This window comes from Salmonella sp. HY31, assembly GCF_042604575.1.
Taxonomy (GTDB): Bacteria; Pseudomonadota; Gammaproteobacteria; order Enterobacterales; family Enterobacteriaceae; genus Salmonella; species Salmonella diarizonae.
In genome coordinates this window covers 860,029-917,699 of the sequence record NZ_CP170479.1, presented here as the reverse complement: position 1 = coordinate 917,699, position 57,671 = coordinate 860,029, and the positions used below count along the sequence as shown (strand labels likewise).

Genomic DNA, 57,671 nt, shown 5'->3' with positions numbered 1-57,671 from the left:
ATTTCACTGTGTTTTTACCTCATGGAGTTGAGCATGAAAAATAAGAAATATATTAATAGTCTACTCGCCGCATGTGTTCTTTTCTCTTGCTTTAATGGCCAGGCAACAGAGCTTAAACGCGTATACGGCAAAATTAGCCTGGGGTACGGCGACTGACTTTAACAGTTATGTCCTCGGCTGGGCCGCAGCAGATAACTTCAATATGTTTAATGAAAAGTTTGTCATTGTGAACTGGAACGACGTTGAAATGGTTCGCAACTTTCTTCGTTCTTGAAATAGCCCGACGTCACCGTCGCTTCAAACAATGCCTCTTTCGTCTCTTTATTGATTTCTTGTAATACCAGTCAGCCTAATGCCTGTTGTCCTTCATCCGGATCGACAAGATCGCTGGAGCCCGGTTGCGCGGTAATGGTATCGATTTTCTGGTTAATCGACTCATGCGATGCGGGCAGGTTAACCATTGATGGGTTTTTCTTATCCATACATTTCTCCTGATTATTTCAGATACAGACAACGTACTGCCACAACATCCCAGCAAGTTGCTTGCCAAATAACCCAACCTCAGCAAGAGAAACCGTTTAATAATTTAAAATAAAACGTCCATAAAATAAAACCCAGACTAAAACTATTAGGATTTATTTCCCTGGCACTAATATAAAAGCATAACAGTTATGTAAAATTAATGCATTATAACTAATAGCCTATACCTTTTTCACGATTGACATAAGCCTTACGGCATAATTCAAATTATTTTACATCAACAATAAATCAATCAAAATACACCAACCTACCGATAAAAATTAACACTACTATCACTTTATTTTTAGAATAGCTAAACATGAAATTTTAGCCTTTCTAAAAAACCATCATCTTTGTGACCTGATACAATTTTTTTTCGCAAAAAGACGTCAGTGCAGCCTCACCAGTTGATCCATTAAAATTAATATGCATACTATTATCGCACCCCAAATTAAACTCAAAAAAAAATAATATCATGACTATTTATTTAATTAACAACACGCATACATACAATGATATAACAAATGAGCTAAAAAACATAAAAACGGGAAAGATGATAAAAATTGCCGCGATGCGTGTAAAGTGTCTGGAGTATATGCTAAACCACGCTCAACAAGAGATTATTTATAAACGCCAACTCACCAACGCACTTTGGGGAGAAAGAGGTCAATTTATCAGCGACGCCAACCTGACTCAAATTTTGTATCTATTACGCCGCGACCTTAAAGGTTTTGGCCTGAGCCAATTTTTTTCTACCGTACCACGAACCGGGATTAAAGTAGATGCTGAAATCATTATCAGTAATGAAAAACCCAAAAAAACCTCTTCTTTAAGAAGAGCACAGTATAAGTATATGGTATTATTTTTCGCCTCACTAAGCATGATTACAATGATTATTTTCTTAATGCAATAATTTAATTCCAAATCTATAAATGGCATAAGGATATGCTATCTTTAACCAAAATATCAGGTTCCTTTTCTGGCTTAATCAGAGAGATGGACTGAAAGGTTGATATCAGATTCTTAGCATTTTTATAACTCATACTGTTTGTGGCCAGATAGGCATAAACAGGCAATGCGCGAAAAGTCATTTCATCAGGCATGCGCATTATTTTTATATTATAACGTCTCACATCTCTAAAATAAGCGGCAATCTTTCTTGGCAAAATCGCAACCATATCACCTTTTTCAACGACACCCATAATTCCAAATAATGAATCACTATGATAACCTATTTTCCTGCGCCCCGTATAAGGCGTACTGACCTTGAACAAGTCAATAGTGTCAGCGGTGAAAGAAGAGAACATATCTGAATGGTAGACAGCATGTCTGGCGGCATAAAAATTATATAAAGAGATTTGTTCAAGTCCAACCAGTGGGCTCTTTTCACCACAAACGCAAACAAAATCAGATAAGTTATCAATAAGATAACTTTCGATCATCGCATTCTTAATTTCCAGGATTCCCATAACCACATCCGCATATCCATGCGTCAGCATAGATGCAGGCGTGTACTCCCCTGTTTTTTTAATCGCATAATGTTTAATAACATGTCGATTAAGCAGCATGGTATCCATGCAATGCCGGAAAATAATAGTTTTCGGTTATATCACTGCCCAGAACGGTAAGTTCATTACTCTCCTGAACGTAGGTTTTATCGTAAAACGTATTCTCTATAGATTCAATTGCCTGGCGGAATACCTGATGGAGTGATTTACCTTTGCTGGAAGGGACTAAGCCTTGCCTGGTTCGGATAAATAACTCTTCGCCATAAAGACGTTGTAAGCGAAGAAGAGCCTGAGAGATAGCCGCAGGTGTGACGTCCAGCTTCCTTGCAGCCCTGGTTGCATTGCCTTCAGTGATAACCATATCGAATACTTTGATCAGATTGTAGTCAATTTTTTTTAGCATTTTTTATTGGCCGCATATAGCTTATCCTGGCTGGCATACTCTGGCACTATCACTTTAGGCGCAGATTAACCTCGCGCCACATTTATTTCAATAAAATAAATCGCTTATCTTATCTGTTTGCTAATAAATTATAATTTTATTTACATAGTTTCATGCCTGAGTGAAGCAAAAACATATAGAACCATATTATAAAAACATCAAAAATATCTAACACACTTTATAAAAAAACAAAAAAGCATGATGTTATCTTATTTAATCACAAATGATTCTCTTATTCCTTTGAGATTCTCTACGCTTATCCGTGCTGATGTACGGAGTACTTTACTGCCAGTGAACACACCGACAGTGTGAAATTTTACCTTATGAATATCAAAATGGAGTGAATTCATGAGACAATACACTATCAATGACGAATTCATTTATAATGAAACGTTAAGAGAAATAATATCATTGCGTGATAAAAAGGTACTAAAAGTCACGCTCATGCGGGCCCGCTGTTTAAGCTATCTTTTTGAAAATGCCTACAGGAAACTGATCACGCGGGAAATGATTTCACAGGCGGTTTGGGGAGAGAGAAGCCAGTTTGTTAGCGATGCCAATCTGACGCAACTTCTTTATCTACTGCGACGAGATCTACAGCAAATCGGGCTTTTCGAGCTGTTCGTCACCCTCCCCAGACAGGGGATAAAAATTGATGAAAGATTTATCATAAACTCTGCTGACATGCCGCCACAATCCATTGAATATCATACTCATCGATATAGTAAAATTATATCCATGGGTATACCTGCTCTTTTTCTATTGATCGTACTATATTTTTTGGCGCCGTTTATTTAAATAGCAAGGCAACAGACCATGTCCCGATAAGTAGGGAATTATTTTACGTAATATCTTCCCATTATACTGACGGGACACCGCCTGCTGTCTGTTAATAAAAAATAACGACTACTCAGTCGTAGACAATGCGTAGCACTGTTAATTGCTTATCTTCATCCAAATAATCTTGTTTTACCATTGCATGAGGAGACGATATCGGCGTGGCTATATTCTCGACGAGAATATAGCGTTCACCCCCCTCTTTATTATGGCATTGAATTTCTAAGGTTCCCACGTCATTCCAGCAGCCAGCCTCGACTACCGAACCCATAAAATGAATCTGAGCGGTTGGTTTCGCTTTCCCTGCATGAACGATAAAGGAAAGTAAAATCACCGGTATTACGCAACGCATAGTCTTCATTTTACTTTCACTCCTGTGCGCTCTCCTCTGAGCGAATATCACCCCTTCGCTTTCTGAATCGCCGTTTGCAACATATCCTGAGTCGTGCTTCCCGGGATCACGGCAACCCGTTTTATGTCACCATCTTGCGTCTGGGGCATGACGACAAAAGCAGGCGTCCCGTTAAAATCCATATGCTGCGCCAGCGCCTGGTTAGTGAGTAGCGCATCATGTACCGCGCCGCGGCTTTGCACTTCTTTTACGACCGCCAACTGCGTCGGCGTCAGATAATGTTGCGCCAGGGTATAGACATCGTGTTCCGTTAACGCACCTTCAACCTTCCCCGTGGCATAAAGCGCATTATGCCAGACGAGGTATTTTTCTCCCCCCTGTGTAAGCCATACCTGTTCGCCGACTCTTGCCGCCAGTCCGGATACCGGCCAGCGGGAGGAAAAAATAGGAAACTCTTTGAAAATAAACCGAGTATCCGGATTCGCCTTAATCAGATTTTCAACCACAGGCGCCATTTTGCTGCACCACGAGCACTGGTAATCAAAAAACATCACCACTGCCGCTTTTGCATCGGCGGGTCCAACGGAAGGAGTGTTACTGCTTAGCAGCTCAGCACGATACTGTAATGCCAGTTGAACATAAGCCTGTTGTTGCGCAATCTGCTGACGCTGATGCAACGTCTCGCTGGCGGCGACCAAAAATTCAGGATGTTCGGCCAGATACGTCGCCACCACTTCCCCCACTTTATCCGGATGGCTGACGATGTAGGCTTCCGCCGCCGGACCAATTTGCGACGTCGGGACAGAATCGGCGGCGATTGCCGCGCCGGATACCGCAACGCTTGCCAGCGTCAATATCGCCAGCCGGGAACGTTTTAACGCGTGATAATACATAATAAAAGTCTCGTTCGATAAGATCGGAAAGCCTCCCGCTATCGGGAGACGCCTGTAAAAATAGGGTATTGCACACGCGTCAGATCCACGGTTTGCGGCGGCATCACCCGCCCATAGTCATTAATACTTTGCCAGCGCACAGTGCAGCGAACCGTGTGCTGGCACCATTCCGTTTGACGCGTTGCAAAAGGCGCAACCACCCCGGCGTTATTCTGGGCGCGTCCATTGGCGCGCAGCAAAAAGAGCGTAACGTAATAGGGCGTCGGATTACGCACCGTCGCCCCATCGGGGGTAAGGTTCCAGACCAGATGCCGGTAAGCCTGCTGCGGCTCGCCAGCAAGTCCATCAGGGCGATAGAGCAGTTTTAAGGCTGAACGAAACGCCATTTGCACACGGTTCGCTTCCGGTTTACCGGAGGGAATAGCGGCGATACTTAAGGTAAACAGGCTTTCCCTGTCCGCTGGCAGCGGTTCACCGGTATAAACCACCCGCAGCGTGTTTTCCTGGCGCGCTGAAAGCATAAATAATGGCGGCGTGACCACGAATGGCGTGGAATTCCCTGCGCTTTTCGCCCCTGGCCATCGGTCGCCAGGTAAAAGATGCGTATCAATTAGCCAGAACGCGTCTGAATGGTTACTTACCGGTACGCTTAATGCCGGGGCGCCCGCATGATAGATAAAACGAGTACCGCCAATAACTACGCCGGCCTGCGCCCATGATATGGGAAGTAAGCACCAACACATCACGTAGCGTAAAAAGAACTTATTCATACGCAAGGATAAAAGTCGCGGAAGCATTGGCGTCACCGGGCGTCACTGTACTGTCATCGGCAAGATAACGCGCGTAAAATTGCAGATGCGCCGACGCCTGCCCCGGGCTGAGCGTTACCACATCACTCTCCTGCCCCAGTGGAATTAAGGTTTTATTCTGGTCATAAAGCGCGATCCCAATGCCTGAAGCGTCGCTTTTCCCCGCTGTAAGCGCCAATAAATCCGTATTACGACTGTCCGCCGTACCGCTAAAACTGACCGTTACGCCACTGGCAGTGCTGCCGCAGTTCTGTAAATCGATAGCAAAAGGTTGCCAGGCGGAACCGTCACCCGCGCGATAAAATTGGCGTTGAGAAACCGCGCCCATCGCCACGTTAATATTTTCTGAGCCTGGAGAGAGGGAACAGGTATTGTCCGTGATGGTTCCGGAGACATAGACCCGTCCATCGTGCGCCAGGACGCCGGATACCGCCAGCAGCATCCCGATGCCGCACAGGATATCGCTACGCATAATTACGATGACTCCTCATTCATACTGCATATCGAAATACATGACCGCCGTCGCGTTCCCGGACGTGACCATTGGCCGGGTCGATTTATAGCGAATATAAAAAGACAGCGTATTGCGTCCGGCTTTCAACGGATAGACCACCGAGTCGGTATTATTGATACTGACGGTATCCTGATCCTCATTCAGAATTTCCACCCCTATACCGCTTGCCAGCATGCTTCCCATTCCGGTATCGGTGATCGCTAATAGCGCGGGATTGTCTGGATCGGGTTCGCCGGTAAACCAGATCTTCGCCCCGGCAATTCCTCGGGAACAATTTTTGAGGTTGATATTAAAGGGCTTAAATTTTGTCGTAGTTCCCGTCGAGGGAAAATCGCCGACCGCAAACCGTCCTAAATCAATACTTTGACTGAGGCTGGAAATATCCATGTCGCAGGTTTGCGCCACAATAGTGCCGGTAAATTCGAGGTTATAAGCAAGGTCGTCAGCGCTGGCATTGATTTCGGGGCACAGCATCAGCCCCATAGCAAAAAAAGTACAGTGTGATCTGTTCATTTAGTCAAAGTCCACTCGCAGGCTGGCCAACGCGGTAAACGCCCCTTCCGCGGGCGTTTCTCCTGTCGTACTCATCGGGTAGGCCTGCAACGTGATGTTAGCGCGTCCGGCGCTATCGGTGATAAAAGGCGCGACGCTCTGCACATCATTAGGGATAAGCGCGTTTCCTTCATCGGTTTCGACCACTACGCCGACATCCGCATTATCCGAAGCAATAGCCTGGGGAAAATGGCTATCCGGCGTAGCGATAAGACGCATCGTTAAATTGACCGGCGAATCCAGACCGCTGCACTTTACCGGTACACTGAATTTTTTCGCGCTTACCCCCACGGGTTTTTGGCCTGCGTGGCTAAAATTGCCGCTGTATAACGCGCCGAAATTCACCAGAATCGTTTGTCCGGCGTTGATTTCGCAGCTTTGCGGTACGGTCACCGTTCCGCTATAAAGAATGCTGTACACCACGTCTGTCAGCGGATCGCCGACGGCGGTCGTAACATAAACGTTGAACATAGTCTTAGGGCTGATATTCACCGTGCCGATGAACGGTTTAATAATTTTGAGTTGAAACTCCAGATTTGAGTTACGAACGTAAAACGGTTGGCCAGCTTTAACCTTTTCATCATGCCCCATAGGGATATTGTTCACTGGCGGATAGATATCGCCCGCCGCAGAATCCACAATCCGCATTCCGCCTTCAAGGTAGTCCGGGTCCAGCTTTACATATTTCCAGTTACCGCTCGTTTCTACGACCGGATATTGCGACACATAGGAGCGATAGGTCTGGCTATAGGTCGCCGCGCTGGCGGGACACACCGCTTGTACATTGACTTTCTGGCTTTTTTCCAGTTGGACCGTCTTTCCTGCCTGGTTTTGTTCTGCCGTCAACGTGGTCGTTAAATCGTAATTAACACTGGAAGGCACGCCGTTAACGTTTTTACACACGTCCGCAAATGCATACTACGATACGACACTTCCTGTCAGCAGAGCAAATAAAAGAGGTATTTTCATTTAATGACACTCCGCATGTTGTCGACTCAGAATCTGACGGGAGGAAGAGAGATGATAGTGCGCGACACATTGTTGATCCGGCAGGTCCCCCCAGCGAACGTGCAGAACGCCTTGTGCTGACAACCCGGAAAGATAGAGCTCCCCGGCCTCGTCAACAATTGCCTCCGCATGGCGATCATTCACCGTCACCGTCGCGCCAAAGGGCACAGGTTTACCGTTATGATTCAGCGTCAATAAGGCTCGCGCGCCGACCCGCGCTTTAAAGCGGGCCAGAACCAGCGCGCCTTCGGTCGGCACAACGCGAGTCACCGCGTCATCAATATCAACATCATCGGCCATCGCGTTGATGTCCAGCGCCATACGGTTTTGCCGATACGTCGTCGCATACGGCACCACCGCATAGCCGCGCGCATCCGTATGAATACCCGGCTGGTCGACAACGCCGACATTAGCTGCGCCCGGCGCGGCAATCAAAATATTGGTATTGCCCAGCGGCTGGCTTAACGTGAGTCCATGCGCGTGCGCCACCAGACCGCCGCTCAGACCATAATTCACCTGCTGATAATCGCCGTTATCGCTGACGTTATAGCCAATGTTGGCATTACCTTTCGCCCCATCGTATTCCAGGCTGGCGGCGCCGCTTTCGCCAATACCGTGATTCTGATAACTTTGCTGTATGTTGTAACTAAGGTTATTTTCGTCCAGCAGCGTGCCGTTAAGGCCCGCATTCTGCGTAACGTTATGCTGTTTATCCGTACTGGTGCTAAAGGTGGCGTAAACGTTGTGATGGCGTGTAACCTCATCATCGTGTTGCAGCCATTGACTTAGCGGCACTGAGATATTCAGCGCAAAAATTTGATCGCGCTTTGCATCGCCTGAGGATTTGTTATTGTTGTAAGAAATGCTCCATGCAATACCCGCCAGCGTATCGCTGTATCCCACCTGCAACAGAGAATCCTTTTCATCGGTGTGCCAGTAACTTTGCTGACTGCCGGTAATAAAAAGCGATCCCAACCCGCCTAACTGCTGATTGATATCGAGTTGTACTTTCCCCCTCCGGGTATAATACAGATTGTAATAATCCGCCCATTCCGGCCTGCTTTTATCGTTGTCAGTCCGATCGTCATCGTCATAGCCGCTCATCTGTTTCCACGCCGTATCATCCAGCGTATAAAAGCCCGATGTTGAATAGCGATAACCCATGAGCTGTAAATGAGTTCCTGTCTGCGCAAGCGATTTGGCATACAGGAACCGCAGCGATTGTCCCTGGTGGGTGCTGTTATCCGCCAGCGTACTGGCGGCCTGGGTGACATCCAGCGACACCGCGCCCCAATCGCCCAGATTCGCACCGCTACCGATCGCCAGCGCATGATATTTACTGGAAAGTTGCGTTCCGCCATACAGCGTAAAGCCATGCGCTAAACCCCATATCAGCGTCGCCTGACTGAATTTCACCTTCTCTTTTTGGCTGCTATCGCCGCGATATTCCGCCACCGTTGCCGCGTACTTCAACCGCCCTTCTCGCTGCAGAATTGGCACGGCGGAATAGGGTACGTTATAGCGATTAATAGAGCCGTCGGATTCTTTGACTTCAACGGTCAAATCGCCGCTGGCGGCGGTGGGATAGAGATCATTGATAGTAAATGCCCCGGGCGGCACATAACGCTGATTGATGATGTAGCCGTTTTGCCGAATGGTCACTTGCGCGTTGCTTCTGGCAATGCCGTGAATGGTCGGCGCGAAGCCCTTCATGCTGTCTGGCAACATATTGTCGTCAGACGCCAGTTGTAGCCCTCGAAAAGGAAGGCTGTCGAACAATGCGGAGGGGGTATAACTGTCGCCTGCCGTCAGTTCTCCCTGCAAAAAGCCCATATCACGTTCCAGATAAGTACTGATATGCTGCCAGTTGCTGTCGCTATTCTGATCGCCGCTATTCGCGTTCCATGTGGAATAGTCGCGTAACCGCCAGGCCCCTAAATTAAGGCCGCTATTTAATCCAAGAAAATAGCTATTCTCCGCACTGCCGTCTGCGCTCCGATCCCGACTATTCGCGCCGGTAAACGTGTAATTCATTAGCAGCGCGTTAATACCTTCATCCCAGTATTGCGGTGGGATATATCCTCTGGCGCTGGCAATCATCGCCGCCTGCGGAATGCTAATGTCGAGACGTTGCTGCGCAAAATCAAAGCGGGTTCGGGCGACCGGTATCGCGCTGGCAAGATCCGGGCAACTTCCCGCCGCCGCCTTCGCCAACTGCGGAAACGCTCCGGTATTTACACCCATATTTTTAAGCATTTCAGGCGTCAGGCAGACGCGTAATCCGCTGTCATCGGTTGGCGCGCTTTTTCCCGCCGTTTTCACCGCCTGGAAGGCAATATCTTTGGTTGCGATAAAGGTATTATTCAGATAAATGTCAACGCGGTACACTCCCGCCGCCTGGGCATTACGGGAAAAGGTTGATAAGTCTGCCACCGCAGACGGGTCGTCAGACAGAAATGCCGGGTTAAAATAGTTTTCCGCCCACCCCGGCACTGGCGCCAATGCGATAGCCAGGGCCAGTCGGGTTAATACGGGTTTAACTACGCCGGAGTAGTATCGCGTCATGAAAAGCTTATCGCGCATAACATCATGAGGCTGAACAAACGTGGGCTGGTGTCGTTGCGCCAAAATCGTTTACCGTGCGCAGAGATACCTGACCGGGCGTTGCCGGGAGGGTGATCGAGCCTTTTGGCGGCACCATGGTATTCGGCAGTTTTTTCCCCGCGCTGTACAGTTCAACCAGCGAAACGTAGTACGGCGAAGGATTAACAATCGTTAACTGGTCGTGCGCGTTACGGCAGCGAAGCGTCGCCGGGGCATCGGTTGATACCTCCACCAGATTTTTCGGGCGAATAAATATCTTAATCACACTTTGCGTCGCAATTTGCAGGGAGTTGCCGGCCAATTTATTTTTATCGACAGAGGGTATTGCTTTACTGTTTAAATAAAATACGCTCTCGCGATCGGTCGGTAATGACGGTCCGACATACATAATGCGTAATATATTTTCTTTTTTAGGTTGGATCACAAATAGAGGCGGCGTAACGATAAAATCCGTCGAGCGTGAACCATCGGCATTCGCAACCCATGACTGAATTAAAAAAACATTGCTGTCAGAGGAATTAATAACCGGCAAGGAGGTTTGTTTACTTCCCTGCGGATAAATCACCCTTGTCGCGCCCAGCGCAATGCCTCCCGCCTGCGCGGCAAACGACAGGCCGGCCGCCGACAGCAGTAGCAATAATCGAAGAAAAATTGGTACTGTTTTTTTCATCTACGTAATATCCTGATACCGTCGGTTTGTTACGCGCCGTAACGCGCGTAACGCCCCTCTTTCGTCGCCAACAGACGAGAAAAAATCCCGATGAGGAATCAGGAATAAACCATGCTAAATGTTGCAGTCGCGTTGACATTACCAGCAGTCGCGGCACCGGTAGCGATATAGTCCACGCTAAGCGGAACAACGTTTTCGCCATTGTTCAGGGTAACGGTGCTGGACGTTTCACCGATATTCAGCGCCTGGCCATCAGGTCCATAAAGTTGTAATGCCACATTCGTCGCCGAACCTGCACCGGCGGTATTCGCCAGCGACCCCGGCTGGTTTGCGTCCTGCTGACCATTAAAAATAACCGCCGCATTCTGGCTGGTCTGAGTATCGCAGTCTTCCAGCTTAATGGTGAAGTCTTCTTTTTGATTCGCCACCATACCGGCATCGGTTAATTTACTGGCGCGGACCTGGCCTAATGTCACGGTCTGATCGACAGAGTCAGCGGAAACAGAACAGGCGGCGTCAACCACCTGCCCGACAAAATTCACCGTACCGCCAGTGACGGTTGTAGTAGCCGCTTGTGCGGTGGAGAGCATTCCGCCAAAGGCAATCGCAGAGACCATTAATGCTAATACAGACTTTTTCATTCAAACTCCTTTTAAATATAAAATGAGGGTAATCAGATTTTTAACAAAGCGGCTACTGATATTGCTTCACAGCAATATCACGCCTTTTCTTATGCGAAAAAAAGCGTCTTCTTGTTCTGATATAAATGTCAGACAGCAATAAGACAGCAACTCAACGTTGTGAGTTAATATTTACGTTATAATGGAATAACGATGTTATTAATTATTAGCAAGCCACAGACAAGTTGCAATCATCGACGTTTGGTTTTAAAGGACCAGAACTAACTTATTGTTTTATAAAAATTTACACCAGCCATTTTACCCACGGCCTTTGACCACATTGACTTTTTGAAAATAATTTTCACAGCAATTTAAAATAAAACGCCGCATTAACAATAAAATAAAAATTCAGCCGCGATATGTAAATATATCGTTGCGTATAGTTCATCAATATGCTACTGGTAGTTTTCCGAGCGCCGTTAACCGACCATTATCGATATGGATATACCCGCCTTTTTTCAGTTCAGACAGAATTTTCATGGCCCGACTACGCGATATCCCGGTGCGCCGCTGAATAAAATTCAACACAATAATGTTTTCCCGGTAGGCCTGGGGATAAGCCCAAATCTCAATCAGCAGCGTCCGGACTTTCAGATAAGAATCAACGCCAACTAATTCACGGTCGCGCGCGCTCATCACCATCAGGCGGTAAGCCAGACAGCGGGCCACGTCTTGCCACAAATCACATTCATCGGCAATTTTTATAAAATCAGGTAAGCGAACAAATCTACCGGTACAGGCCGTTTCTGCGAGCAAAAAGTGCTCTGGTCGCGCCGGGACGTTATAGGTAGCGCCATAGCTGTCAACCATCCCCACGACCGATGGCGCAAACGCTGAAGATATATGGAGTCGGTTATCATTACGGCAGAAAGAAACGATCCCTGATTCCAGTAATACAATGTAGTTCTCATCGTTTGCCTGTAAATAAAACTCGTCGCCAATACCCAGCATAAACGGTTGACCAAACGGCAATAATGCCGAAAATAAGGCATCAATCGCCGCGTGAGGTTTAGCCTGCTGAGAAAAAAGAAAAGAGTGTAATAAATTCTCATTATTATCTTTAGCAAAAGCATCGTTCATCATTTTTTCATTAACGGTTGTCTACTCAATGTAGCGCCACAGTATAACCTCTCAAAAAGCGCTTAAATTAATAATAAATAACATCGCTATGCAGTATTTCTGTATTCAGAAAGCACTAATACGCAATATTTTTATGATTAAGATGATCCTTAACACAAAATGATTACAGAAAAGTAATGGCAAATTGCGTAAAAAGAATGAGAGGCAGATGGCGCAGGCAAAGAGATTCGAAAGAGCGCGCCTTCGAACCTCAAATCTATAGTCCAGATTAACGCAAATAAGCAGTGATATTATCTAAAATATCGTGGATCGGCATAATACTCTACCATTTTATCCGCCAGCCAGCCGCCGTCTTCACCGTTAGAATGGATTGTTGTAATACTGATAGTGGAACCGCCGCCCCATAAGATCGAGAAGACGTTAAAGTCCGGTAGGTTCAGCGCCTGCACCTGGCTCCAGTCATACCCTTTATCTTTACGTAAAAAGTCGCCGACGGTCGGGACGCCGTAAGTCGCGCTATTTAATGCCGTATTGAGTAGCTGCAAAGAGAGAGTGTCAGGATCGCTGCCAATGCGGGCGTCCCCCATAAAAAATGTTCCGCCAGATGCAAAGTGCGCTGCGGTGATTTTACTCACGCCTTCTTCTACTGTAGGCATATGGCCGCCAGGAATTTGCCACAACATGGCGGGCATCAGCAGCGCTTTCGTCACCTGTTTTACCATCTCCAGGTAATTAAGCCAGCACGTCGCATTCCAGCCGTAGTGGGCAAGCGCATCAGGACTGAAACAATCACGCTCAAATTTATCAAACGCAATAAAGTCCGGCGCATATTCTCCGCTATAAACTCCCAGTTCATGAATAAATCCGGCGATCGCCTGCCCTTCAGCTACCGGATCAGCGGTATCGCGCAGCACCCAGTCCGCCGTTCCTGTCGCCCAGACATTCGTCTGCCAGCCAAAAGCCACATCCGGGGCAAACTGACGAACAAGATAGTTCACCGCCTGAATATAGCCGTAGAGATCATCGCTAAACGTCGGCAACGAAGGCGCGATAAAGCCAGTAATAGCCGGTAATGCTTGTATCGCCGCCGCCAGTTGGGCATTCACCGGCACACTGTTTTTTTGCCGTACTACGGTGTAGCCATACGGTCCTTGCTGTAGCGCCCCCAAAAAATCCGGGTTAAGCACAAAGGTGGCCGGAACTGGATGCGTCTCATCTTTGTATGACTGCGCCGCCAGACACTGGGTAATAAAGTTACCAAAATGGTTACGTAGCTTTTGCGCATCCTGTAAATCCGCCAGGGCGCTACCACCGCTGGCATTCGCGGTATAAATGACCATCACCGGCATGATGCTACGCCCGGCCTCTTTTTCTATCTGACGCACCAGCGCAACGGTTTTATGGATGGGTAACGTCGCGTAATCCAGAAAACCATCTCCGTTCACGTCAACCTCCGCCGCCGGAACCGGATCGCCGCCACCGTCAAAACCATCGTATTTAAACAACGCGCTAAACGGTACATCGCGATAAAGAGAAACCGTCTCTGGCGCGTTAACCGTCACGCCGCCATGAGCAAGGTAATCAGGCCAACCTTTTACCTGTAGCCTCACGCCGGGCAGAAACTCCAGCGCCACATGGTTGACCTTTTGCAACAAGCGTAGCGGCCCGGCCTGTTCACAACGCCACAGCACGCTATCGATGAAAATATCGTCAGTCTGAACATCATACAGCCCGGGCACAAAGCGTAATGCTAACGTCTGCCGATCGCTGCCGCTTTTCAGTATTAATGAGTATTGATATTTACCGCTGCTGAACAGATAACGCTGCGGCGCGACGCCGTCGGGCAGGCCCAGAATAGTGGCATCCACCGTCACGAAACTCGCCGTGTCGATCGCGGACTGTTGGTAAGCGACAGCAACCTCGGCAACCTGCGCCGCGGCAGGGATAAACCCCGTAAGCTGTACGGGTGCCGATATGAAGCGGTTATTAATCATCGCAGGCTGTAGATTGACCGTATAATGATGCCCCGCCAGTAGCCGGGTAATTAACTGCGGTTGGTTGGCGATAAGCGTGACGGTACGCTCATCCGCTTGCGTAGCGTCGGCGATCTCCACGGTCAATTTCGCATAACCAAGCGCAGGGTCGTCAATCATCAGACGCGCGCTGGCATAACGGACAATCGGTAGACAGGATACCTGGATCTGCGCGGCGTCGCCGCCGGATTGCAGCGTAACGGTAAAAGAGGACTCGACAGGCGCGATTTGCATCTCATCATTCGCCAGTACCGGTACGGTAAGCCGATACGTTCCTGCGCTAAGATCGCCTATTGTCAGAACCTCTCCCCACTCACCGACAAAGCGCCGGGTTTCGCCGGCAGGAAAGAGCAGCTCAATTGCCGGTTTGAGCGCCACGGTCTGCGTCATGGCAGGAAAGTGAACGCAAATTTTTCCCTGACGGGCAGGGTCATGGGCCAGCGTCGCGCTCAGATCGCTGATGGAAACCGGCGTCTGCGTGGCGGCCAGATAGCACTGTAATTCGGCGATATCCCCCGCCGCCAGCATCAGCGCGCCGTCATGATTAATGGTGATGGTATTCTTTTCGATGGGCCATCCCCCATCGCTGACCAGCGTTACGGCCTGACTCCCCAGCATCGTTCCCTGAAACGGACTGTAGGGATCGGGGTGCGCGCTGGTCGTAAAATTCAGTTGAAGCTGATTAAGATCTACCGCCTGGGCGTAGAGGTTGATTAGCGTAAAGGTGACGCGTTGATACCAACTCGCCGTATTCAACTCACTGACGCTAAGCATAAGACCGTGTTCCTGAAGGTCGTTATCCTTTTCCGGCATATCGGTTTCGGCTGGTTGTTCATCTGCGACGGGTATCGCTGGCGTGTCCTCATCGGATATCGTTTCAGACTCTGCGTCTTCGGATGAAGATGATGCCAGCGTCAACGTAATGGCGGACATTTTTACCGGCACCTGCGTCGCCGCGAGGCTGAAAGAGAGTGTCCCGCATTCGCCCGGCTGAAGAAGTAATACATCGCTGTTATTAATAATGATGTTGTTAGTTTCCAGCGTGCCATACGAAGTATCATTCAGCGTAAGCGGCAGGTTCCCTTTGAGCGTACCACCGCTATTTCCCCATGGATCGATGTGTCCGGAAGCCGTGAATAATATCGCGGCATGGTTCATATCGACCGGATTACCACTCTCATTGATGAAGGTTAAGGTGATTTTTTGATACCAGCTGTTGACGTCAAATGCGCTGGCATGGATGGAAATGGTCATGGTCTACTCTTCCTCTGTCCCTGGTGGAGAAAAGCCCCGGTAAATCGGGGCTTGAATCATGAAGCCCAATACATCGCGTTTAATACCGTGTATTAGTAAGCGCCAAGATCGGTCCACACACCGCCGGCACTGCAGTTCAGGTCAGGCTGATCGCCCATAGTCCACCATTTCACCTGATAGTTATGGCCTTTCCAGCTAACGATTTCGAAAGTACCCCAGCTTGCGCCATAAACGGTAGAGGCCTCCCACTGCGCGTAAGGCGACGTTTTGTCATCTGCTGGCGTATCATCCTCAGCCGGCGTGGTATCTTCTTCCTCGTCAGGCACAGGAACGATAATTTCTTCTTCATCGTCTTCCTCCGGCTCCGGTTGTACCTGAGACAGCGCAGGTACAGCCGTCAGAACAAAGCGCTGTTGAGAGGATGGTTCGTTGTAGCAGTCGCGTACAAACAGGGTGAACTGGAAGACCGTTTTTTCACTAACTTCCGGTACCACAACCTCAATGATTTCTGCGGTTTTGTCTGCCACCGTGATTTGAGAAGGCACGCCCCAGCTAAAGGACAGCTCATCGTTATCTTCATCAGAAGAACCTGCGCCAGACAGTTGTACCGTAGATCCGCCTACGACCATCAGTTCAATCACCGCTTTCGGCGCGTGGTTGACCTTCTGCGCGTCGTCGCTGTCGCTCGGCTCTTCATCATTTTCTACATTGATACCTTCGAAGTAGAACGGTTCCATATCGATAACTTCAGATTCGATTTCATAACCCAGACCTTCACGCACGGCGTTAACCAGCACGCCGTTGTCCTGATCTATAGTCCAGGTAAATACGCCGCCCAGGCCCAGTTTCGCTGCATATTCGCCTTTCGCTTTAACAGTACGCGGCGTATCCAGGGATAAAAACAGTTTGGATTCCGGGTTATACAGGTAATCAGCGTCAGCAACCTGGTCGGTGTAAACGTTGAAACCGTTACGACCTTTCTGGTTTTCCAGATCCAGGTAGTTATAAATGACGTCATACCATTCACTGGTGCCGGATTCGAAGGAACCGGTAGTGGTTTCATATTCACCGTTGGACAATAATTTGCCTGGGTTATATGTACCTTTCAGCGGAGAGAGTAATTCCATTTCCACGTTGCGGGCATTACGGGTATAGCCCGCATAACCGATATTGATACGCTCAGCGGAGAAACCTTCCGCCAGCAGGTGATCAACGATGGTTTCGACAGACCAGCCGCCTTCTTCCAGCGCTTTGCGGTTGGTGTGATGGCCCAGCGTTTCCGCCCACGGAGTACCGAAGAAGTCATAAGTCATCAGGTTGATGCCGTACAGGCCGGCAGCCATCAGATCTTTTACTTTCGCATAGTCAAAAATATTGGTGACGGCAGAAGCGGCAATAGAGATCTTCACATTGCTCAAACCAGCGGAATCCAGTTGCTTACGTACTTCCGCAATCAGCAGCGCGTAGTTAGCGCCATCTTCCGCACCAAACGGGTTGCCCGCCCCTTCATTGTTCGAGTATTCCCAGTCGATATCCACTTCGCTAAACATCGGGAACTGTTTGAACAGTTTCACCACGCCTTTCGCAAAGATTTTACGAGAAGAGTCAGAAGCGGCGGTTTCGTGGAAACCGTTACTCATGCTCCAGCCGCCGATACTCATCGACAGCGCCAGCGTGTGGCCCGCTGCTTTTGCCTGCATATCACGCAGCGCGCCCAGCAGACCTTTTGCATTGGCCTGGGTAACGGTCATCGGATCAACGTCCCAACCGCTCACATCGAAACCTAAGTTGACATAAGACTGGAAGTCGCCCCACGGGTCGAGGAAAGTTGGCTCATACTTAACTTTGCCACATGCCGCCGCCGCTTCAGCGATGACGTCGCGGTCTTCTTTATCAACCTTTTTAAAACCGGTGATGCCGACAAAACCGAAAATCAGTTTGTCATACGCTGTCGGTGAAACGTTGGTCAGATCATAACCACGTCCACGATTTTTAGGGATATCGTCACCCTGCAGACGGCTGTCATACTGCGACCAGTCAGTGTAATAACCGAAAACTTTTGGTTTGGTGGTGGACTCTTTGTACTTGTTATAAACCGGCTTAGCGACACGAGCAGAGGTATAGCTTAATTTGCTGTCATCCGTGGCAGGATTAAAACCATCTGCTGCATTACTGGTTTCAGTAAGGGTATCACCTTGAATCAGTTTGCTTGTAGCCATTTTCAAATTTCCTTTTACGTTTAAAAATTGTCGCAGCTCGTTCTGCGGGGTCCATAATCGTTACAGACACAAAAAATGGCTAATCACAAAACATCATGTTTTTAGATGATATAAAAATCATAAAAATGAGGTTAACAGCACCGCCTGCCGAAGAGAAAACAACACCTCTCATCGCACGCTTACTCCGTTCTGGTGAGAACATAGTAAATATCATTTATCATGTAATTAAATATCATTTATCATGTAATTAAATATCATTTAATTACAATGAAATAATGTGACTTCACTCGCTATAGACAATGACAATACAATAAAACCAGTGATATTTATTGGATTAAGATACTTCTCATACAATATAGTCAGCACAGACAACCAGGATGTATATCTCTAAAGGAAGACGTTATGAAAAGTTATATCATTAATAGCAATTGTATTTACAATGAAGGTAAATATGAGCTGAGAACGTTCTCAAATTCACACGTTATTAAAATGACTGCGATGAGAGCTAAATGTCTCAGTTTCATCATCGAGAATGCTCACCTGGAGATTATCGAGCGACAAAAAATAACCAACGCGTTATGGGGAAGTCGAAGCCACTATGTTAATGATGCAAATCTAACGCAGATACTCTATTTAATCAGACGCGACCTTAAAGCGCTTGGCATTAACGATCTTTTTATTACCATTCCAAGACAAGGTCTCAAGGTTAATAGCGATATATCCATTACCGCGACGGACAGCAAAACAAAGGGAAGAAATAAACAGATTGTACGGCAAACCATCGCCGCTCTGACGACTGTATTCTCAGTAACGTTAGGTTCACTCATGTATCTGCATATTCACTAAGCGAAGGAAAGGGAAGATGAATCCAATTATAGATGGAATTATAGCGCTTGAAGGCGGCTACGTATTTAATCCTAAAGATAAAGGTGGCGCTACCCATTGGGGCATTACCGAAGCAACGGCGCGAGCGCATGGTTATGCTGGTGATATGCGGGATCTGACCCGCACCGAAGCCTACGCGATTCTCGAAGAGGATTACTGGATAAAACCAGGCTTTGATGTCATCTCGACGTTATCGTGGCCAGTCTCATTCGAGCTGTGCGATGCGGCAGTCAACATAGGCGCTTACCATCCCAGTGCGTGGCTACAACGCTGGTTGAACGTCTTTAATCACGAAGGTAAACGCTACCCGGATATTCATGTGGATGGCAATATTGGCCCGCGGACGCTTGCCGCTCTTGAACATTATCTGGTCCGGCGAGGCCAGGAAGGGGAAGCCGTTTTGGTGAAAGCCCTCAATTGCAGCCAGGGTGCGTACTACTTAAATGTTGCTGAAAAAAAGCACAACAACGAACAATTTATTTATGGCTGGATTAAGAATAGAGTAACCTGAATCAGGCTGAAAAAAGGCGTATAAAAGGCTCACGGATGAGCCTGATATTGCGAAGAATAATTAATCGGAAGTATTCCCTTCGATAATTTTTTTAATCCTCTGCCCAAGTATTTTTAAAATGGGACCAGCGAAAACACCACCTAAGCCTGCCGCCAGCAGAACCATGTTGAAACTACACTCTTTTTCAATCGCAATCGCGCTTAGCAAGAAACTGGTAAAACAGGAAATAACGATCTGCGTTAAACAATATTTAATACTTTCATGAGAACTATTATATTCTTTCTTATCTTTGCGTAAAAGATAGCTGACAAAGCCCCCCCACGCGCCAATCGCAATAATAGTGAGTAAGATCTCCAGCTCCAATAGCACAACTTCCGTTGTCGATACATGGTTGGGAATAGACATTTTAACACTCCTGAATCATTATAAATAAATAATTAACACGAGGAGTGTAAGCGCCCTGTCAGGAGCGTAAAAATCAAAGCACATCATTTAAAACCATATTCACTCAAAGACCAAAAATGAGATGTATTAGCGACGAAAGGAGGAAAGCGTTTGTAACATGCTTACCATCTCATTAATCGTCGATATATTTCTACTATTTTTATTCCAGGATGCGTAGACCTGAATTGACTTAAAAGCCAACTCGGGCGGAGGCTGAATAAATTTAATGTCATATTTACGATAATTTTTATAGAAAAGCGCTAATTTTAAAGGCATCAACGCAATCAATGATGTTCGTTCGATCATGCTCATCAAACCGTTAAGTGAATCACTGCGATAGCCGACAATACGCCTGCCGGTATAATAAAGCTCATCCTTAAATAATTCGCTATCATGATATATCATCGAAGCCCCCATTCCTGGCTGATACAATGCATGACGCGAAGAATAAAAATGATGTAGCGACAGTTGTGACAGAGTACTTAGCATATGTTTACTGCTACAGATACAAACAAACGATTTAAAACTATCAATGACTTGATTCTCAATACCGGATTCCAGCAAAGGTTCAGCGCCAATCAGCAGATCGCCTTGCGCAGTAAACAGAAGCTCGCTGATACGCTCCCGGCTCATATTTCTGACGGAGAAATGATTTATCAGAATACGGTCAAAAATGTCACTGTTATAGAGCTGAGAAAGGTAATAGCTTTCAACAATATCACTGCCTAACAGCGTTATCTGAAATGCTTCATCTTTTTTGCTCTTACTGAGAAAGGTGTCGTCCACCAGTTTCATCACCTGACTGAAATTTTGGTGAATGTCGACAGCCTTAGCCGTGGGGATGAGTCCGCCTTTCCCTCTGCTAAACAGCTCTTCCGGGTAATAACTCTGCAAGCGCTTTAACGCCAGCGAAACGGCAGCCGGCGTAATGCCTAACTTCTTAGCCGCCATAGCCGCATTTCCTGACAAAATAACAGCGTCAAGAATTTTGATTAAATTATAATCAAAGTTCTTGTTGGCACCTTTCGATCCCATTCGCTGTCTGCCTCCGGAAACTAAAAAAAGCAATATAGATAATACTCAAGATAAATCAATTCACAGCATCTAAAAAAGCAATCGTAATGTCATCACATCACGTTTTTTTTAAAATGAGCGTATGCAAACCTGCTGATTAACATCAATTTGTTTATCAGTAAAAACACAATATCAACAAATGAGAGAATATGATGCGTTTAGCAGAGGCCTGGGCGCGTACAGGCAGAAAAAAGCCCGGATAAACACCCGGGCTGAAGAAAAATACAACGGAAAAACGGTTAGCGGGTCAAATCATCAAAGAATTTTTTCACGCCGTCAAAGAAGCTTTTTGAACGCGGGCTGTTTTTCTCTCCCGTCGGGCCGCCAAAACTTTCCTGAAGATCTTTTAGCAATTGCTTCTGTTTTTCGCTCAGACCGACCGGCGTTTCAACCACCACACGGCACAGCAAATCGCCCTGCGCGCCGCCGCGTACGGACTTCACGCCTTTTCCGCGCATACGGAACAGCTTGCCCGTTTGCGTTTCGCTCGGTACTTTCAGCTTCACGCGACCATCTAACGTCGGCACTTCGATTTCACCGCCCAGCGCCGCCATCGCAAAGTTGATCGGCACTTCGCAATAAAGATTATTGCCTTCACGCTCGAAAATAGGGTGTTGTTTCACCTGGACCTGAACGTACAAGTCGCCTGCCGGTGCGCCATGCTCGCCCGCTTCGCCCTCGCCTGCCAGACGAATACGGTCACCGGTATCCACGCCTGCGGGGATTTTAACGGACAGGGTTTTACTCTTTTCAACACGCCCATGACCATGACATTTATGGCACGGATCTTTGATCAGCGTACCGCGTCCCTGACAGTGCGGACAGGTCTGCTGTACAGCAAAGAATCCCTGGCGCATCTGCACCTGACCGGAACCGTGACAGGTCGGACAGGTTTGCGGTTGCGTGCCAGCTTTCGCGCCGCTGCCGTGGCAAACGTCGCACTCTTCCAGCGTCGGAATACGGATCTCTTTGGTCACGCCACGCACCGCTTCTTCCAGGGTGAGATCCATGTTATAACGCAAATCAGCCCCACGCGCCGCACGTTGGCGACCGCGCCCGCCGCCAAAGATATCGCCAAAAACGTCACCAAAGATATCACTGAAATCAGCGCCGCCATTAAAGCCGCCGCCCATACCGCCTTGTTCAAACGCGGCGTGACCATACTGATCGTAGGCTGCGCGTTTTTGCGCATCGGTCAGCACTTCATAGGCTTCTTTAATCTCTTTAAATTTAGCTTCGGCCTCTTTATCACCCTGATTGCGGTCCGGATGATATTTCATGGCCAGGCGCTTGTACGCCTTTTTGATTTCACGCTCTTCCGCTGTTTTGGAAACGCCTAAAATCTCGTAGTAATCTCTTTTCGCCATCTCTTTTTATCTGCCCTTAACATGCATACACGGGCGGAGAGGAAACCTCTTCGCCCGTGCCAGTAATTACCCGTTCAAAGGGCGATTATTTTTTATCTTTTACTTCTTCAAACTCAGCGTCGACAACGTCGTCATCTTTCGCGTTGTTTGCAGAAGCGTCAGCGGAGCCAGCCTGCTGCTGCGCATGTTGCTGCTGCGCGATTTCCATCAGTTTCTGGGAAACCTGCGCCAGTTCCTGCATTTTCGCTTCGATAGCAGCTTTATCTTCGCCTTTCAGGGCGGTTTCCAGCGCGCTCAGCGCAGACTCGATAGCGGTTTTGTCATCAGCCGGCAGTTTATCGCCTGCTTCTTCAACCTGCTTACGGGTGCTGTGCAGCAGATGGTCGCCCTGGTTACGGGTCTGAACCAGTTCTTCGAACTTACGGTCGGATTCAGCGTTCGCTTCTGCATCGCGAACCATTTTCTGAATTTCTTCCTCGTTCAGACCAGAAGACGCCTTGATGGTGATCTTCTGCTCTTTACCGCTATTTTTATCTTTCGCGGAGACGTGCAGGATACCGTCAGCATCGATATCGAAGGTGACTTCGATCTGCGGCATACCGCGCGGCGCCGGGTTGATGCCATCCAGGTTGAACTGACCCAGAGATTTGTTATCAGACGCACGTTTACGCTCACCCTGCAACACATGGATGGTTACTGCAGACTGGTTGTCTTCCGCAGTAGAGAACACCTGGCTGTGCTTGGTCGGGATGGTGGTGTTTTTGGTGATAAGCGGAGTCATCACGCCACCCATCGTTTCGATACCCAGAGACAGCGGGGTAACGTCCAGCAGCAGTACGTCTTTCACATCACCGGTCAATACGCCGCCCTGTACCGCTGCGCCGATAGCCACAGCTTCGTCCGGGTTAACGTCTTTACGCGGCTCTTTACCAAAGAACTCAGCCACTTTTTTCTGCACCATTGGCATACGGGTCTGACCGCCGACGAGGATCACGTCGTTGATATCAGACACGGACAGGCCAGCATCCTGCAGTGCGACTTTCAGCGGCTCGATAGAACGGTTCACCAGATCTTCAACCAGGCTTTCCAGTTTCGCACGGGTCACTTTGATGTTCATATGCTTCGGACCGGTGGCATCTGCGGTAATGTACGGCAGGTTCACGTCGGTCTGCTGCGCAGAAGACAGCTCGATTTTGGCTTTTTCTGCGGCTTCTTTCAGGCGCTGCATTGCCAGCGGATCGTTACGCAGGTCAATGCCCTGATCTTTCTTAAATTCGTCAACGAGGTAGTTGATCAGGCGGGTATCGAAGTCTTCGCCACCCAAGTGGGTATCACCGTTGGTCGCCAGAACTTCAAAGGTTTTTTCGCCGTCTACTTCGTCGATTTCGATAATGGAGATATCGAAGGTACCGCCACCGAGGTCATATACCGCGATAGTACGGTTGCCAACTTCTTTATCCAGACCGTAAGCCAGCGCTGCGGCAGTCGGTTCGTTGATGATACGTTTTACTTCCAGCCCCGCGATACGACCAGCATCTTTGGTTGCCTGACGCTGCGCATCGTTAAAGTAAGCCGGTACGGTGATAACCGCTTCAGTTACCGGTTCGCCCAGATAATCTTCAGCCGTTTTCTTCATTTTCTTCAGCACTTCGGCAGAAATCTGCGGCGGCGCCATTTTCTGGCCTTTCACATCAAGCCATGCGTCGCCGTTGTCGGCGCCGATGATTTTGTACGGCATGATAGAAACGTCACGTTGAACTTCTTCGTCCTGGAAGCGGCGGCCAATCAGGCGTTTAATCGCAAACAGGGTGTTTTGCGGGTTTGTCACTGCCTGACGTTTAGCCGGCTGACCAACCAGAGTTTCACCATCCTGGGTATAAGCAATGATAGAAGGCGTAGTGCGATCGCCCTCGGCGTTCTCCAGCACGCGTGCCTGCGTTCCATCCATGATCGCTACACAAGAGTTGGTAGTACCCAGGTCGATACCAATAATTTTACCCATCTAAACGTCTCCACTAAAAATTCGGTCATCATGTGGTTGTGAATCTGTAATAAGGGCGAAACATACGGTTTCAACTACCCTGAATCGTTTTTTTTCAGACTCACCACTGCGGTTGACTACAAGATGGGGTCGTAACCCACGTCATCAAGGGGGAGATGAAAAAATTTTTTATTGACGAGAGAGAAAGACGGAAAAACAGGCAGATAAACATTCACTAAATAAATTAAACACCAAAATATTATTCACGTAAAAATTGTAATAAAAAGAAAAGATTACAAACCTGAATCGTTGCCACGAGCAGAGTATGATAGACGGTAATTGCTTATTGAACCCGTCAAAGAGAAATTCCATGCGATTTATGTTAACGATTTCCGCCGGCCTGCTGCTCGGCCTGGCGTTAAGTAGCGTCGCGCGTGCAAACGACCATAAAGTGTTGGGCGTTATTGCCATGCCCAGAAATGAAACGAACGATCTCGCGCTGAAAATTCCCGTCTGCCGCATCGTGAAGCGCATTCAATTCACGGCGGATCACGGCGACATCGAACTTAGCGGCGCATCCGTCTATTTTAAAACTGCGCGTAGCGCCAGCCAAAGCCTGAACGTCCCTTCCTCAATCAAAGAGGGCCAGACAACAGGCTGGATCAATATTAATAGCGATAACGACAACAAACGCTGCGTATCAAAGATTACCTTCTCAGGTCATACGGTAAATTCTTCCGATATGGCGAGACTTAAAGTCATCGGCGACGATTAATCGCTGTTATTTCTATTCCAAAAGCCAGACTGAAAATGAACGTCACCTATTTACACGACGAGGATTTAGACTTTCTTCAGCACTGTAGCGAAGAGCAGCTCGCCGATTTCGCCCGTTTGCTGACGCATAACGAAAAGGGCAAAGCTCGCTTGTCGAGCGTCCTTAGCCATAACGAGCTATTCAAAGCAATGGAAGGTCACCCGGAGCAACACCGCCGTAACTGGCGGCTCATTGCCGGCGAATTTCAGCATTACGGCGGCGACAGTATCGCCAACAAATTGCGCGGACACGGAAAACAGTACCGCGCGATTCTGCTGGATGTCGCAAAACGGCTAAAACTCAAAGCAGATAAAAGCATGTCGACGTTTGAAATAGAACAGCAACTGCTGGAGCATTTTTTACGTCATACCTGGCAGAAGATGGACGCGGCGCATAAGCAGGAATTTCTGCAAGCCGTAGAGGCCAAAGTTTCTGAACTGGAAGATCTGCTGCCGCTGCTCATGAAAGATCGCCGTCTGGCAAAAGGGGTCTCCCACCTGCTTTCCACCCAGCTTACCCGCATTTTGCGTACCCATGCCGCAATGAGCATCCTGGGTCACGGATTGTTGCGCGGCGCAGGTCTCGGCGGCCCGGTCGGCGCGGCGTTAAACGGCATCAAAGCGATGAGCGGCAGCGCGTATCGCGTTACTATTCCGGCAGTGTTGCAAATTGCCTGCCTGCGACGAATGATGGCGGCGATTCAGGCGTGAATGCCCTCACAGGGGAAAATATTTTCTTTTCCCCTTATTAGATCATAGACAGCCCTCTCCCCCCTGATTATTATGCCGCGCCCCGAATACGGAACTCGTTATTTCGGGAAACTATTTCACCATTCAATTATGATGATTTTGAGGAATTATGGGCAACACTAAGTTGGCTAATCCGGCACCGCTGGGCCTGATGGGCTTCGGCATGACCACCATTCTGCTTAACCTGCACAATGCCGGTTTTTTCGCCCTGGACGGTATTATTCTGGCGATGGGGATTTTCTACGGCGGTATCGCGCAAATTTTTGCCGGTCTGCTGGAGTATAAAAAAGGCAATACCTTTGGTTTAACGGCCTTTACCTCTTACGGTTCGTTCTGGCTGACGCTGGTCGCTATCCTGCTGATGCCGAAAATAGGCCTGACGGATGCGCCTGACGCCCAGCTACTCGGCGCTTATTTAGGTCTGTGGGGCGTGTTCACGCTGTTTATGTTCTTTGGTACGCTGAAAGCCGCCCGCGCGCTGCAATTTGTTTTCCTGAGCCTGACCGTCCTGTTCGCTCTGCTGGCGGTTGGCAATATCACCGGTAATGAAGCGATTATCCATGTCGCAGGCTGGGTTGGTCTGGTTTGCGGCGCCAGCGCTATTTATCTGGCGATGGGTGAAGTGCTAAACGAGCAATTTGGCCGTACTATTCTGCCAATCGGCGAGGCGCACTAAATCTCTTTTATTCCTCCCGCACAGGGAGGAATACCCCTACTCTGCAATGCTTGATGGCGCTCGCTTATCAAGCCTACGTTGTACGAAACGTAAAAACGCTGGTCGACGCCGCCATCAGTATCTCCCGGTCAGGCTGACATATTCTCACGTCTGGCGCTTTTCGGACGGAAAGAGGCGACTACTTCCGACGCCGTTTCGACATACGGCCCGTCAAGCAACTGTATGCAATACGGCACACTCGCAAAAATGCCCGGCACAATAACGCTGCCATCGTCCGCTTTTACGCCTTCCAGCGTTTCCTTGATCGATTTTGGCTGTCCAGGCAGATTAAGAATTAACGCCTGTTTACGGATAACGCCCACCTGACGGGAAAGAATGGCGGTCGGCACAAAGCGCAGGCTGATCTGGCGCATCTGCTCGCCAAAACCAGGCATTTCGCGGTCGGCGATGGCAAGGGTCGCGTCCGGCGTGACGTCGCGGCGCGCCGGACCGGTACCGCCAGTGGTCAGCACCAGATGACAGCTCATTTCATCGACCAGTTCACACAACGTTTGCTCGATAATTTCCTGTTCATCAGGAATTAAGCGCCGTTGAACCTCGAAAGGCGTGCTCAGCGCGGAAGCGAGCCACTCCTCAAGCGCGGGAATGCCTTTATCCTGGTAAACGCCGCTTGAAGCGCGGTCGGAGATAGAAACTAAGCCAATACGTAAGGTATTCATAATTATTCCGTTAAAACTGTCACGTTATGCAGAATCATACACGCGAATGGACAGCAATACTAAATCCTCGAACAGGTAAAACATTGGGTGTAGCGGACAGCAGGTTATTGCGCCGGTAAACTACCTGCTCCAGGCGGGAGAGGCACAGGATGCCCACACATTGCTGTATGAAATAGCGCAGCGCGCGCCTCAGTATGGAGACGAACTGATGACGTTAGCAGAACAACTGAAGCAGAAAGGTCGTATGGAAGAGATACAACAAGGGATGCAAACTGGCGAACGTAAAACCTCACGTAAAATTGCCAGGGCAATGCTGAAAAAAGGCATACCGATGGCCGATATCATCGAAACGACCGACGTTAGCGCAGAAGAGATCCCGTCACTGCAGCATTAATAAAAAAAAGCCCGCTCTCAACCGGAAAGCGGGCTATATTGTCATGCAATCCGTTAGTATTACAGCAGATCGCCGATCATTTTTTCCAGTTTTTCCTGGTCTACTGCAAACTTACGGATACCATCCGCCAGTTTGTCAACTGCCATTGGGTCCTGGTTATGCTGCCACAGGAACTCGGCTTCGGTAATACGTTCCGGACGCGCTTTGACTTCGCCGGAGAAAGAGAGCTTACGCTCAATCGCCCCTTCGCTTTCCGCCAGTTCTTTCAGTAATGCCGGCGCGATAGTCAGACGGTCGCAGCCCGCCAGTTCCAGAATTTCGCCTACGTTACGGAAGCTTGCGCCCATAACCACGGTTTCATAACCATGCTGTTTGTAGTACTCGTAGATTTCCGTTACGGAAACCACGCCCGGATCTTCGGCTGGCGCATAGTCTTTCTTGTCAGTATTGGCTTTATACCAGTCAAGAATACGACCTACGAACGGCGAGATCAGGTAGACGCCCGCTTCGGCGCACGCGCGCGCCTGTGCGAAGGAGAACAACAGCGTCAGGTTACAGTTGATACCTTCTTTTTCCAGCTGTTCGGCTGCGCGAATGCCTTGCCAGGTGGACGCCAGCTTGATCAGGATACGATCGTTGCTGATACCCGCATCATTGTAGAGTTTAATGATACGTTTTGCTTTGGCGATAGACGCATCGGTGTCATAAGATAGACGCGCATCAACTTCGGTAGAAATACGCCCCGGCACCAGCTTCAGGATTTCCAGACCAATATTCACCGCCAGCTTATCGGTCGCGTCAACAACCTGCTGTGCGCGGTCGCTGCTCTGCTGCTTCGCCCAGGCGACAGCATCGTCAATCAGCTTACGATATTCCGGGATTTGCGCTGCGTTAAGAATGAGAGAAGGGTTAGTTGTAGCATCCTGCGGCTGGTACAGCTTCATTGCCGCGATATCTCCGGTGTCGGCCACTACGGTGGTGAACTGACGAAGGGAGGTCAATTTGTCCGTCATGATAGAGTTTCTCTTTAAACAGCTTGTTAGGGGATGTAACCGGTCTACCCTGATGATAACACGACGCACTCACAGCGCAACCGCCTACATGCACCTGGCTGCCCTTGTAGATTGATTGCGTATCTGCCGACGGTTTATGCGCAATTAAAGGATACCGCCGTATTTATGGTAAACTGCCGTTAATATTAGCCTGACAAGGTCATCCACATCATGGGCCACGCTTATACAGGATCATGAAAGCGTGCCGGCATCAACAAGAGGGACGTTAATGCCTGAGTTTTTCAGTTTTATTAACGAAATACTCTGGGGCTCGGTAATGATTTACCTGCTGCTCGGCGCAGGATGTTGGTTTACCTGGCGTACCGGATTCATTCAGTTTCGTTATATTCGTCAATTTAGCCGCAGCCTGAAAGGGAGCCTTAGCCCGCAGCCAGGCGGCCTGACGTCATTTCAGGCGCTGTGTACCAGTCTCGCAGCGCGGATTGGCAGCGGTAATCTGGCCGGCGTGGCGCTGGCTATCGCCGCAGGCGGACCCGGCGCGGTATTCTGGATGTGGGTCTCGGCCATCATCGGCATGGCGACCTCCTTCGCCGAGTGTTCGCTTGCCCAGCTTTATAAAGAACGCGACCCGACAGGCCAGTTCCGCGGCGGCCCGGCGTGGTATATGGCGCGCGGGCTGGGAATGCGCTGGATGGGCGTGGTTTTCGCCCTCTTTCTGCTCATCGCCTACGGGTTGATTTTTAATAGCGTGCAGGCGAATTCCGTCTCACGCGCGCTCCATTTCGCCTTCAACATTCCGCCGCTTATCTCCGGCATTGCTCTGGCGTTCTGTTCACTGTTAATTATTATTCGCGGCATAAAAGGCGTCGCCCGCCTGATGCAGTGGCTGATTCCCATTATCGCGTTATTGTGGGTCGCCAGCAGCGTGTTCATTTGCCTCTGGCATATTGAGCAAATGCCTGGCGTTATCGCCTCGATAGTCAAAAGCGCATTTGGCTGGCAGGAAGCCGCGGCAGGCGCAGCCGGATATACGCTCACTCAGGCTATTACCAGCGGTTTTCAACGTGGGATGTTCTCTAATGAAGCGGGAATGGGGTCAACGCCTAATGCGGCCGCTGCGGCAGCGTCGTATCCACCTCACCCTGTCGCGCAGGGGATTGTGCAAATGATTGGCGTATTCAGCGATACCATTATCATTTGTACCGCCAGCGCGATGATTATCCTGCTGGCGGGGAATCACGCGTCCCACGCGTCAACAGAAGGCATTCAGCTTATCCAGCACGCAATGGTTTCTTTGACCGGTGAATGGGGCGCCAGTTTTGTCGCGCTTATGGTCATCCTGTTCGCTTTCAGTTCTATCGTCACCAACTACATTTACGCCGAGAACAACCTGTTTTTTCTGCGGTTACATAACGCAAAGGCCATCTGGCTGTTACGTCTTGCGACGATTGGCATGGTCATCGCCGGTACGCTTCTCAGTTTTCCGCTGATATGGCAGCTCGCCGACGTGATCATGGCCTGTATGGCCATTACCAACCTGACGGCGATTTTGCTGCTCTCGCCGGTGGTGTATACCCTCGCCAGCGATTATCTGCGACAACGGAAACTGGGCGTAAGACCACAGTTCGATCCGCAGCGCTTCCCGGATATCGAACCACAACTGGCGCCAGATACCTGGGATGCGGCATCGCGCGATTAAGCCGACAATCGCAACCATTGGTCAACTCTGTGGCGTTTTTTTGCTAAAGTCACAGAAAATTCCCTGCAAGGACTGGATATGCTGATTCTGATTTCACCTGCAAAAACGCTTGATTATCAAAGCCCGCTGGCCACGACCCGCTATACCCAGCCGGAGCTGTTGGATCACAGCCAGCAGCTTATTCACCAGGCCCGCCAGCTTTCGGCGCCGCAAATTGCCAGGCTGATGGGAATTAGCGACAAACTGGCGGATCTCAACGCCACGCGTTTTCATGACTGGCAGCCCCATTTTACGCCGGATAACGCGCGCCAGGCGATTCTGGCGTTTAAAGGCGATGTTTATACCGGCCTACAGGCGGAAACGTTCAGCGACGCGGATTTTGATTTTGCTCAGCAGCATCTGCGAATGCTCTCTGGCTTGTATGGCGTATTGCGCCCGCTGGATTTAATGCAGCCCTATCGTCTGGAAATGGGAATTCGCCTGGAAAATCCGCGCGGCAAAGATCTTTATCAATTCTGGGGAGATATCATTACCGATAAGCTCAACGAGGCGCTTGAGGCGCAGGGCGATCGGGTGGTGGTGAATCTGGCCTCCGAGGAATATTTTAAATCGGTGAAGCCGAAGAAACTGACCGCCGAACTGATTAAGCCCGTGTTCCTTGATGAGAAAAACGGTAAGTTTAAGGTGGTAAGCTTCTACGCCAAAAAAGCGCGCGGACTGATGAGTCGTTTTATTATTGAAAACCGCTTAACAAAGCCGGAACAACTTACTGCATTTAGCAGTGAAGGGTATTTCTTTGATGAAGGAACCTCCACGCAAGACGAGCTGGTCTTTAAACGCTACGAGCAGTAACGACATTGCCCCGTAGGCCCGGTAAGCGACAGCGCCACCGGGCACAACGGTTATTGGCGGGTCATCATCAGCTTACGCAGGGCGGCAAAATCCGCAGGCAGATGATGTGAAAGCAGCGGCAGATCGGCGCGTTCGGCGAGCGCTTCAGGCAACGCCAGCGTTTCCCCCAGAATGGACTCCACGCTCTCTTTAAACTTCGCCGGATGCGCCGTTCCGAGAAACAAGCCATACTCGCCAGGGTTTAGCTGGTCGCGCAATGCCCGATACGCTACCGCCGCATGAGGCTCCGAAATATAACCTTTCGCTTTCAGCTCGCGCATCGTCTGCTGTGTCGTAGTATCATCTACCGCCGCATAGCCCAGCTCAGTCAGACGCCAGATTTTACGGCGGAATAGCTCCTCCACGCGCGGCCAGTTATTCGGCTGGCTGACATCCATCGCATTCGACAAGGTCGCCTGCGTCGCTTTCGGCGCCCACTTCCCATCATGCAGGAAACGCGGCACCGTGTCGTTGACGTTGGTGGCGGCGATAAAACGTTTCACCGGTAGACCTAACGACTTCGCCAGCAGTCCTGCCGTCAAATCGCCAAAATTGCCACTGGGTACGGAGATCACCAGTTGATTACGCGCCGCCTGAGGTAATTGCGCCACGGCTTCAAAGTAGTAGCAAATTTGCGCCAGCAGGCGGCTAATATTAATAGAGTTAGCCGAATTCAGCCCCAGATCCGTTTTCAGCTCTTCGTCATCAAATGCCTGTTTCACCAGCGCCTGGCAAGCGTCGAAATCACCGTCTATCGCCACGGTTTCGATGTTGCCGCCCAGCGTACAGAATAGTTTTTCCTGCAACGGACTGATCTTACCGCGCGGATAGAGAATGACGACCCGCACATTTTCCATGCCATAGAACGCGTGAGCCACCGCCGCGCCGGTATCGCCTGACGTTGCGGTCAGAATCGTCACCGGTTTGTCGCCGCTGAGATGCGTCAGCATTTGCGCCATAAAACGCCCGCCGAAGTCTTTAAATGCCAGCGTCGGACCATGGAACAGCTCTAGGCAGCCGACATCGCTTTCTACCTGCGCTACCGGCGCCGGGAAAGCAAACGCCGCGCGGACGCGCTCTTCCAGAATCTCCTGAGGTATTTCATCGCCAATAAATGCCGAGAGGATCTTTGCGCTACGGCTGACAAAGTCCTGGTTGAGCATCTCATCAATTTCCGTCAGGCTAAACTCCGGCAGGTCGTGCGGAAAAAAAAGTCCCTGCTGCTTGCCCAGCCCTTGCGTGACGGCCTGCGCAAAGCTGACCTGCTCATTATGGTCTTTCAGATTATAGAGTTTCATTGATTATCCCACTACTCGTGCGCCCGCCGTATCCAGCCGGCAAATATGAACAAAGCCTTCCTGATTTTGCAGATAATGTTTGCTCAGCCAGTCCGCGACGCGCTGCGCCGTCTCCGGTTTATCGCATAGCGCAAACAGCGTCGGCCCCGATCCGGAAATCCCGCTCGCCAGCGCGCCGATCTCCGCTACCGCCTGCCGCGCCTGGCTAAAGCCCGGCAGTAAACGCGCGCGGTATGGCTCGGCAATGACATCTTTCATCAGCGCGGCGGCAAGCTGCGGCTGTCGCGAGTAGCAGGCGTGAATAAAACCGGCCAGATGCCGTCCATGCGCAATGCAATCCTGACGGCGATACTGCGCGGGCAAAATAGCCCGAGCTTCTGCGGTGGAAACTTTAATGCCCGGATAAGCCAGTACCCATAGCCACTCATCAAAGCCCGGCACCTGCTGACTAATAATGCCGTTTTCTTCAATCATCAACTGCATACCGCCAAGAAAGCACGGCGCGACGTTATCGTAATGGATGCTGCCGGAGATACGACCTTCCAGCTCGCCCATCAGCGCCAACAGACGCGTGTCGTTTAACGGTTTGCCGCAGTGCTCATTCATCGCGACCAGCGCGGCGACGACGGAACAGGCGCTGGACCCTAACCCGGAACCAATCGGCATATTTTTTTCCAGCGTCATCGCCACCGGGATGGTTTTCCCCAATGCCTGGCAAAAGCGTTCCCAACACTGATAAACAATATTTTCACGCGGCTCCGGCGGCAGTTTATCGGCAAATTTCCCCAGGTTATTCAGACGGAAACTGTCCGCTGCTTCAACGGATACCACATCGCCCAGCAACGCGCCGTCAACGGGCGTGACAGCCGCGCCCAGGACGTCGAAACCGACGCTCATGTTCGCGCTGGAAGCCGGGGCATAAACTTTCACCATGTTAAACTCCTAACTTCCATGAGAGGGTACGTAACAGATCGGCAAATACGCCCGCCGCCGTCACATCATTGCCTGCGCCGTAGCCACGCAGCACCAGCGGCAAAGGCTGATAATAGTGGCTGTAGAACGCCAGCGCATTTTCACCATTTTTCACTTTGAAGAGCGGATCGTTACCATCAACGTCAGCAATCTTCACGCGGCACACGCCATCCTCTTCGATATTGCCAACATAGCGCAATACCTTACCTTCATCACGGGCTTTCGCCACACGGGCGGCAAACGCGTCGTCAAGCTGCGGTAGATTCGCCATAAAGTCGGTCACATCGCCGGAGGCGTCAAACCCGTCCGGCAGTACAGGCTCAATCACGATATCGGAAAGCTCCAGCTCGCGGCCCGTCTCGCGGGCGAGGATCAACAGTTTACGTGCCACATCCATGCCGGAAAGATCGTCGCGCGGATCGGGTTCGGTATAGCCCATCTCGCGCGCCAGGGCGGTCGCCTGTGAGAGGCTCATTCCCTCTTCCAGTTTGCCGAAAATAAAAGAGAGCGACCCGGAAAGAATACCGGAGAATTTTTGCAGTTCATCGCCCGCATTCAGCAGGTTTTGCAAGTTTTCGATTACCGGCAAACCGGCGCCGACGTTGGTGTCATACAAGAATTTTCGCCGTGATTTCGCGGCGGCGAAACGTAGCTGATGGTAGTAGTCCATCGACGAGGTATTCGCTTTCTTGTTCGGCGTCACCACATGGAACCCTTCACGCAGGAAGTCAGCATACTGGTCGGCCACCGCCTGACTGGAGGTACAATCGACAATTACCGGATTGAGTAGATGATATTCTTTCACAAGGCGAATTAAGCGCCCCAGATTGAACGGCGCGTTCGCTTGCGCCAGTTCCGCCTGCCAGTTCTCCAGATTCAGGCCATGCACATTGGTTAGCAACGCCTTTGAGTTCGCCACGCCGCATACGCGTAGATCGATGTGCTTGTTCTTCAGCCAGGTTTGCTGACGTTTAAGCTGTTCCAGTAGCGCGCCGCCGACGCCGCCAACGCCAATGACAAACACTTCAATCACCTGATCGGTATTGAACAGCATCTGGTGCGTTACCCGCACGCCGGTTGTAGCATCGTCGTTATTCACCACCACAGAAATGGAACGCTCAGAAGATCCCTGAGCAATCGCCACGATATTGATATTGGCCCGCGCCAGCGCGGCGAAAAATTTCGCTGAAATGCCGCGTAGCGTGCGCATACCGTCGCCGACAACAGAGATGATCGCCAACCGCTCAGTGACTGCCAGCGGTTCCAGCAGCCCCTCTTTCAGCTCCAGATAGAACTCATCCTGCATCGCACGCCGGGCACGCGCGCAGTCACTCTGCGGCACACAGAAGCTGATGCTGTACTCAGAGGAGGACTGGGTAATGAGTACCACCGAGATCCCAGCGCGAGACATGGCGGCGAAAACACGCGCCGCCATCCCAATCATCCCTTTCATCCCTGGGCCGGAGACACTAAACATCGCCATGTTGTTAAGGTTAGAGATCCCTTTAACCGGCAGATCATCATCGTCGCTGGACGCGCCGATCAGCGTTCCTGGTGCCTGCGGATTGCCGGTATTTTTAATCAGACAGGGGATCTGGAACTGGGCGATGGGCGTAATGGTGCGAGGGTGGAGGACTTTGGCACCGAAGTAAGAGAGTTCCATCGCTTCCTGGTAGGACATCGATTTCAGCAGCCTGGCGTCCGGCACCTGGCGCGGGTCACAGGTATACACGCCATCGACGTCAGTCCAGATTTCACAGCAGTCAGCGCGTAAACAGGCGGCCAGAACGGCGGCGGAATAGTCGGAGCCGTTACGGCCCAGCACCACCAGTTCACCTTTTTCATTACCGGCGGTAAAGCCCGCCATCAGGATCATATGATCGGTCGGAATCTGACTGGCGGCGATACGGCGAGTCGATTCCGCGATATCGACGGTAGATTCAAGGTAATGGCCCACCGCCAGCAGTTTTTCTACCGGATCAATCACCGTGACGCGATGTCCACGCGCCTCCAGGAGTCCCGCCATAATAGCGATAGACATTTTTTCGCCACGGCAAATCAGCGCGGCGTTGATGCTGTCCGGGCACTGGCCCAGCAGGCTGATACCATGCAAAACATGTTTGATCTGCGCGAATTCTTGTTCGACGACGATTTTCAACCGTGCAAGCGGGAATCCCGGCTGCGCGTTGGCAAGCCCTGCGAGCAGATCAGAAAAAATACGTTCGGCATCGCTGATATTCGGCAAAACATCCTGGCCGCCGATGGTTTTTTCAATCATCGCCACCAGATGGTTGGTAATTTTCGCGGGGGCGGAAAGTACGGTCGCTACCTGCCCTTGCCTGGCATTGCTTTCCAGAATATCGGCAACACGCAGAAAACGTTCTGCATTTGCCACTGATGTACCGCCGAACTTCAACACTCGCATGGTTGTTACCTCGTGATCTCTGGTCGAAAAAAAAGCCCGCACTGTTCAGGTGCGGGCTTTTTTCTGTGTTTCCTGTACGCGTCAGCCCGCACCGTTACCTGTGGTAATGGTGATGGTGGTAATGGTGGTGGTGCTGATGCGATTCATGGATGTTGTGTACTCTGTCATTTTTATTTGTCTGTCTTGTATTCCTATATTGGTTAAAGTATCTGCCCGCCTAAGTCAATAATTTTTTAAATTGATCACATTCCGAAACTTGTTCATGTGCTGCTGGCGATATATTTATTTTCGACCAATCCACCCTGTCCCGGCCTCTTGCAACCAGACGTAACCTCTTATTATTTTAAAAATTACAGCACGTTATTTCGTTAGCTTTTTTTCAATATCGTGGACCAAACGGTGCAACATTACCGTGTCTCGCTGTCCCAGCAGGCCGATTCGCTGTTGTAGCCAGTCGGTTAATTTGTGGTCATCAGCCGCCTCCAGAGTCGTTAACAGGCGTAAAAGGCGCGCACGTAATGCCTGTAACTGCGATCCATCAGCAATATCAACGGATTCCGTAGGCTGTTGCATTAAACCTGCTAATTGATAGCAATACACCATGACCGCCTGCCCGAGATTGAGCGAAGGGTAATCCGCCGCCATCGGCACGCCGGTCAACACATCCGCCAGCGCCAGCTCGTCATTGGTCAGACCGGAATCCTCACGGCCAAAAACCAGCGCGGCATGATGCATCCAGCGTGATTTTTCCTGCAATAAGGGAACCAGTTCAGCGGGCGAAGCATAGTAGTGAAATTTTGCCCGACTGCGGGCTGTCGTCGCTACGGTAAAATCAACATCGTGGAGCGCGTCGGCAAGGGTATGGAAAACATCAATATTATCAATAACATCACCAGAACCATGCGCGACCCAACGGGTGGCAGGATCCAGGTGCGCCTGGCTGTCGACAATACGCAGGTTAGTAAATCCCATGGTCTTCATAGCCCGGGCGGCTGCGCCAATATTTTCCGCTCTGGCGGGAGCGACAAGAACGATTGTTACACGCATTTTATTACTCTTTTTGACTAACTTACAGGAAATTAGCTGGTATTTGTCAGCATATTACGCTTCGCGAATTTACAAAATTTTAACGAATGTCACTGAAAAAGTATTTTTGATTCAGTAAAAGACGCTACACTATTGCGTATCTGTACTATTGCCGTTTATGTTAACAAAACATGCTTATCCTGCTGTTTATTTAGGATAATTTAATTTAAAATGGATTGCGCCCTTTGGATTCATCGCATTTATTAGTTGGCTTACGCAACTAGTTGGAATATTGCAAATTTGTGATGAAAGCTAGCATTTAGCTACGATGATTTCATCAAACTGTTAACGTGCTACAATTGAACTTGATATATGTCAACGAAGCGTAGTTTTATTGGGTGTCCGGTACGTCTTAGCCTGTTATGTTGCTGTTAAAATGGTTAGGATGACAGCCGTTTTTGACACTGTCGGGTCCAGAGGGAAAGTACCCACGACCAAGCTAATGATGTTGTTGACGTTGATGGAAAGTGCATCAAGAACGCAATTACGTACTTTAGTCATGTTACGCCGATCATGTTAATTTGCGACATGCATCAGGCAGGTCAGGGACTTTTGTACTTCCTGTTTCGATTTAGTTGGCAATTTAGGTAGCAAACATGCAGACCCCGCACATTCTTATCGTTGAAGACGAGTTGGTAACACGCAACACGTTGAAAAGTATTTTCGAAGCGGAAGGCTATGATGTATTCGAAGCGACAGATGGCGCGGAAATGCATCAGATCCTCTCTGAATATGACATCAACCTGGTGATCATGGATATCAATCTGCCAGGGAAAAACGGTCTCCTGTTAGCGCGTGAACTGCGTGAGCAGGCAAACGTTGCGCTGATGTTCCTGACGGGCCGCGATAACGAAGTCGACAAAATTCTCGGCCTCGAAATCGGCGCGGATGATTACATCACCAAACCGTTTAACCCACGCGAACTGACCATCCGTGCCCGCAACCTGCTGTCCCGTACCATGAACCTGGGTACCGTCAGCGAAGAGCGCCGTAGCGTTGAAAGCTACAAGTTCAACGGTTGGGAACTGGATATCAACAGTCGTTCACTGATCGGCCCGGACGGCGAACAGTATAAACTACCGCGCAGCGAGTTCCGCGCGATGCTTCACTTCTGCGAAAACCCTGGCAAAATCCAGTCGCGCGCAGAGCTGTTGAAGAAAATGACCGGACGCGAGCTGAAGCCGCATGACCGTACTGTTGACGTCACCATTCGTCGTATTCGTAAGCATTTCGAATCCACGCCGGATACGCCGGAAATCATCGCCACCATCCACGGCGAAGGTTACCGCTTCTGCGGCGACCTGCAAGATTAATTCGGCCCTGGCGCCGAACAGTAAAAACAGCCAGTAAGTCATTCTTACTGGCTGTTTTTTATGTCTCCTTCCGCTGAGTGGCTTCACTGTCCTTCCTGGCCTGCCGTTATGACGTACTCTTTTATACAAAAATTGTCGTATGGCGCTGCTTCTCAACTTGCGAAAACTAAAGTACCTTGCTTACTCGGTACTTAGTCTGCTGGTTACACTGAGCACAATAGTATTATGTCTTCTTGGCTATCACTCTGAAATAAAGGATTATATCTGAGACACCAGGCCAACAAACTTAAATCAAGACGGATTATCTTATACCTGACGTTAGCGAATAATATCCTGCGACGCTCTCCATTAATGTTACGACGAACGATGCTAAGCGTCGCTCTTAACCATCTTGTTAAAGCCTACCGAAATATAGTTTTGGTTTATTAGCACAGATTTTGTGGAGTTCCCTCAGCCCCTGCTCGGGGCAACGCCGGACAAGTTTATCGGGGTGTGCGTCACAGTTGTCCATCAGTCAAACATGAGTTGTACTACAGGTAAATGCTTCACTGTGAGTCGACACTTATTATTACTGGTTGCCTCTTGATAACACGACTTAAATAGTTATCCAGAATACATTGTGCTTCCTCATTACAGGCGTATTTTTCCCCTGATGGCGTAAAGAGGTAAGGTGCTATCTCTCTTTGAGTTTCGATAATGATTTCACGGTATTTCTGTTCATAACAATTTTTATGAGGATTTAAGTTGGTATCAAACAGCCATAAATTTTCAGCATCGCGCGCGACTGAGATAACATGAGCGTTATCAATTGTCAGGATCAAACATTGTCCGGCAGAAAGAGAATTCAGTTTGTATCTGACCAGGTCGATATCAAAAGGATGTTCCTGTGCAATATGTCCTAATTTTTCAGCTAATCGGCCATGTGTACACCCCTCTCTGTCCCGGATATGGGTGTTGGAAAAATAAATATCAACCTTTAGGGGTATACCTGTGTCTATAAGACTGCTAAAAATATCAATGATTTCCATCGAACAGTCTTTTCCTGTCATGCCGTTATATCGTACCTGTTCGAAAAAAACATCAGCCTTTTCTTTTCCTCCTCCATTAAGATAAGTAAAGATACCCGCAGAGGTTAATACACAAGGCCCCATAGCCATTTCAGCAGGTTTCAGGACAGCACCTTTAAGCCACTGAAGATTTTCAATAGAAAGTCGATCACTTAGTGGTCGTCCCTCAGACATAGAAATTGGGGCGATAGCAGATTGAGACGCAGATACTGGTAACATAAAACCTCTTAATTTTTCTAAAAAAATAAATATCTGCCCTGGCCGTATGAAAAACGGCTGTGCAATTTCTGCTGACTTATCCGCACTAATGCGACAATACTTGAAATTATACCCAGTATCCAGCAGCGGCATTATTTTTCCACAGACGACCAAGATCTGCCGTAGGCGAAGTGTTGTGGCAATCGGGCTGGGTTTCCACTTCTGAAGTCACAATGGATGGCTGTAGTCGCGATTATAAGGTCGGTTTCTTATATGAGCCCGGTAGCGCGTAGTCAAATACATCAGCGACAATAAATGCGAATGACGGGAACAACACACCAGTATTAAGCACCGGTCTTTCCGGCGTAAGAATTGCGATTAAAACCCAAACGAATTCTGGCCCCTACGATAATATCTACCATAATCGCGATAAAACACACTATGTGATGGCCCCCGCCTACAATATTGAACTGGTTGCCTTAGGCGGCCCGGTTGCTTCCGGTACCGCCACATTCCAAAGCCCAATAGCGCGCGTATCCTTTAACCAGACCAGCGGTGCTGCCTACTCTTTCCCTGTTATTACCGCCACGGCATGACAGGCACCGCACTGATGGCGTTTTTCGGCGACCCCTCGACCACTTTGTCGGAGTAGGCCAGATACGCCAGCGTGTTGCGTTTCTCATCATAGAAACGCACGACCTGTAGAGACTTAAATATCAATGAGGTACGTTTTTTGAAAACCACCTCTCCTTGCGCCTTACCGTTCTTAATTTTATCGCTCAGCTCAATAGGCCCAACCTGCTGGCAAGAGATGGCGGCGTCAGACGTATCTTCCGCCAGCCCTAATCCGCCTTTTATGCCGCCCGTTTTCGCCCGGCTAACATAGCACGTCACGTTTTTGACATCAGGATCGTCAAAAGCTTCCACCACGATTTTATGGTCGGGGCCGAACATTTTAAATACCGTATCGACTGAACCAATTTGTTCCGCGCGGGCGATCTGCCCCAGCATCAACAAAATTGAGAAGAGTACTAAGTTCTTGTATTTCATATTGTTACCATTCATAAAAGTTACATTGCACAATTATTAAACATTCTAAAATAAAAGGGTTATAGATCACAGGATTAGAATGATTACGTGTTATGTTGTCCAAAAAAAAGCATTTAAGCTCAAAAAAAACACTGAATGCTAAAAGAACAAAAAATGCTATTATCCTCTTACCTGATATCGGGTGCTCGTTGTTGAAAGGATGGGGATATTTTATGGATCAGGCTGGCATTATTCGCGACCTGTTAATCTGGCTGGAAGGTCATCTGGATCAGCCGCTGTCACTTGACAATGTGGCGGCAAAAGCGGGCTATTCCAAGTGGCACCTGCAGAGAATGTTTAAGGACGTGACGGGCCACGCCATAGGCGCTTATATCCGCGCCCGTCGTTTATCTAAATCAGCGGTGGCGCTGCGTTTGACTGCGCGTCCGATTCTGGATATTGCTCTCCAGTACCGCTTCGATTCTCAGCAAACCTTTACGCGCGCCTTTAAGAAACAGTTTTCTCAGACGCCAGCACTGTATCGTCGCTCCCCGGAATGGAGCGCCTTTGGCATTCGCCCGCCATTACGGCTGGGCGAGTTTACCGTGCCGGAACATCAGTTCGTTACGCTGGAAGATACGCAGCTCCTTGGCGTCACGCAGAGCTATTCCTGCTCGCTGGAACAGATTTCCGACTTCCGCCACGAAATGCGCGTGCAATTCTGGCATGATTTCCTCGGTCATTCGCCAACTATTCCGCCAGTGCTTTATGGGCTTAATGAAACGCACCCCAGCCTGGAGAAAGACGATGAGCAGGAAGTGTTCTATACCACCGCGCTGCCGCAAGAGCAGGCCGATGGCTATGTCCAGTCGGCGCGCCCCGTGCTGTTGCAGGGCGGTGAATACGTCATGTTCACCTATGAAGGCTTAGGAACCGGCGTGCAGGACTTTATCCTGACCGTTTACGGTACCTGTATGCCAATGCTGAATCTGACCCGTCGTAAAGGACAGGATATAGAGCGATATTACCCGTCAGAAGATACCAAAACCGGCGATCGCCCTATTCACCTACGCTGCGAATTTCTGATCCCGATTCGCCGTTAACGCTGTAATTCATCCAACGCGGGGGCGTCCAGATGCGAAACGTCCCCTGCGGTTTCTACCACCCAGCCAGATGCCAGCCACTGACTTTCCTGGTAATCGACGCGGGAAATAGAGCAGTTGCGCAAACGTAACCGGCGTTCCGCCCAGGCGGGCAGTCCCAGTATAGTACTGACCAGACAGCCCAACGCGATACCGTGGCTGACCAACAAGGGGCGGCGGCCCTGCGGCAATTCAAGGCAGGACGCCAGCGCGGCATGAACGCGATCGCTCAACTCCTGCATCGATTCCCCGCCAGGAATGCGGCCATCCTGCGTGCCGTTGACCAACTGACGACGCCAGCCCTCTTCTTCTTCCGTCAGCGAGTCGATCTGGCGCTTTTCCAGCACGCCCATATCCAGCTCGCGCAGGCGGGAGTCAAAGGTGATATCACAACCGCACGCCTGGGCGATGATCTCCGCCGTGCGTTTTGTGCGGCCTAAATCGCTGCTGATGATATGGGTGATGCCGAGGCTGCGGGCGCGTTCTCCTACCTGCATGGCCTGCTGCTCGCCTTTTGCCGTCAGTGGACTGTCCGATTGGCCCTGAATACGTCGCTCGGCGTTCCACTGCGTTTCACCGTGGCGAACAAGGTATACCTGTAACATGTTTTTTTTCCGTTATACTGCGATGAATTTTTAAAACTGAGCTTAATTATGCACCAGGTTATCTCCGCGACCACCAATCCTGCCAAAATTCAGGCAATTCTACAGGCATTTGAAGAGATTTTCGGCGAAGGATCGTGCCATATTACGCCCGTCGCCGTCGAGAGCGGCGTACCGGAGCAGCCCTTCGGAAGCGAGGAAACGCGCGCTGGCGCACGAAATCGCATCGCGAATGCGCGTTTGCTGTATCCGGAAGCAGACTTTTGGGTCGCCATTGAAGCGGGCATTGATGATGACAGCACCTTCAGTTGGGTCGCGATCGAAAGCGTCGAACAGCGCGGCGAGGCGCGTTCCGCGACGCTGCCCCTGCCAGCCGTTATTCTTGAAAACGTGCGTGCCGGCGCGGCTCTCGGCCCGGTGATGTCCCAATATACCGGTATTGACGAGATTGGCCGAAAAGAGGGCGCCATTGGCGTATTTACCGCCGGAAAATTAACGCGCTCCAGCGTTTACCACCAGGCAGTGATCCTGGCGCTCAGCCCGTTTCATAACGCGATATACCGTTAAACCTGGGCGTTATTGCCGGATAGTATTCGGCCTACGGTAAACGCCGTCTGTTGCCGGCCTGATAAGCGCAGCGCCATCAGGCGTTTTTCAGCAGTACATTCTCAAGCCAATGACGCAGTTCAACCGGCGCGGATTTCAGGCTGTTTGATCCCCGCGTGATGGTGGCGATGCCCGCCCCCAGCTCGGTTTTCAATTCGCGCTGGCTCATTTCGCCCCGCAGCAACTCCTCAATAATGCGCACGCGCGTTCCCAGCGCTTCACGCTCGTCCGGCGTAAGCATCAGTTGTAATAAAGGCAGGTGCAGATCTTCTGCATATGCCTGGCGGAGTAACTCCACAAAACGAAGCCACTCCTGATTACGTTGTTCGGCGATAGCCGATGAATAAGGGGAATGCTGGGTCATGTTATACCGCCGTTTGTACTGTTACACGAGTACAAATGATAACATAACCCGTCCGCATTAATACCGTCGCTGCCACTCAGAGTCGCTCATTAAGGTCTCTTTCTGCCCCATAAAGTGGCGATAGTAAGCGTCATAGGCCAGAACGTTTTTCACGTAGCCGCGCGTTTCCGAAAAGGGAATGCTTTCGACAAACGCTACGGCGTCGATACGCCCGGCGCTATTACCAAGCCAGGTGCGTACTCGCCCCGGCCCGGCGTTATACGCCGCAGAGGCGAAAATGCGGTTATTGCCAAACTGCTGATAGACATACTGCAAATAGTGGGTGCCAATGTTGATGTTGGTCTCCGGCTCCAACAGTTGGCCAGGGCTGCGGTAGTCCGGGATCGAAAACATTTTCACCGTATGGGTGGCCGTCCCCGGCATGATCTGCATTAAGCCGCTGGCCCCCACCGGCGATTTTACTTTCGGGTTCCAGGCGCTCTCCTGGCGGGCAATCGCCATGGCATAGCTTTGTGAGATATCTTTTCCGCGGGTATAGCGTGTAAAAAGATCGTTATACGCCAGCGGGAAACGTTCCTCCAGATGATCCCACAGTTTTCCGGCGATCGTCGCCTGTACGCTCAGATCCCACCAGTGCTGGTTAAACGCATAGCGCGCCAACAGCGCCTGTTCGGATTTAGTACGGCTTTTTACCAGATTCGCCCATTCGCTGCGCGCCGTGTTATCCAGATTCCAGTACATCAGCTCACGTACACGCGCCATCTCCGGCCCCTGTGTCAGCGCGCTGTTTACGTTGGCGGGCGCTTTATCGATTTTAAGGGTGTACTCTTCGCCTAAACGCTGCGCCGCGACCATCGGATAAAAACCGCGCTTCTGCATTAAAGCATGAAGAATCTCTTTCGCTTCGGCGTCACGACCACGCTCCAGCAATAAATCCGCCTGCCAGTAACGCCATTCGTCTTTCTCTTTCGCTTCCATTGGCAGTCGGGCAAGCCAGGTATTGAGGCCGCGACGATCGCCCGTCCCCAGCGCCATACGCACGCGCCGCTCGATAAGCGATGTCGATTGCGAACGCATAATCGCGTCATCGCGCCATTTCGCCTGCGCATCGGTCACATCGTTGCCCATCAGTCGCCAGGCGACGATATCGCGCAGCGCCTGCGTTTGTTCCTCATTAAGTTTCTGCGCCTGTACCAGCGATGGAATCATCAGACGCGCATTTTCCGCGTCCTGGCGTGCAACGCTGGCAAACGCGACTGCCGCCATCTGGCGGGTAAAATCGGTGGCGCCGGTGGCCCGCGCGAAGGACAACACGTTATTAGGGTCGTTGGCCAGGGTAATGATCGCTGAGGCGATCGTTTGATATTCCGCCGGCATCTGTCCGGCCAGCACCGTAACCAGACCGGTATTCCCGGCTTTCATCGCCAGCCGAATACGCTCCAGGTACGCCAGCGGGTCTTGCTTGCCGGAGGCCCGCCAGACGCTGAACAGTTTATCGCAGGCATTCGGCTGGCTTTTGCCGGTCAGCCAAAGGTCTTTCGCGCCCTGCCAGGCCTCTTCCGTTTGCCCGGTGCTCCATTTCGCGTAGTAATAGTTGCATTGCGCTTCCGTGGTGCCGGGTTTCTCCGGGCTAAACGCCAGCAAGCCGCGCCAGTCTTCACGACGCGCCAGTTCATTGACGAAGCGTGATTGCAGCGTACGCACAGGCGGAAGCGTAGGATTGGTGCGAACAAACTGCGTGACGGCAATCGCCGGTTGGTTCATTAAATCGTCGGTGATCTTACGGTATTCCAGGTACGGATAGAGCGGATAATCTTTCAGACCCGGCATCATCTGCTCTACCACATCCATCTGACGGTTGTCCCAGGCCTGTTTAATCTGCGCATAACGGTTACGCTGCTCCTCCAGTGAGTCGGCCCGCGCGAGGTGACAAAAGGTCAGCAGGCATACGCTGGCGGCGATGAGACGCCAGGCAAATGGTTTGGCTCTATCCACAAGCTCTTCCTCAATTGTTATCCAATGCAGCATCATGCCGCGTAATGAATTTATGCTAACCAGTCATAGCCATTTGCGCCACGTTACGGACACTTTTTTACTTTTATTGCGAGTACGATCTGCTGGCTGGGCTTAGGCAGGGAAAAAGGCTACACTTCGCCTTTGAAATCTATTCACCATCACGATAAACATAGAGGCGAAGTCCAACGTGGCTCAATTCGTTTATACCATGCATCGTGTCGGCAAAGTGGTTCCGCCGAAACGTCATATTCTGAAAAACATCTCGCTGAGCTTCTTCCCTGGCGCCAAAATCGGCGTACTGGGCCTTAACGGCGCCGGTAAGTCTACCCTGCTGCGCATCATGGCGGGTCTCGATACTGATATCGAGGGCGAAGCGCGCCCGCAGCCTGGCATTAAGATTGGCTACCTGCCGCAGGAACCTCAGCTAAATCCTGAACACACGGTACGCGAGTCGATTGAAGAGGCCGTTTCTGAAGTGGTTAACGCTCTCAAACGTCTGGATGAGGTGTACGCGTTGTACGCCGATCCGGATGCCGACTTCGACAAGCTGGCGGCAGAGCAAGGCCGGCTTGAAGAGATTATCCAGGCGCACGACGGACATAACCTGAACGTCCAGCTTGAGCGCGCCGCTGACGCCCTGCGTCTGCCGGACTGGGATGCCAAAGTCGAAAAACTGTCCGGCGGTGAGCGCCGCCGCGTGGCGCTGTGCCGTCTGTTGCTGGAAAAACCAGATATGCTGCTGCTCGACGAACCGACTAACCACCTGGATGCGGAGTCCGTGGCCTGGCTGGAACGCTTCCTGCACGATTTCGAAGGCACCGTCGTGGCGATTACCCACGACCGTTACTTCCTCGATAACGTCGCCGGCTGGATTCTGGAGCTTGACCGCGGCGAAGGTATTCCGTGGGAAGGCAACTATTCCTCCTGGCTGGAGCAGAAAGATCAGCGTCTGGCGCAGGAAGCGTCTGCCGAAGCGGCGCGCCGTAAATCCATTGAGAAAGAGCTGGAGTGGGTGCGTCAGGGCGCGAAAGGCCGTCAGTCGAAAGGCAAGGCGCGTCTGGCTCGCTTTGAGGAGCTGAACAACGTTGAGTATCAAAAACGTAACGAAACCAACGAACTGTTTATTCCACCTGGACCGCGTCTGGGCGACAAAGTCATTGAAGTCAGCAACCTGCGTAAATCCTACGGCGATCGCGTGTTGATAGACGACCTGAGCTTCTCGGTACCGAAAGGCGCTATCGTCGGGATCATCGGGCCGAACGGCGCGGGTAAATCGACCCTGTTCCGCATGATGTCCGGTCAGGAGCAGCCTGATAGCGGCACTATTACACTGGGTGAAACCGTCAAGCTGGCCTCGGTCGATCAGTTCCGCGACGCGATGGATAACAGCAAAACCGTCTGGGAAGAAGTGTCCGGCGGGCTGGATATCATGAAGATCGGCAACACCGAAATGCCGAGCCGCGCCTATGTAGGCCGCTTCAACTTCAAAGGCGTCGATCAAGGCAAACGCGTTGGTGAGCTGTCCGGCGGTGAGCGCGGTCGTCTGCATCTGGCTAAACTGCTGCAGGTGGGCGGCAACGTCCTGCTGCTCGACGAACCGACAAACGACCTGGATATCGAAACCCTGCGCGCGCTGGAAAACGCCCTGCTGGAGTTCCCGGGCTGCGCGATGGTTATCTCGCACGACCGTTGGTTCCTTGACCGTATCGCCACCCACATTCTGGATTATCAGGATGAAGGTAAGGTGGAATTCTTCGAAGGTAACTTTACCGAATACGAAGAGTACAAGAAACGCACGCTGGGCGCCGAGGCGCTGGAACCGAAGCGTATCAAGTACAAACGTATCGCCAAATAAAAGCCAGAATGCCGGGTGGCGCTTGCGCTTACCCGGCCTATGCCAGGCCCGATAAGCGCAAGCGCCATCGGGCAAAAAGTTTATCCCTGCTCCCCCATCATCTCTTTCACCAGCTCCACGCAGCGCAAGAAGCGGCCATCGTAATCAGCCTCTTTAACGTGAACAAACTCAATGTTGTTCTCTTTCAGCATCTCGACCAACAGGCTCTGGAATGCTTTGCGATCCACTGAACTGCCCAGGCTTCGCAGTCCGTCAGCTACCCACGGCGTATTGTTCTCCAGCAAAATCACCAGGTCGAAGCGATATTCGTCAATCAGCGCCTGGACAAACGGATGCTCACGCCCTTCGTATTTTTTGCAAAATGCCTGGGTGGTGACGAAGTCGGTATCGATGAACGCCACTTTGTTAGCATATTTCACTGCAAAATCAATATATTGCGCATGACCCAGCGCGATTTTATCGTAGTCGGAATATTGTAACGCCATCTCATCGCCGCCCAAATGCGAAAAGACATAGTCGCGGCCATATTCCCAGGCGCTGGTGGTATTAAAAATATTGGCGAGCTTATTGACCAGCGTAGACTTGCCGCTTGATTCCCCGCCCAGAATAGCGACGGTACGCACGAAAAACGGCTTCACTTCGGTCGGAATATATTCCCAGTAACGAAACGGATTTTCGCGGATTTGCGCCCCGCTGATATTCATAAATGTGCGTTCAGGATCGACCAGTACCGTCTCAATCCCTAAATGCTCAAGGTACTGCGGCGCATCGGCCTCTTCGGAAGTGTAGATCCAGCTCGGCTGTATTCCCTTCTCTGCCATAAACGCTTTAATGCCGTTGCTCCAGACGTCCCAGCCATGCGGGTAAGGCTCCATCCCCTCTTCATTAAAGGCGTGGATACGAATATTTTTTTGGTATTTGAAGGTTTGCAGCAACCAGCGCAGGCGATCCGACACGGTGGGCTGCTGCGACATGGCGCTATCCTCAAACAGTCCGCGATCGCGCGTATCGTCATATCCCATAATGATGTGCAACTCATCCACCTGGCTACAGGCGCGCTGGATCAAATAGATGTGTCCGGTATGCAGTGGATAAAATTTACCGAACACCACGCCAATGTTTTTCTGCTGGCGGGGAAACTCCAGCCCGAGGAAACGGTGCAGCGCCTCCAGTTTTTGCGCGCTGGGACTTTTGATTTTGGCGTTAAGTAACTGACTCAGATACCCCTTGGTCATACCGCTGGCGTCAGCCACCTGTTGCAGAGTGCAACCTTGCTGCTTAATCGCGGTTTTGAGATAGTCGAACGATGACACAAGAGCCTCCTGCAAAAAAAGATCGTAGGCCGGATAAGACGCTCCGGCGTCGCCATCCGGCAACGCTACGCCTGATGGCCTACATCAAACACATACAGATTATTATAAGTCGTCAAAGACGCTTAACGCATCTGCAAGCTTTTTAACGCCGAACACCTGCATTCCTTCCGGCGGCTTTTTCGGTACGTTGGCGGCAGGCACAATCGCCCGACGAAAACCGTGTTTCGCCGCCTCGGAAATACGCTCCTGCCCGCTCGGCACCGGACGAATCTCGCCTGCCAGCCCCACTTCGCCAAACACCACCAGATCCTGCGGCAACGGCCTGTCACGCAGGCTGGAGACCATCGCCAGCAGTAAAGCCAGATCCGCGCTGGTTTCGGTGACTTTCACGCCGCCGACCACGTTGACGAAGACGTCCTGATCCGACATTTGCAGACCGCCGTGTCGGTGCAGCACCGCCAGCAGGATTGCCAGACGGTTTTGTTCCAGACCGACCGCCACGCGTCTGGGATTCGCCATCATCGAGTGATCGACCAGCGCCTGAATCTCCACCAGCAAGGGTCGCGTACCTTCCCAGACCACCATCACTGAACTGCCGGAAGTGACCTCATCGCCGCGGCTTAAAAAGATGGCGGACGGATTGCTCACTTCGCGCAACCCCTGTTCGGTCATGGCAAAGACGCCCAGCTCATTGACTGCGCCAAAGCGGTTTTTATGGCTGCGCAGAGTACGGAAACGAGAATCGGCGTCGCCGTCGAGCAGCACAGAGCAGTCGATACAGTGTTCCAGGACTTTCGGCCCCGCCAGCGACCCGTCTTTGGTGACGTGGCCAACCATCACGATCGCCACGCCGCGCGTTTTGGCGAAGCGCGTCAGGTAGGCTGCCGTTTCGCGGACCTGGGCAACGCTGCCCGGCGACGACTGGATGTCCGCCATATGCATCACCTGTATGGAGTCGATAACCATTAGCTTCGGCTGCTCTTCTTCCGCAATCAGGCAGATCTGCTCAATACTGGTTTCGGACAGCATATTCAGATTCGCCGTCGGCAGGCCGAGACGGTGCGCGCGCATTGCCACCTGCTGAAGCGACTCTTCGCCGGTGACGTAGAGCGTTTTCATCTGCTCGGCGAGTTTACACAGCGTTTGCAGCAGCAATGTTGATTTGCCCGCGCCGGGATTACCGCCGATCAAAATGGCGCTGCCGGGCACTACGCCGCCCCCCAGTACGCGGTCAAACTCCTTGAAACCGGTAGAAAAACGCGGCAGCGCCTCAAGACTGATATCAGACAGTTTCTGGACTTTTGATACGCCCGCACTGCCGGCGTATCCGCTCAGACGTTCGTTACGGGCGACAGTGGGCGATGCGGCAACACGCATTTCCGTGATGGTGTTCCAGGCATGACAGGCGCTGCACTGCCCCTGCCAGCGTGGGTAATCGGCACCACATTCATTACAGACAAAGGCGCGTTTGGGAGCTTTCGCCACGATATACCTCTTTCGTTAACACGTTTGCCGGATAACGACGCTAACACGTCTTAGCCGACCTACAAAATGAACGCCCCATCCGGCAATGTCATTATTTCTGGTTCATGCTGCCGGAGAGAATGCAAAACACGCCCATCAGGTCAGCGTGACGGATTGTAATCTCCGTCTTTTCGTTTACTTTTGGCTTGGCATGGAAAGCAATTCCTAATCCTGCCGCTTTGATCATTGGCAGATCGTTAGCGCCATCGCCAATCGCCACCGTCTGCGCCAGCGGGATGTCATGCTCTTGCACCAAACGAAGCAAGGTATTGGCTTTATACTCGGCGTCTACAATATCGCCGATAACATGACCGGTAAATTTACCGTCCATGATCTCCAGCTCGTTGGCGACCGCCGCCGTCAGGCGTAGCTTGTCACGCAGATAGTCGGCGAAGAAAGTGAAGCCGCCGGACGCGATAGCGACTTTCCAGCCGAGCGTTTCCAGTTTTAGCACCAACTGTGTTAATCCTGGCATTAGCGGTAGATTCTCGCGCACCTGGCGCAAAATATCGGCATCCGCGCCTTTCAGCGTCGCCACGCGGCTGCGTAGGCTGGCGGTAAAATCAAGCTCGCCGCGCATCGCACGCTCGGTGACTTCAGCCACCTTCTCTCCGGTACCGGCCAGCTTAGCGATTTCATCGATACACTCAATCTGGATCGCCGTGGAATCCATATCCATCACCAGCAGCCCAGGCGTGCGCAGATGCGGAATTTTACCCAGCGGCGCGACATCCAACTGTGCCTCATGCGCCAGCCGCGTCGCACGCGGCGTCAGCGACCCCGCCAGGCGAATAACCTGATAATCCTCCACGCACCAGGCGGCGACAATCACCATTGCGGCGCCCAGTTTGGTCTGATATTGGGTTAAACGCTGCTTATCCAGCCCGCGCCCATACAGCAGCCAACCGCTGCGGCCTGCGTGGTAATCCAGAGGCATCACCTCGTCGCCGCTTAAAGAAAGAGGCAAACCAGGCCATAAAGAGACATCTTCAGGCAAATCGCACCAGGTAATGTTAGGCATTAAAGCTCCTGTAAATCGTTCAGGCCGGTAACCGCCCCGCGGAAAATAACGCATGAGGCTACCTTGTAACCATCGCTTCTGGCAACATTAAGCCTCAAATTTTCAGCAGGTGGAATATGGCTCGCGCAAAACTGAAATTTCGGCTGCATCGTGCAGTCATTGTATTGTTCTGTCTCACACTGCTCGTCGCGCTCATGCAGGGCGCTTCATGGTTTAGTCAAAACCACCAGCGACAGCGCAACCCGCAGTTGGAAGAGCTGGCCCGCACGCTGGCGCGCCAGGTGACGCTCAACATCGCCCCGCTGATGCGCAGCGAAACACCGGATGAAAATCGCATCAACGCCGTGCTGCGTCAGCTCACGCAAGAGAGCCGTATTCTGGATGCCGGCGTCTATGATGAACAGGGCGATCTTATTACTCGCGCTGGCGAAAGCGTCAACGTGCGCGACAGGCTGGCGCTGGATGGCAAAAAAGCGGGCAGCTATTTTAACCAACAAATTGTCGAGCCTATCCAGGGGAAAAACGGCCCCTTGGGCTACCTGCGTCTGACGCTGGATACCCATACGCTGGCGACCGAAGCGAAACAGGTGGATAACACCACCAACATTTTGCGCCTGATGCTGCTGCTTTCGCTGGCGATAGGCGTGGTGCTGACACGCACGTTGTTGCAGGGTAAACGCACCCGCTGGCAGCAGTCACCCTTTCTGTTAACAGCCAGCAAGCCTGTTCCGGAAGAGGAAGAGCATGAGAAAAAAGAGTAAAATGACGGCTTAATAAAGGTAAGGAAAACCACCATGACAACGTTACGCCTGCTTATTTCTGACTCTTACGACCCCTGGTTTAACCTGGCGGTAGAAGAGTGCATTTTCCGCCAGATGCCTGCCACCCAGCGCGTGCTGTTCCTGTGGCGCAACGCGGATACGGTGGTCATTGGACGCGCGCAAAACCCGTGGAAAGAGTGTAATACGCGTCGTATGGAAGAAGATAACGTCCGTCTGGCTCGCCGTAGCAGCGGCGGCGGCGCGGTATTCCATGACCTCGGCAATACCTGCTTTACCTTTATGGCCGGTAAACCGGAATACGATAAAACCATCTCCACCCATATTGTGCTCGCGGCGCTGAATTCGCTGGGCGTCACGGCAGAAGCCTCCGGGCGTAACGATCTGGTGGTGAAAACCGCCGAAGGCGACCGCAAAGTCTCCGGTTCCGCCTATCGAGAAACCAAAGATCGCGGCTTTCATCACGGTACGCTGTTGCTGAACGCCGATCTTAGCCGTCTGGCGAACTATCTCAATCCGGACAAGAAAAAGCTGGCCGCCAAAGGCATTACCTCTGTGCGTTCACGCGTCGCGAATCTTACCGAACTGCTGCCGGGCATCACCCATGAGCGAGTATGCGCCGCGGTCACGGAAGCTTTTTTCGCGCATTATGGCGAACGCGTCGAGGCGGAAGTGATCTCACCGGACAACACGCCGGATCTGCCCAACTTTGCGGAGACATTCGCCCGTCAAAGTAGTTGGGAGTGGAATTTCGGTCAGGCGCCCGCCTTTTCACATCTGCTGGATGAACGCTTCACCTGGGGTGGAATAGAGCTGCATTTCGACGTCGAGAAAGGCCATATTACCCGTGCGCAAATTTTTACCGACAGTCTGAACCCGGCACCGCTGGAAGCACTGGCGGAGAGGTTACAGGGCTGTCAATACCGCGCGGAGGTACTGCAACAGGTGTGTAGTGCGCTACGGGTTGACTTCCCGGAACAGGAAAAAGAGTTGCGCGAATTATCGGCGTGGATTGCACTGGCAGTGCGCTAATAAAAAGCCCGCTGGCGCTGCGCTTAGCGGGCCTCCAAAACCGTAGGCCGGGTCAGGCGAAGCCGCCACCCGGCCCAACAGCCCTTACTCTTTATCGCCCAGCAGAACGGATTCCAGCGCGATTTTGATCATGTCGTTGAAGGTGGTCTGACGTTCAGCGGCCGTAGTCTGTTCGTGAGTACGGATATGGTCGGACACGGTGCAGATAGTCAACGCTTTCGCGCCAAATTCCGCGGCAACGCCGTAGATGCCCGCCGCTTCCATTTCCACGCCCAGAATGCCGTATTTTTCCATCACGTCGAACATTTCACCGTCCGGAGAGTAGAACAGATCGGCGGAGAACAGATTACCGACGCGTGCGTCAACGCCCAGCGCTTTCGCTGCGTCTACCGCATTACGTACCATGCCGAAATCGGCAATCGCTGCGAAATCGTGATCTTTAAAACGAATACGATTCACTTTGGAATCGGTGCAGGCGCCCATGCCAATAACCACGTCACGCAGTTTAACGTCCATACGCACTGCGCCGCAGGAGCCGACGCGAATAATTTTCTTGACGCCGAAATCGGTGATCAGCTCTTTGGTATAGATAGAGCAGGATGGAATGCCCATACCGTGGCCCATCACGGAGATCTTGCGGCCTTTGTAAGTCCCGGTGAAACCTAACATGCCGCGCACGTTGTTCACTTCACGCACGTCTTCAAGGAACGTTTCCGCAATATGTTTCGCACGCAGCGGGTCGCCCGGCATCAAAACGACGTCAGCGAAATCGCCCATTTCTGCATTAATATGTGGGGTAGCCATTATTATTTCCTTTTAATTAATCAAACACCTTTACCAGGCGTAGGCCGGATAAGCGTAGCGCCATCCGGCAATATATTCATAGCGAGCGCCTGATGGCGGCGATGCCTTATCAGGCCTACAGGTTGCAACACGGTTTTAAAGCATGTTTTTACCGTATTCCATTGGCGATGTGCCAAAGTAGGTCGCCAGCGTCTGGCCGATATCCGCAAAGGTTTCACGGTGGCCCAGCGAGCCTGGTTTCACTTTCGGGCCGTAGATCAGCACCGGAATGTGCTCGCGGGTGTGGTCCGTACCGGTCCAGGTCGGATCGCAGCCGTGGTCAGCGGTCAGGATCAGAATGTCATCCTCCCCCACCAACTCCATCAATTCCGGCAGACGACGGTCAAACAGTTCCAGTCCCGCAGCATAGCCCGCAACATCGCGACGGTGCCCCCAGGAGGAGTCGAAGTCAACGAAGTTAGTGAAGACGATGGTTTTATCGCCCGCCTCTTTCATCTCTTTGAGGGTGGCGTCGAACAGCGCATCCAGACCGGTCGCTTTCACTTTTTTGGTGATACCGCAGTTGGCGTAGATGTCGGCAATCTTACCCACGGACACCACATGGCCCTGTTTTTCATCGACCAGTTTCTGCAACACGGTCGGCGCTGGCGGTTCTACGGCCAGGTCGTGACGGTTGCCGGTACGCTGGAAGTTACCGGCCTTGTCGCCGATAAACGGACGCGCGATCACACGGCCAATGTTGTAGCCGCCTTCGGTCAGCTCCTCACGGGCGATTTCGCACAGCTCGTAGAGTTTATCCAGGCCAAAGGTCTCTTCGTGGCAGGCAATCTGGAACACGGAGTCAGCGGAGGTATAGAAAATCGGCTTGCCGGTTTTCATGTGCTCTTCGCCCAGTTTGTCCAGAATAACGGTCCCGGATGAGTGGCAGTTACCGAGATAGCCCGGCAGGTTGGCGCGTTTCACCAGCTTATCCAGCAGCTCCTGCGGGAAGCTGTTTTCGTGATCGCTGAAATAACCCCAGTCGAACAGCACCGGCACGCCAGCGATTTCCCAGTGGCCGGACGGCGTATCTTTGCCGGAAGACAGTTCGTGCGCCCATGCGTATGCGCCAATGACGTCCGCGTTGCCGTCCATACCTGCGGCAATTTTACCGGTAGAACCTTCATGCGCTTTCACCAGCCCCAGACGAGTCAGGTTAGGCAGATTCAGCGGGCCTTTACGGCCATTGTCAGCTTCGCCTTTGGCACAAGCTTCTGCGATGTGGCCCAGCGTGTCGGAACCTACGTCGCCAAAACGATCCGCGTCTTCAGTAGCGCCGATGCCGAATGAGTCCAGCACCATAATAAATGCACGTTTCATATTTTCTCCGTACTTAGTGCTTCAAAAATAATTGATCAGATCAGTATACAACTATTCAGTAATTCGACGATAGACCGAAGGTGTGCTTGCTGGCGCTTTATCGTCAAGGATAATTGCCGCTTTGACGGCCTTCGCCGCTTCCTGCCAACTGGCTTCGTCTTTGGCATGAATCACTGCCAGCGGGCGCTGTCCATCAATGCTGTCGCCCAGACGCGCCATATCGGTAAAACCGACGCTGTAATCAATAGTGTCTGACGCCTGGCGACGACCGCCGCCCATCGAGACGACCGCCATTCCCAGCGCACGCGTATCCATCGCGCTGATAAACCCTTCGGTATCAGCATATACCGCTTTGCTCAACATGGCGGTCGGCAGGTATTTATCGTAGTTCTCAACGAAATCGCTCGGGCCTTTCTGCGCTGCCACCATACGACCAAAGACCTCTGCCGCTTTACCGTTATCCAGCACCGCCTGTAATTTCGCCCGCGCTTGCGCATCATCTTTAGCAAGCTGACCGGAGATCAGCATCTCCACGCACAGCGCCATAGTGACGTCAAACAAGCGCGGATTGCGGTACTCGCCAGTCAGGAACTGCACCGCTTCGCGCACTTCCACCGCGTTACCCGCGCTCGAAGCCAGCACCTGGTTCATGTCGGTTAACAACGCCGTGGTGCGAACTCCCGCGCCGTTCGCCACGCCGACAATCGCTTCAGCCAGCGCTTCCGAGAGTTCATAGGTCGGCATAAACGCGCCGCTGCCGACTTTTACGTCCATCACCAGCGCATCCAGCCCTTCAGCCAGTTTTTTGGCGAGGATGGAACCGGTGATCAGCGGAATAGAGTCCACCGTCGCGGTAATATCGCGGGTGGCGTAAAAACGTTTGTCCGCCGGTGCAAGCGAGCTGGTTTGCCCAATAATCGCCACACCCACGTCTTGAATAATTTCGCGGAAACGGTTGTCGTCCGGGAAGATATCGAAGCCCGGGATCGCTTCCAGTTTATCGAGTGTACCGCCGGTATGTCCGAGGCCGCGACCGGAGATCATCGGCACATAGCCGCCGCAGGCCGCTACCATTGGCCCCAGCATTAGAGACGTCACGTCCCCCACGCCGCCGGTCGAATGCTTATCGACAATCGGGCCATTGAGATTCAGGCTTTTCCAGTCAAGAACAGTACCGGAATCCCGCATCGCCATGGTCAGCGAAACGCGCTCCGGCATGGTCATATCGTGGAAGAAGATGGTCATCGCCAGGGCGGCAATCTGTCCTTCCGAGATAGTGTTGTCACGAATACCGTTGATAAAGAAACGAATTTCTTCGTCACTCAACGCATGACCATCACGCTTTTTACGAATAATTTCTTGTGCGAGAAACACGATACCCTCCTGAGGGAAAAGAGTAGAAGGCCGGCTTTAGGCCGGATTCAGGCGCATCCGGCATCAAACCCACTTGCCGGGTGGCGCTACGCTTACCCGGCCTACAAAAGAAGAGGCAACAATTAATAGCTGCTGGCGCTCTTACCGTCGCCGTGACCCAGCGCTTTCAGCAGGCTTGCCAGCAGGCTGGAAGCGCCAAAGCGGTAGTGACGAGAATCTGCCCAGTCAGCGCCAAACAGTTCGTCTGCAATCGCGAGGAACTTCTGCGCGTCTTCCGCTGTACGTACGCCGCCCGCCGGTTTGAAACCTACGGTTTTTTCCACGCCCATATCACGGATCACTTCCATCATGATACGCGCGCTTTCCGGCGTGGCGTTCACTGGCACTTTACCGGTAGACGTTTTAATAAAGTCTGCACCCGCTTTAATGGAAATTTCAGACGCTTTACGAATCAGCGCCTCTTCTTTCAGCTCGCCGGTTTCGATGATCACTTTAAGCAATACGTTCGCTGCGGCACACGCGTCTTTACAGGCTTTCACCAGGCCAAAACCCACCTGCTCGTTACCCGCCATCAACGCGCGGTACGGGAATACCACGTCCACTTCATCGGCGCCGTAGGCGATTGCCGCGCGGGTTTCCGCCAGCGCAATATCGATGTCATCATTGCCATGCGGGAAGTTAGTCACCGTTGCAATGCGGATGTCCGGCGTGCCTTGCTCTTTCAGAGTCTTACGTGCAATCGGGATGAAACGTGGGTAAATACAAATCGCCGCCGTGTTCCCGACCGGAGTTTTTGCCTGATGACACAAAGCGATCACTTTTTCATTGGTGTCGTCATCGTTCAGAGTGGTCAGATCCATCAGTTTGAGCGCACGCAGGCTGCTTGCTTTTAAATCAGTCATGACATTCTCCAACGGCATTGCCGTATAAAATTTCACCTTGCGAGTCTGTTAGTATTCTAACATTCACTCGCGATTACACTTCGATATACATCACAGTTAATGAAAACTACGTACAAATTTGCATTACTGTAATGAGATCTGAATCAAATTATTTACCTATCATCGCCTGTTCTCCGGGCGATAAGCGCATCAGGATCAAAGTCGTTTTGCCGCCATTTTCTACAATAGCGCATTGTCCCGGCATAAAGAGGAAACGAAGATGCCTGCCTCATGCGAAACTGCGCTCCAGCAGCGTTGCCAGCAAATTGTGACCAGCCCGGTGCTCACGCCTGAACAAAAACGCCATTTTCTGGCGCTGGAAGCTGAAAACGCCCTGCCTTATCCCGCCCTGCCGGAAGA

General features: G+C 51.1%; 52 protein-coding genes, 6 pseudogenes and 1 other annotated feature (1 of these 59 running past the window's edge). Of the genes and pseudogenes, 20 read left to right on the top strand and 38 right to left on the bottom strand.

What is annotated here, in order from left to right:
- Positions 1 to 33 precede the first annotated feature (33 nt).
- Positions 34 to 153 (top strand): annotated as a pseudogene (locus tag ACE15A_RS04305) (hypothetical protein); the annotation flags it as partial.
- 104 nt (positions 154 to 257) lie between these two features.
- Here the strand turns inward: ACE15A_RS04305 and ACE15A_RS04300 are convergent.
- A pseudogene (locus ACE15A_RS04300) lies at positions 258 to 413 on the bottom strand (hypothetical protein); the annotation flags it as partial.
- Between the two features lie 581 nt (positions 414 to 994).
- Between ACE15A_RS04300 and ACE15A_RS04295 the strand changes: the two are divergent.
- Positions 995 to 1,432, top strand: a complete 438-nt coding sequence (locus ACE15A_RS04295; protein WP_023245644.1) for a transcriptional regulator — start codon at positions 995 to 997, stop codon at positions 1,430 to 1,432.
- A 13-nt stretch (positions 1,433 to 1,445) separates the two neighbouring features.
- On the opposite strand, the pseudogene ACE15A_RS04290 reads toward ACE15A_RS04295, so the two are convergent.
- Positions 1,446 to 2,446: pseudogene (locus ACE15A_RS04290) on the bottom strand (LysR family transcriptional regulator).
- A 371-nt stretch (positions 2,447 to 2,817) separates the two neighbouring features.
- Between ACE15A_RS04290 and ACE15A_RS04285 the strand changes: the two are divergent.
- Positions 2,818 to 3,267 (top strand): transcriptional regulator, encoded by a 450-nt coding sequence (locus ACE15A_RS04285; protein WP_023245642.1) that lies wholly within the window; start codon positions 2,818 to 2,820, stop codon positions 3,265 to 3,267.
- 112 nt (positions 3,268 to 3,379) lie between these two features.
- On the opposite strand, the gene ACE15A_RS04280 is transcribed toward ACE15A_RS04285, so the two are convergent.
- The 12 genes and pseudogenes from ACE15A_RS04280 to ACE15A_RS04225 all read right to left on the bottom strand — a co-directional run bounded on the left by ACE15A_RS04280 (position 3,380) and on the right by ACE15A_RS04225 (position 17,974).
- Positions 3,380 to 3,667: a hypothetical protein gene (locus tag ACE15A_RS04280; RefSeq protein ID WP_053509906.1), complete on the bottom strand. Its 288-nt coding sequence runs from the start codon at positions 3,665 to 3,667 to the stop codon at positions 3,380 to 3,382.
- Between the two features lie 38 nt (positions 3,668 to 3,705).
- Positions 3,706 to 4,551 carry a DsbA family protein gene (locus ACE15A_RS04275; RefSeq protein ID WP_053509904.1) on the bottom strand — a complete coding sequence of 282 codons (846 nt, stop codon included), beginning with the start codon at positions 4,549 to 4,551 and terminating at the stop codon, positions 3,706 to 3,708.
- Between the two features lie 38 nt (positions 4,552 to 4,589).
- Positions 4,590 to 5,348 carry a pili/flagellar-assembly chaperone gene (locus ACE15A_RS04270; protein ID WP_077944442.1) on the bottom strand — a complete coding sequence of 253 codons (759 nt, stop codon included), beginning with the start codon at positions 5,346 to 5,348 and terminating at the stop codon, positions 4,590 to 4,592.
- A complete protein-coding gene (locus ACE15A_RS04265; RefSeq protein ID WP_023245638.1) occupies positions 5,314 to 5,832 on the bottom strand; it encodes a fimbrial protein BcfF in 519 nt (172 codons plus the stop codon). The genes ACE15A_RS04270 and ACE15A_RS04265 overlap by 35 nt, the downstream gene beginning before the upstream one ends.
- 15 nt (positions 5,833 to 5,847) lie before the next feature.
- A complete protein-coding gene (locus tag ACE15A_RS04260) occupies positions 5,848 to 6,387 on the bottom strand; it encodes a fimbrial protein BcfE (protein WP_023245637.1) in 540 nt (179 codons plus the stop codon).
- Positions 6,388 to 7,395, bottom strand: a pseudogene (locus ACE15A_RS04255) (fimbrial protein BcfD). It lies immediately after the preceding gene.
- Positions 7,396 to 10,017 (bottom strand): fimbrial usher BcfC, encoded by a 2,622-nt coding sequence (gene bcfC, locus ACE15A_RS04250; RefSeq protein WP_053509897.1) that lies wholly within the window; start codon positions 10,015 to 10,017, stop codon positions 7,396 to 7,398. It lies immediately after the preceding pseudogene.
- Between the two features lie 4 nt (positions 10,018 to 10,021).
- Complete coding sequence (locus ACE15A_RS04245) at positions 10,022 to 10,708, bottom strand: fimbria/pilus periplasmic chaperone (RefSeq protein ID WP_053509895.1); 687 nt, start codon at positions 10,706 to 10,708, stop codon at positions 10,022 to 10,024.
- Between the two features lie 98 nt (positions 10,709 to 10,806).
- On the bottom strand, positions 10,807 to 11,349 hold the full coding sequence (locus tag ACE15A_RS04240; protein ID WP_023245633.1) for a fimbrial protein BcfA: 543 nt from the start codon (positions 11,347 to 11,349) through the stop codon (positions 10,807 to 10,809).
- 426 nt (positions 11,350 to 11,775) lie between these two features.
- A complete protein-coding gene (locus tag ACE15A_RS04235; protein WP_044135962.1) occupies positions 11,776 to 12,471 on the bottom strand; it encodes a winged helix-turn-helix transcriptional regulator in 696 nt (231 codons plus the stop codon).
- 287 nt (positions 12,472 to 12,758) lie between these two features.
- The gene (locus ACE15A_RS04230; RefSeq protein WP_053509893.1) at positions 12,759 to 15,755 is read right to left on the bottom strand and encodes a hypothetical protein; all 2,997 of its coding nucleotides are present in this window, start codon (positions 15,753 to 15,755) and stop codon (positions 12,759 to 12,761) included.
- 92 nt (positions 15,756 to 15,847) lie between these two features.
- A complete protein-coding gene (locus tag ACE15A_RS04225) occupies positions 15,848 to 17,974 on the bottom strand; it encodes a glycosyl hydrolase family 18 protein (protein ID WP_129382364.1) in 2,127 nt (708 codons plus the stop codon).
- Positions 17,975 to 18,376: 402 nt separating this feature from the next.
- On the opposite strand from ACE15A_RS04225, the gene ACE15A_RS04220 reads away from it, so the two are divergent.
- Together ACE15A_RS04220 and ACE15A_RS04215 are read left to right on the top strand one after the other, a co-directional pair.
- On the top strand, positions 18,377 to 18,820 hold the full coding sequence (locus ACE15A_RS04220) for a transcriptional regulator (RefSeq protein ID WP_023245629.1): 444 nt from the start codon (positions 18,377 to 18,379) through the stop codon (positions 18,818 to 18,820).
- Between the two features lie 16 nt (positions 18,821 to 18,836).
- A complete protein-coding gene (locus ACE15A_RS04215; protein WP_023245628.1) occupies positions 18,837 to 19,370 on the top strand; it encodes a glycoside hydrolase family 108 protein in 534 nt (177 codons plus the stop codon).
- Positions 19,371 to 19,430: 60 nt separating this feature from the next.
- On the opposite strand, the gene ACE15A_RS04210 is transcribed toward ACE15A_RS04215, so the two are convergent.
- The 4 genes from ACE15A_RS04210 to dnaK form a co-directional block, all read right to left on the bottom strand.
- Positions 19,431 to 19,775 (bottom strand): phage holin family protein, encoded by a 345-nt coding sequence (locus ACE15A_RS04210; protein ID WP_023245627.1) that lies wholly within the window; start codon positions 19,773 to 19,775, stop codon positions 19,431 to 19,433.
- A 126-nt stretch (positions 19,776 to 19,901) separates the two neighbouring features.
- Positions 19,902 to 20,849, bottom strand: a complete 948-nt coding sequence (locus tag ACE15A_RS04205; RefSeq protein ID WP_023245626.1) for a LysR family transcriptional regulator — start codon at positions 20,847 to 20,849, stop codon at positions 19,902 to 19,904.
- Between the two features lie 278 nt (positions 20,850 to 21,127).
- On the bottom strand, positions 21,128 to 22,255 hold the full coding sequence (dnaJ, locus tag ACE15A_RS04200; protein WP_001119011.1) for a molecular chaperone DnaJ: 1,128 nt from the start codon (positions 22,253 to 22,255) through the stop codon (positions 21,128 to 21,130).
- Between the two features lie 85 nt (positions 22,256 to 22,340).
- A complete protein-coding gene (gene dnaK, locus ACE15A_RS04195) occupies positions 22,341 to 24,257 on the bottom strand; it encodes a molecular chaperone DnaK (protein WP_000516126.1) in 1,917 nt (638 codons plus the stop codon).
- Positions 24,258 to 24,606: 349 nt separating this feature from the next.
- Here dnaK and ACE15A_RS04190 point away from each other — a divergent pair, with 349 nt between their 5' ends.
- From ACE15A_RS04190 to satP, 3 genes are all read left to right on the top strand, one after another.
- A complete protein-coding gene (locus ACE15A_RS04190; protein ID WP_053509890.1) occupies positions 24,607 to 25,011 on the top strand; it encodes a DUF2541 family protein in 405 nt (134 codons plus the stop codon).
- A 35-nt stretch (positions 25,012 to 25,046) separates the two neighbouring features.
- Positions 25,047 to 25,760, top strand: coding sequence for an acidic protein MsyB (msyB, locus tag ACE15A_RS04185; RefSeq protein ID WP_023245624.1), 714 nt, complete (start codon positions 25,047 to 25,049; stop codon positions 25,758 to 25,760).
- 148 nt (positions 25,761 to 25,908) lie between these two features.
- Positions 25,909 to 26,475 carry an acetate uptake transporter gene (satP, locus tag ACE15A_RS04180; RefSeq protein ID WP_053509888.1) on the top strand — a complete coding sequence of 189 codons (567 nt, stop codon included), beginning with the start codon at positions 25,909 to 25,911 and terminating at the stop codon, positions 26,473 to 26,475.
- A 128-nt stretch (positions 26,476 to 26,603) separates the two neighbouring features.
- Here the strand turns inward: satP and mog are convergent, their stop codons facing one another.
- Positions 26,604 to 27,194, bottom strand: coding sequence for a molybdopterin adenylyltransferase (gene mog / locus ACE15A_RS04175; RefSeq protein ID WP_023245623.1), 591 nt, complete (start codon positions 27,192 to 27,194; stop codon positions 26,604 to 26,606).
- Positions 27,195 to 27,402: 208 nt separating this feature from the next.
- On the opposite strand from mog, the gene ACE15A_RS04170 reads away from it, so the two are divergent.
- On the top strand, positions 27,403 to 27,588 hold the full coding sequence (locus tag ACE15A_RS04170; protein ID WP_129382363.1) for a hypothetical protein: 186 nt from the start codon (positions 27,403 to 27,405) through the stop codon (positions 27,586 to 27,588).
- A 59-nt stretch (positions 27,589 to 27,647) separates the two neighbouring features.
- Here ACE15A_RS04170 and tal read toward each other — a convergent pair whose 3' ends face one another.
- The gene (gene tal / locus ACE15A_RS04165; RefSeq protein WP_023245621.1) at positions 27,648 to 28,601 is read right to left on the bottom strand and encodes a transaldolase; all 954 of its coding nucleotides are present in this window, start codon (positions 28,599 to 28,601) and stop codon (positions 27,648 to 27,650) included.
- A 268-nt stretch (positions 28,602 to 28,869) separates the two neighbouring features.
- Between tal and ACE15A_RS04160 the strand changes: the two genes are divergently transcribed.
- Together ACE15A_RS04160 and yaaA are read left to right on the top strand one after the other, a co-directional pair.
- Entirely contained in the window at positions 28,870 to 30,300 is a 1,431-nt protein-coding gene (locus tag ACE15A_RS04160; protein WP_053509886.1) for a sodium:alanine symporter family protein, read from the top strand.
- A 78-nt stretch (positions 30,301 to 30,378) separates the two neighbouring features.
- Entirely contained in the window at positions 30,379 to 31,152 is a 774-nt protein-coding gene (gene yaaA, locus ACE15A_RS04155) for a peroxide stress protein YaaA (RefSeq protein ID WP_023245619.1), read from the top strand.
- 50 nt (positions 31,153 to 31,202) lie between these two features.
- On the opposite strand, the gene thrC is transcribed toward yaaA, so the two are convergent.
- The 6 genes from thrC to yjjY all read right to left on the bottom strand — a co-directional run bounded on the left by thrC (position 31,203) and on the right by yjjY (position 37,473).
- The gene (gene thrC, locus ACE15A_RS04150) at positions 31,203 to 32,489 is read right to left on the bottom strand and encodes a threonine synthase (RefSeq protein WP_053509884.1); all 1,287 of its coding nucleotides are present in this window, start codon (positions 32,487 to 32,489) and stop codon (positions 31,203 to 31,205) included.
- Positions 32,490 to 32,492: 3 nt separating this feature from the next.
- Positions 32,493 to 33,422, bottom strand: a complete 930-nt coding sequence (gene thrB, locus ACE15A_RS04145; protein ID WP_023245617.1) for a homoserine kinase — start codon at positions 33,420 to 33,422, stop codon at positions 32,493 to 32,495.
- Position 33,423: 1 nt separating this feature from the next.
- Positions 33,424 to 35,886 (bottom strand): bifunctional aspartate kinase/homoserine dehydrogenase I, encoded by a 2,463-nt coding sequence (thrA, locus tag ACE15A_RS04140; protein WP_023245616.1) that lies wholly within the window; start codon positions 35,884 to 35,886, stop codon positions 33,424 to 33,426.
- A gap of 25 nt (positions 35,887 to 35,911) precedes the next feature.
- Positions 35,912 to 36,032: a sequence feature (Thr leader region), on the bottom strand.
- On the bottom strand, positions 35,968 to 36,033 hold the full coding sequence (gene thrL, locus ACE15A_RS04135; protein WP_001575544.1) for a thr operon leader peptide: 66 nt from the start codon (positions 36,031 to 36,033) through the stop codon (positions 35,968 to 35,970). It overlaps the preceding feature by 65 nt.
- A 213-nt stretch (positions 36,034 to 36,246) precedes the next feature.
- Positions 36,247 to 36,933, bottom strand: coding sequence for a tRNA/rRNA methyltransferase (locus ACE15A_RS04130; RefSeq protein ID WP_023245615.1), 687 nt, complete (start codon positions 36,931 to 36,933; stop codon positions 36,247 to 36,249).
- Positions 36,934 to 37,332: 399 nt separating this feature from the next.
- Complete coding sequence (gene yjjY / locus ACE15A_RS04125) at positions 37,333 to 37,473, bottom strand: protein YjjY (protein WP_001541509.1); 141 nt, start codon at positions 37,471 to 37,473, stop codon at positions 37,333 to 37,335.
- A 95-nt stretch (positions 37,474 to 37,568) separates the two neighbouring features.
- On the opposite strand from yjjY, the gene arcA reads away from it, so the two are divergent.
- Both arcA and ACE15A_RS04115 read left to right on the top strand, forming a co-directional pair.
- Positions 37,569 to 38,285, top strand: coding sequence for a two-component system response regulator ArcA (gene arcA / locus ACE15A_RS04120; protein WP_001194359.1), 717 nt, complete (start codon positions 37,569 to 37,571; stop codon positions 38,283 to 38,285).
- 187 nt (positions 38,286 to 38,472) lie between these two features.
- A pseudogene (locus ACE15A_RS04115) lies at positions 38,473 to 38,714 on the top strand (IS4/IS5 family transposase); the annotation flags it as partial.
- Between the two features lie 116 nt (positions 38,715 to 38,830).
- On the opposite strand, the gene ACE15A_RS04110 reads toward ACE15A_RS04115, so the two are convergent.
- Positions 38,831 to 39,703: a hypothetical protein gene (locus ACE15A_RS04110; protein WP_053509880.1), complete on the bottom strand. Its 873-nt coding sequence runs from the start codon at positions 39,701 to 39,703 to the stop codon at positions 38,831 to 38,833.
- 32 nt (positions 39,704 to 39,735) lie between these two features.
- Between ACE15A_RS04110 and ACE15A_RS04105 the strand changes: the two are divergent.
- A pseudogene (locus ACE15A_RS04105) lies at positions 39,736 to 40,104 on the top strand (type 1 fimbrial protein); the annotation flags it as partial.
- Positions 40,105 to 40,129: 25 nt separating this feature from the next.
- On the opposite strand, the gene creA reads toward ACE15A_RS04105, so the two are convergent.
- Positions 40,130 to 40,600, bottom strand: coding sequence for a protein CreA (gene creA / locus ACE15A_RS04100; RefSeq protein ID WP_023245612.1), 471 nt, complete (start codon positions 40,598 to 40,600; stop codon positions 40,130 to 40,132).
- A 212-nt stretch (positions 40,601 to 40,812) separates the two neighbouring features.
- Here creA and robA point away from each other — a divergent pair, with 212 nt between their 5' ends.
- Positions 40,813 to 41,682 (top strand): MDR efflux pump AcrAB transcriptional activator RobA, encoded by an 870-nt coding sequence (gene robA, locus ACE15A_RS04095; protein WP_053529516.1) that lies wholly within the window; start codon positions 40,813 to 40,815, stop codon positions 41,680 to 41,682.
- Here the strand turns inward: robA and gpmB are convergent.
- Complete coding sequence (gene gpmB / locus ACE15A_RS04090) at positions 41,679 to 42,326, bottom strand: 2,3-diphosphoglycerate-dependent phosphoglycerate mutase GpmB (protein ID WP_053509876.1); 648 nt, start codon at positions 42,324 to 42,326, stop codon at positions 41,679 to 41,681. The two genes, robA and gpmB, sit on opposite strands and share 4 nt — an antisense overlap.
- A gap of 48 nt (positions 42,327 to 42,374) precedes the next feature.
- Between gpmB and yjjX the strand changes: the two genes are divergently transcribed.
- On the top strand, positions 42,375 to 42,890 hold the full coding sequence (gene yjjX / locus ACE15A_RS04085; RefSeq protein ID WP_000554304.1) for an inosine/xanthosine triphosphatase: 516 nt from the start codon (positions 42,375 to 42,377) through the stop codon (positions 42,888 to 42,890).
- Between the two features lie 76 nt (positions 42,891 to 42,966).
- Here the strand turns inward: yjjX and trpR are convergent, their stop codons facing one another.
- Complete coding sequence (gene trpR, locus ACE15A_RS04080; RefSeq protein ID WP_000192003.1) at positions 42,967 to 43,293, bottom strand: trp operon repressor; 327 nt, start codon at positions 43,291 to 43,293, stop codon at positions 42,967 to 42,969.
- Positions 43,294 to 43,350: 57 nt separating this feature from the next.
- Complete coding sequence (gene sltY, locus ACE15A_RS04075; protein WP_380913816.1) at positions 43,351 to 45,321, bottom strand: murein transglycosylase; 1,971 nt, start codon at positions 45,319 to 45,321, stop codon at positions 43,351 to 43,353.
- Between the two features lie 175 nt (positions 45,322 to 45,496).
- Here sltY and ettA point away from each other — a divergent pair, with 175 nt between their 5' ends.
- Entirely contained in the window at positions 45,497 to 47,164 is a 1,668-nt protein-coding gene (gene ettA, locus ACE15A_RS04070; RefSeq protein ID WP_023245608.1) for an energy-dependent translational throttle protein EttA, read from the top strand.
- Positions 47,165 to 47,244: 80 nt separating this feature from the next.
- On the opposite strand, the gene nadR is transcribed toward ettA, so the two are convergent.
- The 3 genes from nadR to serB form a co-directional block, all read right to left on the bottom strand.
- Complete coding sequence (gene nadR, locus ACE15A_RS04065; protein WP_023245607.1) at positions 47,245 to 48,477, bottom strand: multifunctional transcriptional regulator/nicotinamide-nucleotide adenylyltransferase/ribosylnicotinamide kinase NadR; 1,233 nt, start codon at positions 48,475 to 48,477, stop codon at positions 47,245 to 47,247.
- Between the two features lie 102 nt (positions 48,478 to 48,579).
- Positions 48,580 to 49,962, bottom strand: a complete 1,383-nt coding sequence (gene radA / locus ACE15A_RS04060) for a DNA repair protein RadA (RefSeq protein WP_023245606.1) — start codon at positions 49,960 to 49,962, stop codon at positions 48,580 to 48,582.
- A gap of 91 nt (positions 49,963 to 50,053) precedes the next feature.
- The gene (gene serB, locus ACE15A_RS04055; protein ID WP_053509872.1) at positions 50,054 to 51,022 is read right to left on the bottom strand and encodes a phosphoserine phosphatase; all 969 of its coding nucleotides are present in this window, start codon (positions 51,020 to 51,022) and stop codon (positions 50,054 to 50,056) included.
- A 116-nt stretch (positions 51,023 to 51,138) separates the two neighbouring features.
- Between serB and ACE15A_RS04050 the strand changes: the two genes are divergently transcribed.
- Together ACE15A_RS04050 and lplA are read left to right on the top strand one after the other, a co-directional pair.
- Positions 51,139 to 51,783: a YtjB family periplasmic protein gene (locus ACE15A_RS04050; RefSeq protein WP_000090066.1), complete on the top strand. Its 645-nt coding sequence runs from the start codon at positions 51,139 to 51,141 to the stop codon at positions 51,781 to 51,783.
- Positions 51,784 to 51,816: 33 nt separating this feature from the next.
- Positions 51,817 to 52,833, top strand: coding sequence for a lipoate--protein ligase LplA (gene lplA, locus ACE15A_RS04045; RefSeq protein ID WP_053509870.1), 1,017 nt, complete (start codon positions 51,817 to 51,819; stop codon positions 52,831 to 52,833).
- Between the two features lie 84 nt (positions 52,834 to 52,917).
- Here lplA and deoD read toward each other — a convergent pair whose 3' ends face one another.
- The 4 genes from deoD to deoC all read right to left on the bottom strand — a co-directional run bounded on the left by deoD (position 52,918) and on the right by deoC (position 57,272).
- Complete coding sequence (gene deoD / locus ACE15A_RS04040) at positions 52,918 to 53,637, bottom strand: purine-nucleoside phosphorylase (RefSeq protein WP_023245603.1); 720 nt, start codon at positions 53,635 to 53,637, stop codon at positions 52,918 to 52,920.
- 135 nt (positions 53,638 to 53,772) lie between these two features.
- Positions 53,773 to 54,996, bottom strand: a complete 1,224-nt coding sequence (gene deoB / locus ACE15A_RS04035) for a phosphopentomutase (protein WP_000816451.1) — start codon at positions 54,994 to 54,996, stop codon at positions 53,773 to 53,775.
- A gap of 51 nt (positions 54,997 to 55,047) precedes the next feature.
- Positions 55,048 to 56,370, bottom strand: coding sequence for a thymidine phosphorylase (deoA, locus tag ACE15A_RS04030; protein WP_000477846.1), 1,323 nt, complete (start codon positions 56,368 to 56,370; stop codon positions 55,048 to 55,050).
- Between the two features lie 122 nt (positions 56,371 to 56,492).
- Positions 56,493 to 57,272: a deoxyribose-phosphate aldolase gene (deoC, locus tag ACE15A_RS04025; protein WP_053509922.1), complete on the bottom strand. Its 780-nt coding sequence runs from the start codon at positions 57,270 to 57,272 to the stop codon at positions 56,493 to 56,495.
- 259 nt (positions 57,273 to 57,531) lie between these two features.
- Here deoC and ACE15A_RS04020 point away from each other — a divergent pair, with 259 nt between their 5' ends.
- Positions 57,532 to 57,671, top strand: the 5' end (the start) of a protein-coding gene (locus tag ACE15A_RS04020) for a YjjI family glycine radical enzyme (protein WP_053509868.1). The gene runs 1,411 nt beyond the window's last position; only the first 140 of its 1,551 coding nucleotides appear in the window; the start codon lies at positions 57,532 to 57,534; its stop codon lies off the right edge, out of view.

Bases quoted from the DNA above. Each gene is read 5' to 3' on its own strand.
- robA (WP_053529516.1), top strand. From the start codon at position 40,813: ATGGATCAGGCTGGCATTATTCGCGACCTGTTAATCTGGCTGGAAGGT.
- ACE15A_RS04260 (WP_023245637.1), bottom strand. From the start codon at position 6,387: ATGAACAGATCACACTGTACTTTTTTTGCTATGGGGCTGATGCTGTGC.
- ACE15A_RS04215 (WP_023245628.1), top strand. From the start codon at position 18,837: ATGAATCCAATTATAGATGGAATTATAGCGCTTGAAGGCGGCTACGTA.
- ACE15A_RS04270 (WP_077944442.1), bottom strand. From the start codon at position 5,348: ATGCTTCCGCGACTTTTATCCTTGCGTATGAATAAGTTCTTTTTACGC.
- thrA (WP_023245616.1), bottom strand. From the start codon at position 35,886: ATGCGAGTGTTGAAGTTCGGCGGTACATCAGTGGCAAATGCAGAACGT.
- sltY (WP_380913816.1), bottom strand. From the start codon at position 45,321: ATGCTGCATTGGATAACAATTGAGGAAGAGCTTGTGGATAGAGCCAAA.
- gpmB (WP_053509876.1), bottom strand. From the start codon at position 42,326: ATGTTACAGGTATACCTTGTTCGCCACGGTGAAACGCAGTGGAACGCC.
- serB (WP_053509872.1), bottom strand. From the start codon at position 51,022: ATGCCTAACATTACCTGGTGCGATTTGCCTGAAGATGTCTCTTTATGG.
- ACE15A_RS04050 (WP_000090066.1), top strand. From the start codon at position 51,139: ATGGCTCGCGCAAAACTGAAATTTCGGCTGCATCGTGCAGTCATTGTA.
- ACE15A_RS04285 (WP_023245642.1), top strand. From the start codon at position 2,818: ATGAGACAATACACTATCAATGACGAATTCATTTATAATGAAACGTTA.
- thrB (WP_023245617.1), bottom strand. From the start codon at position 33,422: ATGGTGAAAGTTTATGCCCCGGCTTCCAGCGCGAACATGAGCGTCGGT.
- yaaA (WP_023245619.1), top strand. From the start codon at position 30,379: ATGCTGATTCTGATTTCACCTGCAAAAACGCTTGATTATCAAAGCCCG.
- tal (WP_023245621.1), bottom strand. From the start codon at position 28,601: ATGACGGACAAATTGACCTCCCTTCGTCAGTTCACCACCGTAGTGGCC.
- arcA (WP_001194359.1), top strand. From the start codon at position 37,569: ATGCAGACCCCGCACATTCTTATCGTTGAAGACGAGTTGGTAACACGC.
- satP (WP_053509888.1), top strand. From the start codon at position 25,909: ATGGGCAACACTAAGTTGGCTAATCCGGCACCGCTGGGCCTGATGGGC.
- ACE15A_RS04275 (WP_053509904.1), bottom strand. From the start codon at position 4,551: ATGTATTATCACGCGTTAAAACGTTCCCGGCTGGCGATATTGACGCTG.
- dnaK (WP_000516126.1), bottom strand. From the start codon at position 24,257: ATGGGTAAAATTATTGGTATCGACCTGGGTACTACCAACTCTTGTGTA.
- ACE15A_RS04295 (WP_023245644.1), top strand. From the start codon at position 995: ATGACTATTTATTTAATTAACAACACGCATACATACAATGATATAACA.
- ACE15A_RS04240 (WP_023245633.1), bottom strand. From the start codon at position 11,349: ATGAAAAAGTCTGTATTAGCATTAATGGTCTCTGCGATTGCCTTTGGC.
- msyB (WP_023245624.1), top strand. From the start codon at position 25,047: ATGAACGTCACCTATTTACACGACGAGGATTTAGACTTTCTTCAGCAC.
- deoB (WP_000816451.1), bottom strand. From the start codon at position 54,996: ATGAAACGTGCATTTATTATGGTGCTGGACTCATTCGGCATCGGCGCT.
- ACE15A_RS04170 (WP_129382363.1), top strand. From the start codon at position 27,403: ATGACGTTAGCAGAACAACTGAAGCAGAAAGGTCGTATGGAAGAGATA.
- ACE15A_RS04160 (WP_053509886.1), top strand. From the start codon at position 28,870: ATGCCTGAGTTTTTCAGTTTTATTAACGAAATACTCTGGGGCTCGGTA.
- ACE15A_RS04190 (WP_053509890.1), top strand. From the start codon at position 24,607: ATGCGATTTATGTTAACGATTTCCGCCGGCCTGCTGCTCGGCCTGGCG.
- ACE15A_RS04235 (WP_044135962.1), bottom strand. From the start codon at position 12,471: ATGATGAACGATGCTTTTGCTAAAGATAATAATGAGAATTTATTACAC.
- ACE15A_RS04110 (WP_053509880.1), bottom strand. From the start codon at position 39,703: ATGCCGCTGCTGGATACTGGGTATAATTTCAAGTATTGTCGCATTAGT.
- yjjY (WP_001541509.1), bottom strand. From the start codon at position 37,473: ATGACTAAAGTACGTAATTGCGTTCTTGATGCACTTTCCATCAACGTC.
- bcfC (WP_053509897.1), bottom strand. From the start codon at position 10,017: ATGCGCGATAAGCTTTTCATGACGCGATACTACTCCGGCGTAGTTAAA.
- ACE15A_RS04265 (WP_023245638.1), bottom strand. From the start codon at position 5,832: ATGCGTAGCGATATCCTGTGCGGCATCGGGATGCTGCTGGCGGTATCC.
- yjjX (WP_000554304.1), top strand. From the start codon at position 42,375: ATGCACCAGGTTATCTCCGCGACCACCAATCCTGCCAAAATTCAGGCA.
- ACE15A_RS04210 (WP_023245627.1), bottom strand. From the start codon at position 19,775: ATGTCTATTCCCAACCATGTATCGACAACGGAAGTTGTGCTATTGGAG.
- ACE15A_RS04280 (WP_053509906.1), bottom strand. From the start codon at position 3,667: ATGAAGACTATGCGTTGCGTAATACCGGTGATTTTACTTTCCTTTATC.
- deoC (WP_053509922.1), bottom strand. From the start codon at position 57,272: ATGACTGATTTAAAAGCAAGCAGCCTGCGTGCGCTCAAACTGATGGAT.
- ACE15A_RS04230 (WP_053509893.1), bottom strand. From the start codon at position 15,755: ATGACCATTTCCATCCATGCCAGCGCATTTGACGTCAACAGCTGGTAT.
- ACE15A_RS04220 (WP_023245629.1), top strand. From the start codon at position 18,377: ATGAAAAGTTATATCATTAATAGCAATTGTATTTACAATGAAGGTAAA.
- mog (WP_023245623.1), bottom strand. From the start codon at position 27,194: ATGAATACCTTACGTATTGGCTTAGTTTCTATCTCCGACCGCGCTTCA.
- trpR (WP_000192003.1), bottom strand. From the start codon at position 43,293: ATGACCCAGCATTCCCCTTATTCATCGGCTATCGCCGAACAACGTAAT.
- lplA (WP_053509870.1), top strand. From the start codon at position 51,817: ATGACAACGTTACGCCTGCTTATTTCTGACTCTTACGACCCCTGGTTT.
- ACE15A_RS04130 (WP_023245615.1), bottom strand. From the start codon at position 36,933: ATGCGTGTAACAATCGTTCTTGTCGCTCCCGCCAGAGCGGAAAATATT.
- dnaJ (WP_001119011.1), bottom strand. From the start codon at position 22,255: ATGGCGAAAAGAGATTACTACGAGATTTTAGGCGTTTCCAAAACAGCG.
- ACE15A_RS04205 (WP_023245626.1), bottom strand. From the start codon at position 20,849: ATGGGATCGAAAGGTGCCAACAAGAACTTTGATTATAATTTAATCAAA.
- deoD (WP_023245603.1), bottom strand. From the start codon at position 53,637: ATGGCTACCCCACATATTAATGCAGAAATGGGCGATTTCGCTGACGTC.
- creA (WP_023245612.1), bottom strand. From the start codon at position 40,600: ATGAAATACAAGAACTTAGTACTCTTCTCAATTTTGTTGATGCTGGGG.
- ACE15A_RS04225 (WP_129382364.1), bottom strand. From the start codon at position 17,974: ATGGCTACAAGCAAACTGATTCAAGGTGATACCCTTACTGAAACCAGT.
- thrC (WP_053509884.1), bottom strand. From the start codon at position 32,489: ATGAAACTCTATAATCTGAAAGACCATAATGAGCAGGTCAGCTTTGCG.
- ACE15A_RS04245 (WP_053509895.1), bottom strand. From the start codon at position 10,708: ATGAAAAAAACAGTACCAATTTTTCTTCGATTATTGCTACTGCTGTCG.